At 64.1% G+C, this 56,877-nt stretch carries 50 protein-coding genes and 2 pseudogenes (2 of these 52 running past the window's edge); 26 read left to right on the top strand and 26 right to left on the bottom strand.

The genetic code is table 11. The features are described from left to right. Window positions 1–993, bottom strand: the 5' end (the start) of a protein-coding gene (locus RMN99_RS06475; RefSeq protein ID WP_309622481.1) for a GMC family oxidoreductase. It extends 1,032 nt beyond the left edge of the window; the window shows 993 of its 2,025 coding nt (coding positions 1–993); it begins with the start codon at window positions 991–993; its stop codon lies beyond the left edge, outside the window. 165 nt (window positions 994–1,158) lie between these two features. Here RMN99_RS06475 and RMN99_RS06470 point away from each other — a divergent pair, with 165 nt between their 5' ends. Both RMN99_RS06470 and RMN99_RS06465 read left to right on the top strand, forming a co-directional pair. Then, window positions 1,159–2,508, top strand: coding sequence for a peptide MFS transporter (locus RMN99_RS06470; protein WP_309622480.1), 1,350 nt, complete (start codon window positions 1,159–1,161; stop codon window positions 2,506–2,508). Next, complete coding sequence (locus tag RMN99_RS06465; RefSeq protein WP_309622479.1) at window positions 2,505–2,999, top strand: hypothetical protein; 495 nt, start codon at window positions 2,505–2,507, stop codon at window positions 2,997–2,999. The genes RMN99_RS06470 and RMN99_RS06465 overlap by 4 nt, the downstream gene beginning before the upstream one ends. On the opposite strand, the gene RMN99_RS06460 is transcribed toward RMN99_RS06465, so the two are convergent. Then, window positions 2,996–3,529: an outer membrane beta-barrel protein gene (locus tag RMN99_RS06460; RefSeq protein WP_309622478.1), complete on the bottom strand. Its 534-nt coding sequence runs from the start codon at window positions 3,527–3,529 to the stop codon at window positions 2,996–2,998. The two genes, RMN99_RS06465 and RMN99_RS06460, sit on opposite strands and share 4 nt — an antisense overlap. 124 nt (window positions 3,530–3,653) lie before the next feature. On the opposite strand from RMN99_RS06460, the gene rlmN reads away from it, so the two are divergent. From rlmN to RMN99_RS06435, 5 genes are all read left to right on the top strand, one after another. After that, the gene (gene rlmN, locus RMN99_RS06455) at window positions 3,654–4,916 is read left to right on the top strand and encodes a 23S rRNA (adenine(2503)-C(2))-methyltransferase RlmN (RefSeq protein ID WP_309622477.1); all 1,263 of its coding nucleotides are present in this window, start codon (window positions 3,654–3,656) and stop codon (window positions 4,914–4,916) included. Window positions 4,917–5,070: 154 nt separating this feature from the next. Beyond that, complete coding sequence (locus RMN99_RS06450) at window positions 5,071–5,424, top strand: glycine zipper 2TM domain-containing protein (RefSeq protein WP_309622476.1); 354 nt, start codon at window positions 5,071–5,073, stop codon at window positions 5,422–5,424. Window positions 5,425–5,480: 56 nt separating this feature from the next. Continuing rightward, window positions 5,481–6,233 (top strand): SDR family oxidoreductase, encoded by a 753-nt coding sequence (locus RMN99_RS06445; protein ID WP_309622475.1) that lies wholly within the window; start codon window positions 5,481–5,483, stop codon window positions 6,231–6,233. Further along, window positions 6,233–6,808 carry a TMEM165/GDT1 family protein gene (locus tag RMN99_RS06440; protein ID WP_309622488.1) on the top strand — a complete coding sequence of 192 codons (576 nt, stop codon included), beginning with the start codon at window positions 6,233–6,235 and terminating at the stop codon, window positions 6,806–6,808. The genes RMN99_RS06445 and RMN99_RS06440 overlap by 1 nt, the downstream gene beginning before the upstream one ends. Window positions 6,809–6,850: 42 nt before the next feature. Then, window positions 6,851–8,125: a cyclopropane-fatty-acyl-phospholipid synthase family protein gene (locus tag RMN99_RS06435; protein WP_309622474.1), complete on the top strand. Its 1,275-nt coding sequence runs from the start codon at window positions 6,851–6,853 to the stop codon at window positions 8,123–8,125. A gap of 172 nt (window positions 8,126–8,297) precedes the next feature. On the opposite strand, the gene RMN99_RS06430 is transcribed toward RMN99_RS06435, so the two are convergent. Continuing rightward, on the bottom strand, window positions 8,298–8,735 hold the full coding sequence (locus tag RMN99_RS06430) for a DUF1801 domain-containing protein (RefSeq protein ID WP_309622473.1): 438 nt from the start codon (window positions 8,733–8,735) through the stop codon (window positions 8,298–8,300). Window positions 8,736–8,810: 75 nt separating this feature from the next. Here RMN99_RS06430 and RMN99_RS06425 point away from each other — a divergent pair, with 75 nt between their 5' ends. Together RMN99_RS06425 and RMN99_RS06420 are read left to right on the top strand one after the other, a co-directional pair. Then, the gene (locus RMN99_RS06425; protein WP_309622472.1) at window positions 8,811–10,034 is read left to right on the top strand and encodes an argininosuccinate synthase; all 1,224 of its coding nucleotides are present in this window, start codon (window positions 8,811–8,813) and stop codon (window positions 10,032–10,034) included. A 1,264-nt stretch (window positions 10,035–11,298) separates the two neighbouring features. Then, window positions 11,299–12,087 carry a hypothetical protein gene (locus tag RMN99_RS06420; protein ID WP_309622471.1) on the top strand — a complete coding sequence of 263 codons (789 nt, stop codon included), beginning with the start codon at window positions 11,299–11,301 and terminating at the stop codon, window positions 12,085–12,087. 47 nt (window positions 12,088–12,134) lie between these two features. Here RMN99_RS06420 and RMN99_RS06415 read toward each other — a convergent pair. Next, window positions 12,135–12,242 (bottom strand): annotated as a pseudogene (locus tag RMN99_RS06415) (GIY-YIG nuclease family protein); the annotation flags it as partial. Between the two features lie 193 nt (window positions 12,243–12,435). Here RMN99_RS06415 and RMN99_RS06410 point away from each other — a divergent pair. Next, complete coding sequence (locus tag RMN99_RS06410; RefSeq protein ID WP_309622470.1) at window positions 12,436–12,981, top strand: rRNA large subunit pseudouridine synthase E; 546 nt, start codon at window positions 12,436–12,438, stop codon at window positions 12,979–12,981. Between the two features lie 142 nt (window positions 12,982–13,123). Here RMN99_RS06410 and RMN99_RS06405 read toward each other — a convergent pair whose 3' ends face one another. The 6 genes from RMN99_RS06405 to RMN99_RS06380 form a co-directional block, all read right to left on the bottom strand. After that, window positions 13,124–14,377 (bottom strand): class I SAM-dependent RNA methyltransferase, encoded by a 1,254-nt coding sequence (locus RMN99_RS06405; RefSeq protein ID WP_309622469.1) that lies wholly within the window; start codon window positions 14,375–14,377, stop codon window positions 13,124–13,126. Between the two features lie 198 nt (window positions 14,378–14,575). Beyond that, entirely contained in the window at window positions 14,576–15,970 is a 1,395-nt protein-coding gene (locus tag RMN99_RS06400; RefSeq protein ID WP_309622468.1) for an NAD(P)H-hydrate dehydratase, read from the bottom strand. After that, window positions 15,967–17,814 carry a dihydroxy-acid dehydratase gene (gene ilvD, locus RMN99_RS06395; RefSeq protein WP_309622467.1) on the bottom strand — a complete coding sequence of 616 codons (1,848 nt, stop codon included), beginning with the start codon at window positions 17,812–17,814 and terminating at the stop codon, window positions 15,967–15,969. The genes RMN99_RS06400 and ilvD overlap by 4 nt, the downstream gene beginning before the upstream one ends. A 228-nt stretch (window positions 17,815–18,042) precedes the next feature. After that, window positions 18,043–18,765: an N-formylglutamate amidohydrolase gene (locus RMN99_RS06390; protein WP_309622466.1), complete on the bottom strand. Its 723-nt coding sequence runs from the start codon at window positions 18,763–18,765 to the stop codon at window positions 18,043–18,045. Beyond that, window positions 18,762–19,568 carry a 4-(cytidine 5'-diphospho)-2-C-methyl-D-erythritol kinase gene (locus tag RMN99_RS06385; RefSeq protein WP_309622465.1) on the bottom strand — a complete coding sequence of 269 codons (807 nt, stop codon included), beginning with the start codon at window positions 19,566–19,568 and terminating at the stop codon, window positions 18,762–18,764. The genes RMN99_RS06390 and RMN99_RS06385 overlap by 4 nt, the downstream gene beginning before the upstream one ends. 143 nt (window positions 19,569–19,711) lie before the next feature. After that, window positions 19,712–21,358 (bottom strand): electron transfer flavoprotein-ubiquinone oxidoreductase, encoded by a 1,647-nt coding sequence (locus tag RMN99_RS06380; protein WP_309622464.1) that lies wholly within the window; start codon window positions 21,356–21,358, stop codon window positions 19,712–19,714. 81 nt (window positions 21,359–21,439) lie between these two features. Between RMN99_RS06380 and RMN99_RS06375 the strand changes: the two genes are divergently transcribed. From RMN99_RS06375 to RMN99_RS06355, 5 genes are all read left to right on the top strand, one after another. After that, window positions 21,440–22,201 carry a hypothetical protein gene (locus RMN99_RS06375; protein ID WP_309622463.1) on the top strand — a complete coding sequence of 254 codons (762 nt, stop codon included), beginning with the start codon at window positions 21,440–21,442 and terminating at the stop codon, window positions 22,199–22,201. 64 nt (window positions 22,202–22,265) lie between these two features. Continuing rightward, the gene (locus RMN99_RS06370) at window positions 22,266–24,020 is read left to right on the top strand and encodes a lytic transglycosylase domain-containing protein (protein ID WP_409035238.1); all 1,755 of its coding nucleotides are present in this window, start codon (window positions 22,266–22,268) and stop codon (window positions 24,018–24,020) included. Beyond that, entirely contained in the window at window positions 24,010–24,552 is a 543-nt protein-coding gene (locus RMN99_RS06365) for a molybdenum cofactor synthesis domain-containing protein (protein ID WP_309622486.1), read from the top strand. Before RMN99_RS06370 ends, RMN99_RS06365 begins: the two co-directional genes overlap by 11 nt. 155 nt (window positions 24,553–24,707) lie before the next feature. Further along, window positions 24,708–25,799: a PA0069 family radical SAM protein gene (locus RMN99_RS06360; protein WP_309622462.1), complete on the top strand. Its 1,092-nt coding sequence runs from the start codon at window positions 24,708–24,710 to the stop codon at window positions 25,797–25,799. 93 nt (window positions 25,800–25,892) lie between these two features. Continuing rightward, window positions 25,893–26,261 carry a hypothetical protein gene (locus RMN99_RS06355; protein ID WP_309622461.1) on the top strand — a complete coding sequence of 123 codons (369 nt, stop codon included), beginning with the start codon at window positions 25,893–25,895 and terminating at the stop codon, window positions 26,259–26,261. A gap of 44 nt (window positions 26,262–26,305) precedes the next feature. Here the strand turns inward: RMN99_RS06355 and RMN99_RS06350 are convergent, their stop codons facing one another. After that, window positions 26,306–27,172: a hypothetical protein gene (locus tag RMN99_RS06350; protein ID WP_309622460.1), complete on the bottom strand. Its 867-nt coding sequence runs from the start codon at window positions 27,170–27,172 to the stop codon at window positions 26,306–26,308. Window positions 27,173–27,259: 87 nt separating this feature from the next. Further along, window positions 27,260–27,664 (bottom strand): DUF1330 domain-containing protein, encoded by a 405-nt coding sequence (locus tag RMN99_RS06345; protein WP_309622459.1) that lies wholly within the window; start codon window positions 27,662–27,664, stop codon window positions 27,260–27,262. Window positions 27,665–27,780: 116 nt separating this feature from the next. Between RMN99_RS06345 and RMN99_RS06340 the strand changes: the two genes are divergently transcribed. Beyond that, window positions 27,781–28,062, top strand: coding sequence for a hypothetical protein (locus tag RMN99_RS06340; protein WP_309622458.1), 282 nt, complete (start codon window positions 27,781–27,783; stop codon window positions 28,060–28,062). A 155-nt stretch (window positions 28,063–28,217) separates the two neighbouring features. On the opposite strand, the gene RMN99_RS06335 is transcribed toward RMN99_RS06340, so the two are convergent. The 5 genes from RMN99_RS06335 to RMN99_RS06315 form a co-directional block, all read right to left on the bottom strand. After that, a complete protein-coding gene (locus RMN99_RS06335; RefSeq protein ID WP_309622457.1) occupies window positions 28,218–29,804 on the bottom strand; it encodes a long-chain fatty acid--CoA ligase in 1,587 nt (528 codons plus the stop codon). A 26-nt stretch (window positions 29,805–29,830) separates the two neighbouring features. Continuing rightward, complete coding sequence (dnaE, locus tag RMN99_RS06330; protein WP_309622456.1) at window positions 29,831–33,301, bottom strand: DNA polymerase III subunit alpha; 3,471 nt, start codon at window positions 33,299–33,301, stop codon at window positions 29,831–29,833. 157 nt (window positions 33,302–33,458) lie between these two features. Beyond that, window positions 33,459–33,938 carry a glutathione peroxidase gene (locus tag RMN99_RS06325; RefSeq protein WP_309622455.1) on the bottom strand — a complete coding sequence of 160 codons (480 nt, stop codon included), beginning with the start codon at window positions 33,936–33,938 and terminating at the stop codon, window positions 33,459–33,461. Beyond that, window positions 33,935–34,609, bottom strand: coding sequence for an ABC transporter ATP-binding protein (locus tag RMN99_RS06320; protein ID WP_309622454.1), 675 nt, complete (start codon window positions 34,607–34,609; stop codon window positions 33,935–33,937). The genes RMN99_RS06325 and RMN99_RS06320 overlap by 4 nt, the downstream gene beginning before the upstream one ends. Next, complete coding sequence (locus RMN99_RS06315; protein ID WP_309622453.1) at window positions 34,602–35,843, bottom strand: lipoprotein-releasing ABC transporter permease subunit; 1,242 nt, start codon at window positions 35,841–35,843, stop codon at window positions 34,602–34,604. The genes RMN99_RS06320 and RMN99_RS06315 overlap by 8 nt, the downstream gene beginning before the upstream one ends. Window positions 35,844–35,988: 145 nt before the next feature. On the opposite strand from RMN99_RS06315, the pseudogene purF reads away from it, so the two are divergent. The 3 genes and pseudogenes from purF (at window position 35,989) to RMN99_RS06300 (ending at window position 38,612) form a co-directional block, all read left to right on the top strand. Beyond that, window positions 35,989–37,461: pseudogene (gene purF / locus RMN99_RS06310) on the top strand (amidophosphoribosyltransferase). Then, on the top strand, window positions 37,458–38,171 hold the full coding sequence (locus RMN99_RS06305) for an SDR family NAD(P)-dependent oxidoreductase (protein ID WP_309622452.1): 714 nt from the start codon (window positions 37,458–37,460) through the stop codon (window positions 38,169–38,171). The pseudogene purF and the gene RMN99_RS06305 overlap by 4 nt, the downstream one beginning before the upstream one ends. Window positions 38,172–38,252: 81 nt before the next feature. Next, window positions 38,253–38,612 carry a PilZ domain-containing protein gene (locus RMN99_RS06300; RefSeq protein WP_309622451.1) on the top strand — a complete coding sequence of 120 codons (360 nt, stop codon included), beginning with the start codon at window positions 38,253–38,255 and terminating at the stop codon, window positions 38,610–38,612. A 99-nt stretch (window positions 38,613–38,711) separates the two neighbouring features. Here the strand turns inward: RMN99_RS06300 and RMN99_RS06295 are convergent, their stop codons facing one another. The 7 genes from RMN99_RS06295 to RMN99_RS06265 all read right to left on the bottom strand — a co-directional run bounded on the left by RMN99_RS06295 (window position 38,712) and on the right by RMN99_RS06265 (window position 47,129). Then, window positions 38,712–39,944: a class I SAM-dependent methyltransferase gene (locus tag RMN99_RS06295; protein ID WP_409035237.1), complete on the bottom strand. Its 1,233-nt coding sequence runs from the start codon at window positions 39,942–39,944 to the stop codon at window positions 38,712–38,714. 44 nt (window positions 39,945–39,988) lie between these two features. After that, window positions 39,989–40,297, bottom strand: coding sequence for a PilZ domain-containing protein (locus tag RMN99_RS06290; RefSeq protein WP_309622449.1), 309 nt, complete (start codon window positions 40,295–40,297; stop codon window positions 39,989–39,991). Window positions 40,298–40,423: 126 nt separating this feature from the next. Next, on the bottom strand, window positions 40,424–41,929 hold the full coding sequence (gene dacB / locus RMN99_RS06285; RefSeq protein ID WP_309622448.1) for a D-alanyl-D-alanine carboxypeptidase/D-alanyl-D-alanine-endopeptidase: 1,506 nt from the start codon (window positions 41,927–41,929) through the stop codon (window positions 40,424–40,426). A gap of 21 nt (window positions 41,930–41,950) precedes the next feature. Continuing rightward, on the bottom strand, window positions 41,951–42,844 hold the full coding sequence (locus RMN99_RS06280) for a carbon-nitrogen hydrolase family protein (RefSeq protein ID WP_309622447.1): 894 nt from the start codon (window positions 42,842–42,844) through the stop codon (window positions 41,951–41,953). 119 nt (window positions 42,845–42,963) lie between these two features. Continuing rightward, window positions 42,964–43,551: a GNAT family N-acetyltransferase gene (locus RMN99_RS06275; protein ID WP_309622446.1), complete on the bottom strand. Its 588-nt coding sequence runs from the start codon at window positions 43,549–43,551 to the stop codon at window positions 42,964–42,966. After that, on the bottom strand, window positions 43,548–43,958 hold the full coding sequence (locus RMN99_RS06270; RefSeq protein ID WP_309622445.1) for a ketosteroid isomerase-related protein: 411 nt from the start codon (window positions 43,956–43,958) through the stop codon (window positions 43,548–43,550). Before RMN99_RS06270 ends, RMN99_RS06275 begins: the two co-directional genes overlap by 4 nt. A gap of 165 nt (window positions 43,959–44,123) precedes the next feature. Continuing rightward, window positions 44,124–47,129, bottom strand: a complete 3,006-nt coding sequence (locus RMN99_RS06265; protein WP_309622444.1) for a TonB-dependent receptor domain-containing protein — start codon at window positions 47,127–47,129, stop codon at window positions 44,124–44,126. 290 nt (window positions 47,130–47,419) lie between these two features. Between RMN99_RS06265 and RMN99_RS06260 the strand changes: the two genes are divergently transcribed. From RMN99_RS06260 to RMN99_RS06245, 4 genes are all read left to right on the top strand, one after another. Next, a complete protein-coding gene (locus RMN99_RS06260) occupies window positions 47,420–47,707 on the top strand; it encodes a DUF1330 domain-containing protein (RefSeq protein WP_309622443.1) in 288 nt (95 codons plus the stop codon). Between the two features lie 158 nt (window positions 47,708–47,865). Next, window positions 47,866–48,648, top strand: coding sequence for a phosphoribosylaminoimidazolesuccinocarboxamide synthase (gene purC / locus RMN99_RS06255; protein WP_309622442.1), 783 nt, complete (start codon window positions 47,866–47,868; stop codon window positions 48,646–48,648). An 8-nt stretch (window positions 48,649–48,656) separates the two neighbouring features. After that, a complete protein-coding gene (locus RMN99_RS06250; RefSeq protein WP_309622441.1) occupies window positions 48,657–49,205 on the top strand; it encodes a DUF924 family protein in 549 nt (182 codons plus the stop codon). Between the two features lie 37 nt (window positions 49,206–49,242). Then, window positions 49,243–52,104 (top strand): insulinase family protein, encoded by a 2,862-nt coding sequence (locus RMN99_RS06245; RefSeq protein WP_309622440.1) that lies wholly within the window; start codon window positions 49,243–49,245, stop codon window positions 52,102–52,104. Between the two features lie 64 nt (window positions 52,105–52,168). Here RMN99_RS06245 and RMN99_RS06240 read toward each other — a convergent pair whose 3' ends face one another. Continuing rightward, window positions 52,169–54,628: a TonB-dependent receptor gene (locus RMN99_RS06240; protein WP_309622439.1), complete on the bottom strand. Its 2,460-nt coding sequence runs from the start codon at window positions 54,626–54,628 to the stop codon at window positions 52,169–52,171. Window positions 54,629–54,811: 183 nt separating this feature from the next. After that, window positions 54,812–55,339: a hypothetical protein gene (locus RMN99_RS06235; RefSeq protein WP_309622438.1), complete on the bottom strand. Its 528-nt coding sequence runs from the start codon at window positions 55,337–55,339 to the stop codon at window positions 54,812–54,814. 192 nt (window positions 55,340–55,531) lie between these two features. Here RMN99_RS06235 and RMN99_RS06230 point away from each other — a divergent pair, with 192 nt between their 5' ends. The 3 genes from RMN99_RS06230 to purQ all read left to right on the top strand — a co-directional run. Next, entirely contained in the window at window positions 55,532–56,212 is a 681-nt protein-coding gene (locus RMN99_RS06230) for a response regulator transcription factor (protein WP_309622437.1), read from the top strand. A gap of 87 nt (window positions 56,213–56,299) precedes the next feature. Further along, entirely contained in the window at window positions 56,300–56,536 is a 237-nt protein-coding gene (purS, locus tag RMN99_RS06225) for a phosphoribosylformylglycinamidine synthase subunit PurS (protein WP_309622436.1), read from the top strand. Continuing rightward, window positions 56,533–56,877, top strand: partial view of a phosphoribosylformylglycinamidine synthase subunit PurQ gene (gene purQ, locus RMN99_RS06220; RefSeq protein WP_309622435.1) — the 5' portion only. The gene runs 333 nt beyond the window's last position; only the first 345 of its 678 coding nucleotides appear in the window; its start codon is at window positions 56,533–56,535; its stop codon lies beyond the right edge, outside the window. The genes purS and purQ overlap by 4 nt, the downstream gene beginning before the upstream one ends.

Here is a 56,877-nt window from a genome sequence, read left to right as displayed (position 1 = left end):
ATCGTCGGTTCCCGCCGCGAATGTGTCCCAGCCGCGGATCAGGTGAGTGCCATTGGTCTTGCCCGAGCGCGGTTCGGCGGGGGCGAGGCCAAGATCGGTGGCCAGCGCATCATAGCTGGCCATGAAGCGCGCTTCATCGATCGGCGCGCCGATTTCGGCCCACTTGGCGAAGACATCGGCCGCATCGGGGTGGCTCAGCCGGTCACCCTTCATGCGCAGGCAGATGCCGTTGTTGATGGTCGGCGATCCGCCGACATTGCGGCCCTGGAAGACAATGAAATCGTTGTCGCGGGTCGATTGCAGCGCGCCGTGCTTGAACAGCGCCGGGACCATCGCGCGCTCTTCGTGGGTGATGTCCTGCGATGGGTGGAACGGCCCCGCTTCGATCACCAGGACCTTGTAGCCGCGCTTGGCCAGATTGTGCGCCGATACCGCCCCGCCCGATCCCGATCCGACCACGATCACGTCGATGTCCTGCGCCACCAGATCGACCGGCACCACATGTTCGCGCGCAATCTCGCGGCCATTGACCCGCTCAAGCGGAACCTCGCCCGGCCCGCGGGTGCGGAATTTGGGCAGCGTGAAGCCGATCTGCCTCAGCACCGGATTATCCTTGTTGGCGCTTTGCCCGCCATCGAGGTTGGTGCTGCCGATCGGATCGATCCAGTGCCCGTAATAGCCGAAATAGAGGATCGAACGCAGCTTTGCCATGTCCTGAAAGGCATCGAACTGGGTGTTCTGCATCCGGTTTTTGATGCGCTCCTTGCGGGCCTCGACCGACAGATCGGTAAAGAACGGCGCCATCGCCAGTTCGGCCAGCCGCAGCGATGCGCCGATTTCCTTGGCCTTGGTCCCGCCGACCAGAGCAAAGAACTGGTGGACATTGTCGACCACTTGATCGACCGATATCGCCAGCTCTTCGAAATCATCGAACAGGGCTTCGGCCAGGGCTTTGAGGAAACGCAACTGGACACGGTCAAACGGAAGCTTCAACGGCCTTCTCCCCCCTTGGAGTATGTGCTGAATTTCGCGCCCGTTTTTCAGGGGTCTATCGGCCGCCGCGCCCGCTGCCAAGTGCTTTGCGGGATTGCGGCGTCTTGCCAATGCCAGCGTTTCGACTAGCACTGCCGACAAGCGCAAAACGGGGGAAGCCAGACAATGACTACTGAGGCGCAGCCGCGCACCGGCATGCTGGATGGCCACCCGCGCGGGCTCGCCTATCTGGCGTTTACCGAGATGTGGGAGCGGTTTTCCTATTACGGGATGACCGCGCTGCTGACGCTGTACATGGTCAAGCAGCTGCTGTTGCCTGAACATGCGGCCAAGGTGATGGGCCTTTCGGCGCTGCGTTCGTTGTTCGAATTCCGCGCGCCGATGACCGATCTGGCCTTCGCCGCGATCGTCTATGGGTGGTATTCGGGCCTCGTTTATTTCACCCCGATCCTGGGCGGCTGGCTGGCTGACCGGGTGCTCGGCAAAAAGCGCACCGTGGTGCTGGGTGCCTGCCTGATGAGCGCCGGCCATCTGGCGATGACCTTCGATGCCACCTTCCTGCTGGCGCTGCTGTTGCTGATCCTGGGTTCGGGCTGCCTCAAGGGCAATATCTCCGCCCAGGTCGGCGCGCTTTATCCGCGCGAGGCGCATTCGCTGCGCGACCGCGGCTTTGCGATCTTTTCGACCGGGATCAACATCGGCGCGGCCGCCGGGCCGCTGGTCACCGGCGCTTTGGCGGCGGCCTATGGCTGGCATGCCGGGTTTGCGATTGCCGCGGCGCTGATGCTGGTGGCGCTGTTCGTCTATCTGGCCGGGCAGAAGCATTTGCCCGAAGTGCCGCCGCAGCAGATCAAGCAAGTCGCGCATGTTCCGCTCACGCCGGGCGAACGCCGCCAGGTCTGGACGCTGGTGGCGGTAATTCTGCTGATCATCCCGGCCGAGATTACCTATCCGATGGTCTGGTCGATCGGGCTGGTCTGGGCCGATCAGCAGGTGGCGCTGGGATCGGTCCCGGCGGCCTGGTTCGGCTCGGTCGATTCGACCGGATCGATCATCGCCGCGCCGCTGCTGCTGCTGCTGTGGGCTGCGCAGGCGCGCAAGCGGCGCGAGCCGACTTCGGTGGGCAAGATCGCTATCGGCACCTTGCTGACCAGCGTCTTCGCGCTGGTGATGGCCGGGGCCAGCTACCTCTCGCCCGCGCCGCATTCGGCTTCGCTGGCGCTGGCGCTGATCGCGTTCCTGGGGATGGGCCTTGGCTGGATGTATTACTGGCCCACCGCGCTGGCGCTGGTCAGCCGCACTGCGCCGGCCAAAATCAATTCCACGATGGTTGGCGCGACGTTCCTCTGCCCGTTCGTGGCGCACACACTGGCGGGCTATGTTGGCAGCTATTACGACCAGATGAGCCCGGCCGCGTTCTGGTCCATGGACGCCAGCATTGGCCTTGTTGGCGCAGCAATCCTGTTTGCGCTCAACCGCCCGCTGTCGCGGGCGCTGGAACCCGATCCGGCGTGAACCGCTATGCCCGCCTTGCGCTAGCCCTGTTGGCCTTGGCCGCCAGTCCGGCGCTGGCGCGCGAGGCACTGGGCATGTTCGGCAGCTGGGGCGTGTTCCGCGATGCCGACACCGCGCGCTGCTATGCCATCGCCATGGCGCGGCCTTCAACCAAGAGCCGCGATTTCCAGCCCTATGCCGATGTCGCCTGGTGGCCGCGTGCGCAAGTGCGGGGCCAGGTTCACTTCCGCCTGTCGCGCAAGTTGCAGCCAAATGCGCCGATCCAGCTTTCGATCGGCGGGCAAAGGATCGCGCTGACCGGCGGCAGCGCCGATGCCTGGGCGATCGACAAGCGCGGCGATGCAGCGATCATGGCGGCGATGCGCAGCGCCAGCGAAATGACCGTCAGCGCGCGCGGCGCGAACGGCCAGGGCTTCTCCAACACCTGGACCCTCGATGGCGCGGCCACAGCAATGGACGGTGCCGCAGTCGCCTGTGCGCGAATCCGCTAGAACCGGATCCCAAGCCCTCCGACAAAATGCTGTCCGCGGACCGATTGGCCATAGTCTGAAAAGCGGTATTCCCCGCGCACAAACAGATCGGGTCCCAGATCGATCTCGGCACCGCCGCCCACCACATAGCCATGCCCTTCAAAGGCCGGACCAACGGCATAGTCAATCTTGTGATAAGCATATCCGCCGCGCGCAAAAACCCGTGCTCCGCCACTGACCGGCAGCGCAACGCGAACGGCAGCATTGCCGAACAGCGACTGATTGGCAGTGTTGCCGCCATTGGTAGCGCGCGCCGTGGAATCACCAAGTTCCAGTTCGACCCCGGCTCTTATTGTGCCCAAATCCCACTCCGCCCCGACCTGCACGCCATAATAGAACCCGTCTTCAGCACCCGAACCCGGAGCGCTATCGGTGCGTTCCAACCCGCCAATCGCCGCGCCGTGCAATTGCACGGCCTGCGCCTCAGCCGGACTGGCGAGCGCCGCCAACAAGGCAAACGCAAACGTTGCTGCAGTAGTTTGGCACTTCATCACGCAAGACCCCCCAGTGTGTACTGTCTTGAAGGTTCGCAGCAATCGGCTGAAAGGTTACGCCTGCTGCAACTTTTTACTCAGTGCTGGCGATGAAGGTCCGCTTTCCCTATAGGCGCGGGCTATGGCCGATACTGCACTCATGCCGATCCCGGGACAGATCGATCCCGTCCCCGTCGCGCGCGACATTACCCCGCGCAGCGATGGCCGTGTCGATCTGATCGGGCTACCCAAGAACCAGATCGCGGGGCTGTTCGCCGAAGCCGGGCTTGATCCCAAGGCCGCCAAGCTGCGCGCCAAGCAGGTGTTCCACTGGCTCTACCACCGCGGCGTAACCGAGTTTGCGGCAATGACCGATATCGCCAAGACCATGCGGCCGTGGCTTACCGAACGCTTCGTGATCGGCCGGCCCGAGATTGTCCTTTCGCAGCATTCCAGCGACGGCACGCGCAAGTGGCTGCTCAAAACCGCAGACGGGCACGAATTCGAAATGGTCTTCATCCCCGATGAAGCGCGCGGCACGCTGTGCGTCTCCAGCCAGGTTGGCTGCACGCTCAACTGCCGGTTCTGCCACACCGGGACGATGCGGCTGGTGCGCAATCTGACTCCGGGCGAGATCGTTGGCCAGGTGATGCTGGCGCGCGATGCGCTGGGCGAATGGCCGCGCGCCGGGCAAGCCGATCTGGCGCTGCTGGGCGATGATCTGGTCGATGATGATGGCGGTTATTCCGCCGATGGCCGCCTGCTGACCAACATCGTGATGATGGGGATGGGCGAACCGCTGTATAATTTCGAACACGTCCGCGATGCCTTGAAGCTGGTGATGGACGGCGACGGGCTGGGCCTGTCGCGCCGCCGGATCACGCTTTCGACCAGTGGCGTGGTACCGATGATGGCGCGCGCCGGGGCGGAGATCGGGGTCAATCTGGCGGTCTCGCTCCACGCCACCAACAAGGCGGTGCGCGACGAGATCGTGCCGATCAACCGCAAGTACGGGATCGAGGAACTGCTGCAGGCCTGCGCCGACTATCCCGGGGCCAGCAATGCGCGCCGCATCACGTTCGAATACGTGATGCTGAAGGACAAGAACGACAGCGACGCCGATGCCCGCGAACTGGTGCGGCTGATCAAGCATTACAAGCTGCCGGCCAAGGTCAACCTGATCCCGTTCAACCCCTGGCCCGGGGCGATCTATGAATGCTCGACGCCGGAACGGATCCGGCGCTTTTCCGATATCGTCTTCGAAGCCGGGATCAGCGCCCCGGTACGCACCCCGCGCGGGCGCGATATCGATGCCGCCTGCGGCCAGCTCAAGACCTCCGCGCAGAGGCTGAGCCGCGCCGAACTGGACCGGCTGGCCGACGAAAAACAGGCCGCGCTGGGCTGAACGCCCGTTGACCCGTCGCCTTGTCAGCACAGCCCATCGCCTCACCGGCTCGTCTCATCGTGCCTCGGCGCGCTTCACCGCAACGTTCATCTGCGGTTGGGGTTGAGTCCTCACGGTGCCCCCACACAGGCATTCAAAAGCAAAGGACCAAGCCATGAAAAAGATAATGGTAGCCACCATGGCCGCAGTCACCGCGATCACTGCGGTCCCGGCATTCGGCGATCCGCCGCCATGGGCCCCGGCGCACGGTCGCCGCCACCATGACCGCGATCGCCATGATTACCGCACCAGCGATAACGGTGTGCGTTACTGGCGCGGCGATGATGGCCGGTATTACTGCAAGCGCGGCGACGGTACGATTGGCCTGCTGGCCGGTGCGGCGCTGGGTGCGCTGCTGGGCCGCGCAGTCGATACCCGCGGCGAACGCGTCACCGGCACCGTGCTGGGCGCTGCGGCCGGCGCGCTGATCGGCAACGAGCTGGTCAAGGGCCGCACGCGCTGCCGTTAGGCATCCGGGCCGCTAAACCTTGACCCGGCGGGCCATCCCTTTCAAACCCCGATGGGATGGCCCGACCCGCAGTTCTGATTACCGGCGCAGCAAAGCGCATCGGCGCGGTGCTCGCCCGCACATTTGGCCTGGCCGGATGGCATGTCGTCATCCACGCCGGGCATTCGCTTGAATCTGCCAATGCACTTGCCGCCGCGCTGCCTTCGGCCGAAGTGGTGGCGTGCAATCTGGTCGATGGCAGCGTCGCGGTCGATATGATCGAAGACCTGGCCGAACGGCTGCCCGATTGGCGGATGCTGATCAACAGCGCCGCAGTGTTCAAGCCCGATAGTGCCCAGGCGCTCAATCCCGCCATTTTCGCCGAGGCGATGCGGGTCAATGCCGAAACGCCGACCCGCATGGCGCAGGCTTTTCTGACCGAGGCCAAGGCACGCGGCGGCAAGCGGGTGATCCAGTTCCTCGATATGAAGATCGCCAACCCCAATCCGGATTTCTTCAGCTACACCATGGCCAAGCACGCCTTTGCCAGCACGGTGAAGATGCTGGCCATGGCGCAGGCCGATCCCGCCGCGCGGATCTATGGCCTGGCGCCGGGCGCGATGCTGCCCAGCCACGACCAGCACGATGATGAACACGAATTGTCCGGGCGAATGAATCTGTTGCGCCGTCTGACCGGCGCGCAAGAACTGGCCGATGCGGCCTTGTTCATGAGCGAAGGCTGGCTCGGCAGCGGCGAAACCATCTTTGTGGATTCGGGCCAGCATCTGCTCGCCCAGCCGCGCGACGTGCTCTACCTCGCGCGCGAATGATCGAAGCATTCCTTTCTTCTACCGCCGTCGTTGCGCTGGCTGAAGTGGGCGACAAGACCATGCTGCTGGCGATCGTGCTGGCTGCAAGGCTGCGCGCACCGTGGGCGATCCTCGCCGGGATCCTGGTTGCTACAATTGCCAATCACGCGCTGGCCGCGCTGGTTGGCCAGCAGGTCGCCGGGCTGCTGCAGGCGCCGTGGTTCCGCGTGGCGGTTGCGCTGGGCTTTATCGCCATGGCCGCCTGGACGCTGGTGCCTGATAAGCTGGACGAAGATGACGCGACTGTCCGCACCGCGGGCAGTGCCTTCCTGACCACGCTGGTCAGCTTCTTCCTGGTTGAAATGGGCGACAAGACCCAGATCGCCACGATTGCGCTGGCGGCGCACTACCAATCGGTCGCCACGGTCGCGGCTGGCACAACGCTGGGCATGATGCTCGCCAATGGCCCGGCGGTGTTCCTGGGCGAAGCAATCGAACGGCGCGTTTCGATGAAGTTCACCCGCAGCCTTGCCGCGCTGCTGTTCCTGGTGCTGGGGCTGTGGCAATTGGCTGAAATTGCGGACGGACTGGGCTGAATAGAGCTTGCACCGGGGCGAGAGCTGCATAGTCTCTGCCCCATGTGGCTGCTCGACAAATTGCTGCGCGCGCTGGTCAAGCAAGGCCAGCTGCGCGTGATCGATCATGACGGCACCCAATACCGTTATGGCGATCTTGCCGCCGATCCGCTGACCATCCGCTTTACCGACAAGGGCGCCGCGCTGCACATCGCCAAAGACCCCCGCATCGGCGCGGGCGAGGCTTATATGGACGGGCGGATGGTCGTCGATCCTCCGCACGATATCCGTGACATGGTCTTGCTGCTGATGGGCAATGCCAACCGCGGCAGCGGGCTGTCAGCGCCCAGCCCGGTCAAGCGCACCGCCGACTGGATCTTTGCCAAGGCCGATCAGATCAATCTGCGCGCCAAAGCCAGCAGCAATGTGGTCCACCATTACGACCTGTCGCGCCAGTTCTATGAGCTGTTCCTCGATGAGGACCGGCAATATACCATGGCCTATTTCAAGGACACGGGCAGCACGCTGGAACGCGCCCAGCTTGACAAGCAGGCACTGATCGCCGCCAAGCTGCGGCTGAAGCCGGGGCAAAGTGCCGGGATGCGCGTGCTTGACATCGGCTGCGGCTGGGGCGGGCTGGGGCTTTACCTCAACCGCCATTTCGGCTGCGAGGTGCTGGGCGTCAGCCTCGCCCCCGATCAGGTCAAGTTCGCCAACGAACGCGCTGCGGCGGCCGGGGTGGCGGGCCGGGTCAAGTTCGCACTGATGGACTACCGCGATGTCACCGGCCCGTTTGACCGGATCACCAGCGTGGGCATGATCGAACACATCGGCGCACCGCATTTCCGCGAATACTTCGCCAAGACCCACGATCTGCTCGCCGCTGACGGGATCATGCTGACCCACACCATCGGCCGCACCGATGGCCCCGGCACCACCGACAAGTGGACCCGCAAATACATTTTCCCCGGCGGCTATATCCCCGCGCTCAGCGAACTCGTGACGGCGAATGAGCAGACCGGATGGGAGATCGGCGATGTCGAGGTGCTGCGTTATCACTATGCCCACACGCTGGCCGAATGGTACCGCCGCACCACGCTCCACGAAGCCGAAATCACCGCGCTGTACGATGCCCGCCTGTTCCGGATGTGGCAGTTCTACCTCGCCGGGGCCGAACAGAGCTTCGCCTCGGGCAAGATGGTCAACTTCCACATCCAGACCGTCAAACAGCGCAGCGCCCTGCCAATGACCCGCGATTACATCAGCGCAGAGGCGGCGCGGTTGTCGGCGTTGGATGCGGCGCCGCAATGGCATCTTGAACAGAAAGCGGCGGAGTAATCCGGATTGAATTGCCTTAGATCCTTCCCATTTTTGCGAAGCACAAATGGGGAGGTGGCAGTGCGAAGCACTGACGGAGGGGTATCGACGCTCGCCCAGCAACCCCTCCGGCTCGTCCTGCGGACGATCCACCTCCCCAATTGTGGCAGTCGCCAAAAATGGGAAGGATCGCCTAATTTGGATACTGCGCGTTCATTCGCTCCCAGCTCATCGCCACCAGCTGTTCCAGCGCCGCCAGATCAACATCGGCCAGCTTTTTGACATAGAGGCAGCTCTTGCCGGTGGTGTGTTTGCCGAGCCGCGCAAACAGGGCGTCGGCCTCAGCCTGACGATCACAATAGGTTCCCATCAGATAGAGCGTCAGCGCGGGTTTGCGAGGGCTGAAACCGGCGCGGCACATGGTGCCTTCGTGGCCGCTGTCGTACTTGTAGTGATAGCTGCCGTAACCAATGATCGAGGGACCCCACATCCTGGGTTCCAGGCCGGTAACGCGGCGGTGCAGGGCGTCGATCGCCGCGGCCTCCTCGCGCCGCCGCGGGTCGGGCACCGCGGCGATAAAGTCTGCCACGCTGACTTCGGTCGCCTTGGTCTTGAATTCGGCCTTGGCCACCGGCTTGCCCTCCCCGCCCCCATGGCTTAGGGGCGCAGCGGAAATCCTAACGCCAATCCAGCGGAAAACCAGCCCATGTCTGATATCAAGAAAGTCGTCCTCGCCTATTCGGGCGGCCTCGATACCTCGGTCATCCTGAAATGGCTGCAGATCACCTATGGCTGCGAAGTAGTGACCTTTACCGCCGACCTTGGCCAGGGCGAGGAGCTGGAACCGGCCCGCGCCAAGGCCAAGCTGATGGGCGTGCCCGACGAACACATCTATATCGACGATATGCGCGAGGAATTCGTCCGTGATTTCGTGTTCCCGATGATGCGCGCCAATGCCCGTTATGAAGGCGATTACCTGCTCGGCACCTCGATCGCCCGGCCCTTGATTTCCAAGCGATTGATCGAGATCGCGCGCGAAACCGGCGCCGATGCGATTGCCCACGGCGCCACCGGCAAGGGCAACGATCAGGTCCGGTTCGAACTTTCCGCCTATGCCCTCGCCCCCGATATCAAGGTGATCGCGCCGTGGCGCGAATGGGACCTGACCAGCCGCACCGCGCTGATCGCCTGGGCCGAAGCGCACCAGATCCCGGTGCCGAACGACAAGCGCGGCGAAGCGCCGTTCTCCACCGATGCCAACCTGCTCCACACCAGCAGCGAAGGCAAAGTGCTGGAAGACCCGTGGAACGAAACCCCGGACTATGTCTATTCGCGCACCGACAACCCGGAGGACGCGCCGGACACCCCCGAATACATCACCATCGACTTTGACAAGGGCGACGGCGTCGCGCTCAACGGCGAGGCGATGAGCCCCGCCACTTTGCTCACCGCGCTCAACGCGCTGGGCAAGAAGCACGGGATCGGCCGGCTCGATCTGGTCGAAAACCGCTTTGTCGGCATGAAGAGCCGCGGGATGTACGAGACTCCTGGTGGCGAAATCTATGCCCGTGCACATCGCGGGATCGAACAGATCACGCTCGATCGCGGCGCGGCGCACCTCAAGGACGAGCTGATGCCCAAATATGCCGAGCTGATCTACAACGGCTTCTGGTTCGCGCCCGAACGCGAGATGCTGCAGGCCGCGATTGATCACTCGCAGGCCCGCGTGAACGGCACGGTGCGCCTGAAGCTCTATAAAGGCATGGCCAGCGTGGTCGGCCGCAAGTCGCCCGACTCGCTTTACAGCGAACGCCACGTGACGTTTGAGGACGATGCCGGGGCTTATGACCAGAAGGACGCCGCCGGGTTCATCAAACTTAACGCGCTACGGCTGCGCCTGCTGGCCACGCGCGACCGGCGCAATTTCTAGTTTCACGCGGAGGCGCAAAGGCGCGAAGGGGTTATGCTGTGCGGCCGCGCCGCCTGAGTAAGCTGGTCTTCGGGCGGGCCGCGATCTTTCCGTCTTGCAGCGGCTTGGCCGGGATTCTCTTTGCGCCTTTGCGCCTTTGCGTGAAATTTTCCCGCATCGCATCACGAATCAATTGCGCCCGTTCAGCAGATTTCACCGTCCACAAGTTCATCCCCGGGCTTGTCCACAATCATGTGACATTTTTTGTACGATTTCGCTTGCGCGACTCGTTTCAGAGGCGCAGATTTCAGGTGTCGAGAGCGTGGAACCGCACTTGAAGTTCCGGCGGGAAACCGTTGAAACGGATAGGGAAAACACAAGCCTCAAGATCTGGCAGCGATGCCCGCAGCTCTGTTGGAAAACACGCCTCAGGAAGTCTTCGGACGGAATCTGGCGAACCGCAAATGCAGCGAAAGGCGCAATGTCAGCAGACTGCTTCACCAGCGGTCGGGAACGGCAAAAGGAAAGCGGAAGGCTTCGGCCAGAAGCGGAACGGAAAGCCGGGAACGATAAGGCGGAGGTGCGGTCACGGAACCGCCAGGTGGAAAGCAAAGGTCGCAAGGCCGGAGCCGACCGCCTGACGGGACCGGACGCCGGCGAGGTGGCCGGGCGATGAAAGCCGGTTCCTTCGGGAACCACCGCGACGCCGATCCGAAGCGCTTGTGGGCAGCGATGCCAACAGATGCTTTTGGCGAGGCAAACGGAATGGCGATCGCCCAAAATCGACCGGGCACATGCAGGCGATCTTGGGGCTGGCGGCAACGTCGGCCCCATTTGCTTTTGTGGGTGTGAGTTTGCTTTCGTTAAAAGTGAAACGGACTTGCAAACGTCGATTTTTCAACCTGTCGAACAAGGAACCGCTTGTCCGGACTCGACGCCATTTCAGACATGAGCGATTCGGTTGAATTTGCGAGCCAGACGCAGAATCGCTCTCTCGGTGCGTTTAGCGGACTCCAATCCCGCTTACGGGTTACCTATCACAATTTCCCCTCGCTGGCGGATGCCCCCGGAATACTGTAGTCTCTGCGTGGGAAAAGGGGTCTGTGATATGCATAGGTACTGGACAACTGTCGTTTGTGGGGCAGCTTTTGTTCTGTCGGCCCCTGCCATCGCAGCAAAGTTGGATCACGCTAGTATCCGGGCTGCCTGCGCGGCCGAGATTGGGATCGCTGCCCGCGAAAACGGGTGGACAGACGCGACCGAAATTGCGGCCTCGCTCGACGCGATGATCGACGAACTCAACCAACTGCTGAAGTCGGAGTTGAGGCAGGATATCAAAGAAATGCCCGTCCATCAGGATACCCGGATTGATTTGCTGATCTGCCTCGCAAATAAAGTGTTGATCGCGAGGGCGGCTGAGCCCGAAAGTTCGGGCCGGTCGCACCGCGAATTGGTCAGAGGAACTGATGGCGGAAGCGATGACGCCGCGGACGCGGCGGCGGCGGCGGCGGACGCAGGGGCTGCGGGTGGCGGAAGCGACGACCCGGCGATCGAAGCTGCGGCGCTCGAAGCTTCTGGGATGACTGGATCGGCGGACGCCCAGGCGGCGGAGGAAGCACCACTTGGTCTCAGGGAATCGGATACCAGCGAGCTTTCTAAGCCGCCGCCCGCACGCGCAGAGCGCTACTGGTTGCAGGGGCTCTATACCGAGGATTTCGATTGCGGCATTTTTTGTCCGCCCGGTCGGGGCGTCCGCGTTATCATCACGACCAACGACCCCATCGGATCCCGTCAGTCGGGCGCCGGGTCACCCCGAACATTCGGTTTCGGCCCCCCGATGGAAGCCGGCACCAAATGGGAGATTGCAATCGATCCGGCCTTCAGCAACGAAAATTACACATGCAGTGTGAAGCGTGGCATTGGTGGAATTGTGCTTCCAGATGCTGACTCTATTAATGAGGGTTTCGCACAGGAAGTGTCTGAAATTGTCTGTGTGCTGACGTCCGCCGGAATGCAGAAGGTCGCGACCGCGAAGGTGGAAAAAGCCGCTTCGGACGAGTTGCTGGCCAATTAATAGACAAGCCGAGTCTTGGCGAAATCCGCGACATGGACGGATCACTCACCTTCACGGTGCTGCCATACGCGTCGGATAAGGTCGGACGTGACGCCGACGTACATGCCGCCGCGATAGCGGTTTGCCATGATGTAGACCCAGCCGCCCTTCTCCATTTGCGCGTTGTGCCAAATGATGGCTCGCGAGGGAAGCCAAGCCCCGTGTCAAGCACGGGGCGACGGGAAGTTTGAATGTGAGACACCACAACCCCCTCGCCCACCATCGTCGCCCCGTGCTTGACACGGGGCTTGGCTAAGCTTCCCCCACGCGCAGGTTTGTATTTGGGGTGCCTTGGCCTATGCCCGCCCCATGCCCCGCCTGATCCTGTTCAACAAACCCTATGGCGTGCTGTGCCAGTTCAGCGACGATGGCTCGGCCAAGCCGACGCTTGCAGGCTTCATCAAAGTGCCGGGTGTCTATCCCGCCGGGCGGCTCGATACCGATAGCGAAGGGCTGCTGTTGCTGACCGATGACGGCAAGTTGCAGGCGCGGATTGCCGATCCGAAGTTCAAATTGCCCAAATGCTATTTGGTGCAGATGGAGGGTGAGCCTGATCTCGCCGCGCTGGAAGCACTGCGGTGCGGGGTTGATCTCAAGGACGGCCGCACCCGCCCGGCCGAGGCCGAGCTGATCCCCGCCCCCGCACTGTGGCCGCGCGATCCGCCGGTGCGGTTCCGCAAGACCGTGCCCGATTCATGGCTGCGCCTGACCATCCGCGAGGGCAAGAACCGCCAGGTCCGCCGGATGACCGCAGCGGTGGGTCACCCGACGCTGCGGCTGGTGCGCTGGGCGGTGGGCGATTGGTCGCTGGACGGGACCGCGCCGGGGGAATGGGTTGAGGTTGAGGCTAGTTAGCCCGCTTCTCCCCATCGACTTGCGATGGGGAGGTGGCAGTGCGTAGCACTGACGGAGGGGTATCTGGCCTCGCGCAATTACCCCTCCGTCTCGCCTGCGGCGATCCACCTCCCCATCGCAAGTCGATGGGGAGGATCTTGGTTTACCGCACGAACAGACTCGCCAGCTCAACATGCGTTGACCAGCGGAACTGGCCCACCGGGCGCAGTTCGGCCAGGCGATATCCGCCGTCCACCAGTGTCCGCGCGTCTTTGGCCCAGCTGGCGGGGTTGCAGCTGATATAGACCACGCGCCCCACCGTGCTCCCGGCAATCCGCTCGACCTGTTCGCGCGCGCCGGCGCGGGGGGGGTCGAGCACCACCGCGTCAAACCGGTTCAGCTCGTCCGCCAGCAGCGGATTGCGGAACAGATCGCGGTGTAGCGCATGGACCGGGGCCTGCACCCGCCCCGCCGCCGCGGCGCAGGCCTGGCTGGCATCGCGCGCGGCTTCCACCGCCAGCACCTTGGTTTCCGGCCCGGCCAGCGCAAAGGCAAAGGTGCCGAGCCCCGCGAACAGGTCCGCCACGCTGGCCGCACCGGCCAGCCATTCGCGCGCCGCGCTGGTCAGCGCCGCCTCGCCATCGAGCGTGGCCTGCAGGAAGCTGCCCGGTGGAAACGGCACGGCCACGCCCGAGAGCGTCACTGTCACCGGCTCAGGTTCCCACACCACATCTGCACCATAACCGCCGTCGATGGTGACCCGCGCCAGCGCGTGTTCGCGGGCAAAATCGAGCAGCGCCTGGGTCAGCTCCAGACCTTCGGCGCTCAGCCCCTTGATCCCCAGATCGACCCCCTGATCAGTCGAGGTCAGTTCGACATCGGCGGCCAGCCGGACATGGCCGTGCTTGCCAGCCTTGGCTTTGGTGCGCCCCTTTGGCGCGGCTTGACCCTGGCCGAGCTGGATCAGCAGCTTGCGCAACGGGCCGAGCAGCGCCGCCAGTTCGGGCCGCAGCACCGGGCATTCGGCCAGTTCGATCACGCGGGCCGATTTGGCCTCGTTATAGCCGAGCACAACCCGCCCGCCGCTGCTCACGGCTTTGAGCGATGCGCGGCGGCGGCTGCGGGACGGCGAGAGATGCGGCGGCGTTATCTGCGCAGCGCCCAATTCCTGCGAAGCCGAGGCATTGCCGACGCGCGCGGCGACGAACCCGGCCAGCGTCTCTTCATCCAGCTGCTGCAACTGGCACCCGCCGCATTGGCCGAAATGGCGGCATGGCGGGGTGACATGGTGCGGCCCCCATTCGAGGCTGCCGTCTTCACGCAGCAAATCCCCCGGCGCCGCGCCCCAGGCGAAGCGGCCCGATGCGGTGATGCCGTCGCCTTTGGCAGCGATGCGGATGATCTCTTCGGTAGTCATTGAGCCTAGTGCCAGTTTGGGGTTCACGCAGAGGCGCGGAGAAGAAAGGGAGGCGCGGAGACAATGGATCGAGCCATAGGCTCAACTGCGATTGAGACCCTGCGGAATTCGGAAACTGTTCGATCCGAAAGCGGCTTCGCCGCGAACACAACCCCTCTGCGTCTCTCTTTCTTCTCCGCGTCTCTGCGTGAACCAAATTCACAAGCAGTTCGCGTAGGCGCTCCCTACCTTCGCTGCAAGCTGCCCGGCAGTGAACGGCGGTTCGCACAGCCGCGCCGCTTCGCCGTGGAGCCACAGCCCTTCGCAAGCGGCACTGAACCGATCGGCTCCATTGGCCAACCGGCTGGCGATGGTGCCAGCCAGCACATCGCCGGTGCCCGCAGTGGAGAGCCATGTCGACGCGCGGTGCGCCAGGGCCAGGCGGCCATCGGGTGCGGCGACCACGCTATCGGCACCCTTGGCCACCACCACCATGCCGCTGGCCTGCGCCAACGCGACTGCGCGCTGCACCTTGCTGCCTGAGCCGGGAAGTTCGAAAGCCTGCTCCAGCGCCCGCAACTCACCTTCGTGCGGGGTGGCGATCAGCGGTGCGGTGTGCTGCGACAGCAATCGCGGGGCAAGCAATACCAGGGCATCGGCATCAAGCACCATGGGCACCTGTTCGGCCAGCGCGCGGGCCAGCTTCTCGCGCGCAGCGCCATCGCGGCCCAGGCCAGGGCCGACCAGCAGCGCGGCGATGCGCTTGTCATTGAGCGCCTCGGCCAGCGGCTGGGTGCTGACCACCAGTTCGCTTGATGCCGCCAGCGGTGCATCAGCGTGGAGCCGGACATAACCCGCCCCTGCCCTTTGCGCCGCTTGCGCCGCCAGCAGTGCCGCGCCGGGCATTGCACCGACCACCACACCCAGCAGGCCGCGCGTGTACTTGTGCGCTTCCACCCCCGGCGCGGCGAACTGCGGCCGGGCAATCGCCAATGCTGCCTCCGGCACTTCAGCGATGCCGATTTCGACCAGCTTCTGCGTGCCCATTCCGGCAGCAGCGGGCATCAGGAAGTGCGCGAACTTCCAGGCGCCCAGTGCGATTGTCAGGTCATTGGCCGGGAGATCCTTGTTCAGTGGCTGGCCCAAATCGGCTTCGATCCCGCTGGGCAAGTCAATTGCCACCAGCTTGTCATGCCGCACTGCCAGCCGTTGCAACAAGGTCAGATACGCAGCGCTCAAGGGCCGTGTCAGCCCGGTCCCGAACAGGCAATCAACCAGCACTTCGCCGCGCGGACTGGCATCGGCGAGGAGGGCTTGGCCCCGATAAAGCGCCCGCGCATTCTTTGCCGCGTCAGTTGCGGGCTCAGCCGCCATGACTACTGCAACCTCGCCGCCGCGCGCGCGGATCGCTTCGGCGATCACCCAGCCATCGCCGCCGTTGTTGCCGGGGCCGCACAGCACCGTCACCGCGCGCCCGCCCGACATGCGCCAAACCCATTCCGCCGCGCCGTGCCCGGCGCGCTGCATCAATTCGTCAACGCTGGTGCCGCCCGCGATCAGCGCCGCTTCCGCCGCGCGCATCTGCGCTGCGGTTAGAACAGGGTCAGGCTTCACCCCCGCTCAAGCTGCGACAGATCGCGCACCGCGCCGCGCGCCGCGCTGGTGGTCATCGCGGCATAGGCCCGAAGCGCCTGGCTGACCACGCGGCTGCGCGGGCGTTTGGGCTTCCACCCGGCCTTGTCCTGCGCGGCGCGGCGATGCGACAGTTCTTCGTCCGACACCGCCAGATGGATCGTGCGGCCGGGGATGTCGATCTCGATCCGGTCGCCCGGCTGGACCAGGCCAATCGCCCCGCCCTCGGCCGCTTCGGGCGAGGCATGGCCGATCGACAGGCCCGATGTGCCGCCCGAAAAGCGCCCGTCGGTCAGCAGCGCGCAGGCCGCGCCCAGTCCCTTCGATTTAAGGTAGCTGGTGGGATAGAGCATTTCCTGCATGCCCGGCCCGCCCTTAGGCCCTTCATAGCGGATCACCACCACGTCGCCCGCCACCACCTGCCCGGTCAGCACCGCAGTGACGGCATCATCCTGGCTTTCATAAACCTTGGCCGGACCCGCGAACTTGAGGATGCTGTCATCTACCCCGGCGGTTTTCACGATGCAGCCATCCAGCGCGATATTGCCATAAAGCACCGCCAGCCCGCCATCCTGGCTGAAAGCGTGTTCTTTGGCTCTGATCACGCCGTTCTCGCGGTCAAGATCGAGTTCGTCCCAGCGGCGATCCTGGCTGAACGCGGTCTGCGTCGGCACCCCGCCCGGGGCGGCTTTGAAGAATTGCTGCACCGCGGGATCGTTGGTGCGGCTGATATCCCAGTGGTTGATCGCATGGCCCAGCGTGGGCGCGTGCACCGTCGGCAGATCGGTGTGGAGCAGTCCGGCGCGCTCAAGCTGCCCCAGGATCGCCATGATCCCCCCGGCCCGGTGGACGTCTTCCATATGGACGTCGCTTTTGGCCGGCGCGACCTTGGCCAGGCACGGCACCTTGCGGCTCAGCCGGTCGATGTCCTTCATGGTGAAATCGACCCCGGCCTCTTCGGCAGCGGCGAGCAGGTGCAGCACGGTGTTGGTCGATCCGCCCATCGCGATATCCAGCGTCATCGCATTCTCGAACGCGCCCATGCTGGCGATATTGCGCGGTAGCACGCTGGCATCGTCCTGTTCGTAATAGCGCTTGCACAGTTCCACCACCAGCGACCCGGCACGCAGGAACAAGGCCTTTCGGTCAGCATGGGTGGCGAGCTGCGAACCGTTGCCCGGCAACGACAGGCCCAGCGCCTCGGTCAGGCAGTTCATCGAATTGGCGGTGAACATGCCGCTGCACGATCCGCAAGTCGGGCAGGCGGCGCGCTCGATATCGGCCACTTCCTCGTCGGTGTATTTCTCGTCCGCCGCAGCAACCATCGCGTCGATCAGATCGATCGCAATTTCCTTGCCCCCTAGCACCACCTTGCCCGCTTCCATCGGCCCGCCCGAGACGAACACCACCGGAATGTTGATCCGCATCGCCGCCATCAGCATGCCCGGCGTGATCTTGTCGCAGTTGGAGATGCAGACCATCGCATCGGCGCAGTGCGCATTGACCATGTATTCGACGCTGTCAGCGATCAGATCGCGGCTCGGCAGCGAATAAAGCATGCCATCGTGCCCCATCGCGATCCCGTCATCGACCGCGATGGTGTTGAATTCCTTGGCTACACCCCCTGTGGCCTCAATCTCGCGCGCGACCATCTGGCCCAGGTCCTTGAGGTGAACGTGCCCCGGCACGAACTGGGTGAACGAGTTCACAACCGCGACAATCGGCTTGCCGAAATCGCCATCCTTCATCCCCGTCGCTCGCCACAGGCCGCGCGCGCCGGCCATGTTGCGGCCATGAGTGCTGGTGCGGGAACGGTAGACGGGCATGGCGGGAACTCCTCGGTTGGCTTTGCTCTTGCGAGGTTAGGGAGGCGGGTCAAGAAGAAGATTGGTTCACGCAAAGGCGCAAAGGCGCAAAGATGTTACGCTGGCGGCAAAGCCGCATTCAATCGCGATTGCCGCGATTGACGATAAGTCTCTGCGAGAACTCGGGGTCTGCGACGCTGCATAGCGGCTTCGCGCCTTTGCGCCTTTGCGCCTTTGCGTGAATCAACTTCATTCCAGTCGCAAAGCAACCGCATTGCCAATCCGTGCCAGCCGCTCGGCCCAGACTGCCTGCCCTTCAGCATCGCCGATCTGATCCTGCCGCACTTCGATGCCGAGGTACGGCCGGCCATCGGCCTCGGCGTGGCGGTTCATGGTGTAGTTGAGCAACTGGCCCGAATAGGGCTGCTGGTCGCCCACCACCAAGCCTTCCGCCTCCAGCAGGGGAATCGCGATCCGTGCGGCACGGTCGTCCTGGTTGTAGAGAACGCCGACCTGCCACGGGCGCGGCGCGTCGTTGCTGGCAAGCTGCGGCGTGAAGCTGTGGAGCGAAAGGATCAGCGCGGGCGGGGCGCTGTCTAGCAAAGCGGACAGAGCAGCGTGATACGGCATGTGAAAGCGTTCAAGCCGCATCTGATGACCCGCGTGATCGAGCGCATTACCAGGGATCGCGTGGCCATCGCTGGCGATCGGGATCACGGCGGGGGCATGCGGCTCTCGGTTGCAATCGCAAACCAGGCGGCTGGCGTTGGCCTGAAAGGCTGCGGTGCCAGTGCGTTCGGCCATCAAGCCGCCGACTTCGGCCACGCCGATATCGACTGCGATATGTTGGGTTAGCAGCGCAGGGTCGATGCCAAGGTCGATGTCGTCCGGAACCCGGTTCGAGGCATGGTCCGACACCACCAGAATTCCGCCAAAACGCGGTGTGCCCAGCAGGCGGTAGGCTTCGCTCATCGCAGCGCGCCTGCCAATTGCCACCAGCCTGGCTGCGCAGTGGCTAACGCCGCCGCCGCCGCATCGCGCTGTGCGGCATCCTCATACAGCGCAAAGCAGGTCGCCCCCGAACCCGACATGCGCGCCAGCCACGGCTGCGTTTCGGCCAATGCCGCCAGCACACGCGCCACGGCTGGGCACAGCGCGATGGCAGAGGCTTCCAGATCGTTGCGGCCGTTGCGCGAGATGCTGCTAACCGGGCCTTCGGGCAGCGGCCCAAGGTCCACCCCGTCCCAGCCTTTGAACACCGGCCCGGTGCTGAGCGGGACGCGCGGGTTGACCAGCAGCACGGGCATTCCGGCAAGGTCGCTATCCACTTCCGCCAGTTCAGTCCCGGTCCCGCGCCCCGCCGCCGTGACCGAACGGACGCAGGCCGGCACATCAGCGCCGAGCTTTGCCGCTCGCTCGTGCCAATCATCCGGCAGGCCATATTCGCGGTCATAGAGCCGGAACAGCGCCCCGGCATCGGCCGACCCGCCGCCTAGCCCTGCGGCAACCGGCAGGTTCTTTTCCAGTGTCACCGCCCAGCCTTGCGGCCGCGGCAAGGCAGAGAGCGCCTGCATCACAATATTGCCAAACGGATCAGTCAGTTGATTGCCGAACTCGCCAAGCGTTCGAAGCTGGTCCTGCGGCGCAGGTTGCACGCTGAGCGCGTCCCCCGCATCGACGAAAGCAAACAACGTTTCCAGCGCATGATACCCATCTTCCCGCCGCCGCCGGACATGCAGCGCCAGGTTGATCTTGGCGTAGGCGGTTTCGATCATGAAGATCCTCTCCGAGCTTGCTCGGAGTGCGGGACCGTCGCCGAAGGCGATGGTGGAGAGGTCGTCAACGCTTGCGTCATTTCCCCTCCGTCAGCCCTGCGGGCCGTCACCTCCCCGAGACAAGCTCGAGGAGGATTGGTCCATCACATATTCGGATAGTTCGGACCGCCGCCGCCTTCGGGCGTGACCCAGTTGATGTTCTGGTTGGGGTCCTTGATGTCGCAGGTCTTGCAGTGGACGCAGTTCTGCGCGTTGATCTGATAGCGCGGCTTGCCCTCTTCCACGCCCAACCATTCGTAAACCCCGGCCGGGCAATAGCGCGTTGATGGCCCAGCGAAGACCTCCAGCTCGCTGACTTTCTGCAGCTCCAGATCCTTGACATGAAGGTGCACCGGCTGGTCTTCGGCATGGTTGGTGAACGACAGCGCCACCGACGAAAGCCGGTCAAAACTGAGCACCCCGTCCGGCTTTGGATAGGTGATCGGCTGGTGCAGGTCGGCGCGGCCGGTTTTCGATGCATCGCTGCGGTGCTTCATCGTGAACGGCATCCGGATCCCCAGATACTCGAGCCACAGGTTCGCGCCTGCCAGCACCGTACCCAGCGTACCGCCAAACTTGGCAATGATCGGCTCGAAATTGCGGACCATCCGCAGTTCCTTTTCGACCCAGCTCGCCTGGTAGGCCTCGGTATAGGCGGTCAGTTCGTCATTGCCGCGCTGGCGCGAGATTGCGTCGGCAGCGGCTTCGGCAGCCATCATCCCGCTCTTCATCGCGGTGTGGCTGCCCTTGATCCGGGGGACGTTGAGGAAGCCCGCAGTGCAGCCGATCAGCGCCCCGCCGGGGAATGTCAGCTTGGGCAGCGATTGCCAGCCGCCATCGCAGATCGCCCGCGCGCCATAAGAGACCCGGCGACCGCCCTTGAGGATTGCCGCGATTTCCGGATGGGTCTTCCACTGCTGGAACGCCTCGAACGGCGCGAGGTACGGATTGCCGTAACCCAGCCAGACCACGTAACCGAGCGCAACCTGTCCGTTCGCCTGATGGTACAGGAACCCGCCGCCGAAGCCGTCGTCGTCCTTCACCGGCCAGCCTTGGGTGTGGATCACCCGTCCCGGCGCGTGCTGGTCGGAAGGAATGTCCCACAGCTCCTTGAGGCCGATGCCGTAGACCTGCGGCTCGGCATTGGCATCAAGATCGTACTTAGCTTTCAACTGCTTGGTCAGATGACCCCGCGCACCTTCGGCAAACAGCGTGTATTTGGCGTGAAGCTCAAGCCCCGGCTGATAGTCGCCTTTGTGACTGCCATCCTTGGCGACGCCCATTTCGCCAGTGGCAACGCCTTTGACCGAACCGTCTTCGTTGTAGAGCACTTCGGCGGCGGGAAATCCCGGGAAGATCTCCACCCCCAGACCTTCGGCCTGTTCGGCCAGCCAGCGGCACAGGCTGCCGAGGCTGCCGGTGTAAGTCCCTTTGTTGTTCATGAACGGCGGCGCGAGCAGGTGCGGCACCGCGAACTTCTTTTTCGCGCTAAGCACCCAGTGCTGGTTGTCGGTGACCGGCGTTTGCGCCATCGGGCAGCCCTGGTCGCGCCAATCGGGCAGCAATTCGTCCAGACCCTTGGGATCGACCACCGCGCCTGAAAGGATGTGCGCGCCAACTTCGCTGCCTTTTTCGAGCACGCAGACGGTGAGATCGGCACTCAACTGTTTCAGCCGGATCGCCGCCGCCAGGCCGGCCGGCCCGCCGCCCACAATCACCACGTCATACGGCATCGATTCACGTTCGCTCATGGCCCGTTCCCACAACCTGTTTTCAGCTATTTCTGCGCCTAACCCTTGATTGCTGCGCCCGCTGAGGTCAAGACCACTTTGGTGACAATCGGACATGCTCAGTTGACTCCGGCAGAGGAGCTTGCCGCCGCGCTCGATTGGTGGCGCGAGGCCGGGCTGGAGCATGATTTTGCCGATGCGGCGCACGATTGGCTGGCCCGCCCGGAAACCGAAGCCATGCCTGACGCCGCGTCGGCGCCGCCAGCGCAATTCCAGACCGCTGCGTCTGCCCCGTCCCCGCAGGTGCGGATTGGCGGCGATCCGGCCGGCTGGCCCCAGGATCTGGCCGGATTTACCCAGTGGTGGATGAATGAACCGTCGCTCGACAATGGCCAGACCGCCGGGCGCGTTGCCCCGCGTGGCAGCCCCGGTGCGGGCCTGATGATCGTGGTCGAACATCCCGAAGCGGGGGACCGCGAACGGCTGCTGGCGGGTCCGCACGGCGCGCTGATCGAAGCGATTTTGCGCGCGCTGGGGCATGACCACGCCGATACCTATATCGCCGCCCTGTTGCCGCGCCACATGCCGCTGCCCGATTGGGCCGCGCTGGCAGACGCCGGATTGGGCGAACTGGCCCGGCATCACGTGGCGCTCGCCCGGCCGCAGCGGGTAATCGGCTTCGGTCCGCACGTCTCATCGCTTCTGGGCCACGCCCCAGCGAAAAGCGGGGCGCAAGCCGCGCCGTATTACCCAATAGGCGGCGGCACACAGGCATTGGCCGCGCCGGGGCTCGACAGCTTGCTGACCCGGCCATCGGCCAAGGCCCGGTTGTGGCAAGCGCTGCTCGATTGGCCCGAAAGCTGAGCCGCAGAAGCGCAAACGTAGGGATAGACGAAACGTGAAATTTGCTGCGCGCGCCCGGATTGCGATGCTGCTGCTTGCTGCGGGCGGCGGCGCGGTGCCGCTGGTCGCCAAGGCCAACAGCGCGGCGATGGAGTATTTTTCCAGCCGCGCCCAACGCGGCGCAGTGCCGGTGCTGCTCAGCCAGGACGAGCGCGCCTTCTACAAGGACCTGTTCACCGCGATCGATGCGGCACAGTGGGCCAAGGTGCAGGATCTGTTCGCCAAGCGCCCCAGCGGGCCGCTGCATCAGGTGGCGCAGGCCGAATACTTCCTTGCCCCCACTTCGCCCAGGATCGAGCTTGATGCGCTGAACGTCTGGCTGGCGCAGGGCACCCAGTTGCCGCAAAGCGAACGGATCGTGGCGCTGGCGCAAAAGCGCGGGGGCACGGCGCTGCCCGCGCTGCCTGCCACCAACCGCTTCGTCACCGTCCCCAGCCGCGCCCGGCGCGAACGGCCGCGCGAATCCGCCGACGGGACCATGCCCGGCGGCGTCGCCAGCGCGATCCAGGGCAAGATCAAGGCCGACGATGCCCCCGGTGCCAAAGCGTTGCTCGATGGGATCGACACGCAGCTTTCGCCCGGCGCGCGGGCCGAATGGCGCAGCAAGGTTTCGTGGAGCTTCTACGTCATCAATGATGATGCCAGTGCCTATGTCGTGGGGCAATCGGCGCTTGACGGCGCGGGGCCGTGGGTGGCCGAAGGGGTGTGGATCTCAGCACTGGCAGCGTGGCGGCTGGGCGATTGCCGTTCGGCCGCCGAGGCATTTGGCCGATCAGCCCAGCTTTCGGCCAACCCCGAACTGACCGCGGCAAGCCATTACTGGCACAGCCGCGCGCTGGTGCGTTGCCGCCAGCCCGAACTTGCCGCCGCACCGCTGCGCCAGGCGGCGCGGATGCACGAGACGCTGTATGGCATGCTCGCCGCCGAACAGCTTGGCATCGAACTGCCCAAGACGCACGAGGCGCCCGATTTCAGTCAGGCTGACTGGCAGCAACTGCGCGATGTGCCCAATGTGCGCGCGGCCGTGGGGTTGGCCGAGATCGGCGAAGACGGCCTTGCCGATGAAGTGCTGCGCCATCAGGCGCGGATCGGCAGCCCGGGCCAATTCGGCGCACTCTCACGCCTCGCCCGCAGCCTTGGCACGCCGGGCACCCAGCTGTGGATGGCCTACAACGTTCCGCAAGGCGTGAAGCCTGAACCCGCCGCACGCTTCCCCACCCCGCGCTGGACCCCGGTGAGCGGGTGGAAAGTCGATCCCGCGCTGGTCTATGCCCATACGCTGCAGGAATCGGTGTTCCGCACCGGCGTGGTCAGCCCGGCGGGCGCGCGCGGCCTGATGCAGATCATGCCGGCCGCAGCGCGCGATCACGCCGGAGCGCTTGGTGTTTCAGGCAGCGCGAGCGACCTCAACAAGCCCGAGGTCAACCTCGCTTTCGGGCAGCGCCACATGCAGATGCTGCGCGATTCGTCCGCAACCCAGGGCCTGCTGCCCAAGGTGATTGCCGCCTATAACGCCGGCCTTACCCCGGTCACGCGGTGGCGTAGCTACATCAAGGACCAGGGCGATCCGCTGCTGTGGATTGAAAGCGTGCCGTACTGGGAAACCCGCGGTTACGTGAACATCGTGCTGCGCAATTACTGGATGTACGAGCGCCAGGCCGGTGGCCCTTCAGAAAGCCGGATGGCGCTGGCGCAGGGCATGTGGCCGCTGTTTCCCGGGCTTGGCGGCGCGCAGGCGGTGCGGATGCGCGCCGATGGGACCATCGACCGTGGCCGTTGATCCGGCCCGCACTTTCACGCCGATCCGGATCGCGCTGCTGACCGTTTCGGATACGCGCGATCTGGCCAGCGATACCTCGGGCGCGCTGCTGGCGGAGCGGGTTACGGCGGCAGGCCACACGCTGGCCGCGCGGGTGATCGTCAAGGACGATACCGGGCTGATCGTGGTCCAATTGCGCCAGTGGATCGATCACGGCCTGGCCGATGCGATCATCACCACCGGCGGCACCGGCCTGACCGGCCGCGATGTGACGCCCGAAGCGCTCGACCAGCTCAGGATCGAGACCAGCGGGAAGGACATCCCCGGCTTTGGCGAACTGTTCCGCTGGGTCAGCTACCAATCAATCGGCACCAGCACCGTGCAAAGCCGCGCCTGCGCAGTGCTGGCGGGCGGAGTCTATGTTTTCGCGCTGCCGGGATCGAACGGCGCGGTGAAGGATGGCTGGGACAAGATCCTGCGCGAACAACTCGACAGCCGCAACTGGCCCTGCAATTTCATCGAACTGATGCCGCGGTTGCGCGAAACCAATTAAGGGACACAATACGAATTGGCTAATTCGTATTGTGTCCCTTAATTGCCACCGTCAGCGGCTTGACGCCGCTGCCACCTCCCCATTTGTGGCAGCCGCCAAAAATGGGGAGGACCTTTTGATTTGCAAATATGTTCCGCATATGTTCCATTGCCGGAATGTCTACCCCGCCCCCGATTCACGGCCGCGGTGCCCCCACCGCCCACGTGCCGCAGCGTTTCGGCCTGAACGCGCGCGTGGCGGACGGGGACTGGCTGGATGCGCGCACGGATATTGACGGTCCCGGTGCCAGACTGCGCACCACGGTGACCCTGGAGCACGCGCGCACGATCATCAGTTTCAACAAGTCGCCCGATATTCCGTTCGACCGTTCGATCAATGCCTATCGCGGCTGCGAGCATGGCTGCGTCTATTGCTTCGCGCGGCCTACGCACGCTTATCATGACCTGTCCCCAGGGCTCGATTTCGAAACCAAGCTGTTCGCCAAGCCGGGTGCAGCCGCGCTGTTGCGCCAGACCCTGGCCAAGCCCGGCTACAAGCCCGCGCCGATCGCGATGGGCACCAATACCGATCCCTACCAGCCGATCGAGGAACGCTACCGGATCACGCGGCAAGTGCTCGAAGTGTGCCTTGAAGCGCGCCACCCGGTGACGATCACCACCAAGTCTGCGCGGGTGGTGCGCGACCTTGATCTGCTGGCCGAGATGGCGCGGCATGATCTGGTGGCGGTCGGGATTTCGGTTACCAGCCTTGATCCGAAGCTTTCTGCCCTGCTCGAACCGCGCGCATCAGCCCCGGCCAAACGGCTGGAAGCGCTGGGAAAACTGGTTGAAGCAGGGGTACCCGCACATGTCTCGATCGCCCCGGTGATCCCCTCGATCACGGACGAATTCATCGAAGGTATCCTGGGCGAGGCTGCCGCGCGCGGGGTGCCATCGGCCAGCTGGATCATGCTGCGCTTGCCGCACGAAGTGGCGCCGCTGTTTCGCGAATGGCTGGCCGCGCACTATCCGGATCGCGCCGCCAAAGTGATGCACATCGTCCAGTCGGTGCGTGCCACTGCGCACGGGGGCCGCGACAATGATCCTTCGTTCTTCAGCCGGATGAAGCCGCAAGGCGTGTGGGCCGATCTCTTTCGCACCCGCTTTCGCATCGCGACGCGGCGGCTGGGTATGAACCGCGTTTCCCCCCGGCTCGATTGCAGCAGGTTCGCGGCGCCCAGCGCGGATGGACAGTTGCGGCTGATTTGACCAAATAGGCTCCCGCCATCAGGAGCCCGCGCCATGCCCCCAGCCTCTGACCACCAGACCCATCCCCGCCTTGCCCACCACCAGAAGGAAGGTGTGGCCACGCGGAAGGGCGAGCAGATCGGCTTCAATGGCTGGCTGGCGGTGAAAATCACCAATGTCGTTGGCACGATGTGGTGCGCCTATGCCTTTGCCGGACTGGCCCTGATCAGTCTGCCGGCCGCAATTGCAGCTGGCACCGCACCGCTGATCGCCTGGATCGCGCAGACCTTTCTCCAGCTTGTGCTGCTGTCGATCATTATGGTTGGCCAGAAAGTGGCCGCCGCAGCATCGGACAAGCAGGCATTGCAAACCTACAAGGACGCCGAAGCGCTGCTGGAAATCAGCGATGAACTGCACAAGCTGCTCAAGATCAACAACGCGATGACCGCAGAAATTCGCACCCTTGTGCAGCACAATGCCTAGCTGCGACCAGGATTGGCGAGCCTGCCGCCAACCCTGGATCGCGATCAATCGTGGTGGATATCGCTCCGTTTGGTTTCAAGCGCCCAGAACACATGGGTAACCCTGCGTCCGCCGCCGGCCAGATCCATAACGAAGACGTCCGGTCGGCCCTGTGCGTCAGAATGGATCGCCCGGCCCCATTGTGCCGGGCTGTCACCGACATCTTCGTCCACGGCCGCCGGGGGGGCGGGCCGCGTAAAATCACGAATCCCGAAGTTTGTGGCGCTCGACATGGTCGCGGTGCTGTAACCATCGTTGGTGTGGTTGTAGATCAGGTCTAACTGCTCGTAATCATGCGCGTTCGGGCTGATGTTGGCTTTGGTGCCGTTGGTCCCGGCGGTGCCGGCCGGATCATTTGTGTAATCCATGCACGAGCCGAGATTGGTATTGCTGAAACCTTCGTCCTGATGCGCCAGCCCGAAATCGTGACCGACTTCCTGACAGGTCACCATCCGGCGCCACGCCGCAGTGTTGTATTGCGCCAAGTTGAAATAGGTATCGTTGAGCTTGGTCGTGCCTTTGGTAATATGCCCGTTTGCATCGAGATTGATCGAGGCGATGCCCAACCACCCGCGCGGCCCGTAAGCATCGTTGCAAACCAGAATCTGGCCGGCGATTGGCGAACACTTCCTGCGACTGACCCCGACGTCATTGCGCGTGCCGAGCGAAAGGTGAGTCGAGACTTCCCATTCGCCGATGGCAGTATCGAGATAGCCTGGCCAGGGCGCGGTCAGCGCAGCATTGACCCTGACGGCGACGACGCCGTTGGTGGTGGCCCAGTGATAGCCGTTCCAGCTGTGGTTGGCGCTGGCGGGCGCTCCCAAAGCTGCGGCACAAAGCGCGGCGATTCCAGTCAGACGTATCATTTTCATCGAAGTTCTCCCCTCGATCGAAACCATACGTCATCATGACACACTAATATGAGAACGCAAAGTGGCCGGGATGCCGGATCGGGACGGTCACCCGCTGAACCGGATCAGCCGGCTGTCCGCAACGGCGGCGGTGCGATGCGGCACCACATCGCGGATGTATTCCTCGTTCTTGACCATTTTCAAGAAGGTGGCGCTGTTGGGATAGCCCATCACGAAGATCTCGTCCCATTCGCCTTGCGGGCCGATGACCACGCAGTCCATCGGCGGGTGCCAGATCATCGCAGCGCCATCTTGCGCCACCACCCGCTGGAACCCTTCCTTGTAGATCGCATAGGCTTCGGCCCCGCTCAGGCCCTTGGCATGATCGGAATGATCGGCAGGATATTCGGCCAATGCGCGCAGCTTGATCAGGTTGAGCATCTGGATCGGCGTATCGCGCGGCAAATCCTTGAAACGCTGCCAGTTTTCGCGGCTGGGATCGATATGGGCCATGGTCTGCTCCTGTCCGGAATCAAGCGCCGCATCATCGCGATTGGCTGGGCGGTTGCAACCATTTGTCGCAACGCGCGTTTGAGGGAGCATCACGGATCATGCCAAGGGAGCGACACATGGCAGACGAAAACATCACCACCCACACCGCGCCGGATGGCAGCACCCACACCACGGTGATTGATCGCGGCGGCGGCACCAGCAGTGGCGGCGGCGGCTTGATCATCGGGCTGCTCGCGCTCGTGCTGGTCGCCGTTGGCGTCTATTTCTTTGCCGGCATGTCGGGCAGCGAAGCCAACAAGAACAATGCCGTGGCCGCAGCCGCCAAGGACGTCGGCAACGCGGCGCAGAGCGTTGGCGAAGCCGCTCAGGATGCGGCCAGCGCGGTCAGCAAAAACTAGAATTTGTTCCACTTACGTGGGATCAACACCGGGCCGGTGTTGCCTGTTTCAGCTTCTCTGAAACAGACTCTAGGCAGGCATGCCGGGCAAGGCGGCGTTCGCACCATCGCTGCCTTGCCCGGCACCTGCCCAGCCCTTCTGACTATGCCGGGTCGCTAGTCAGCGAGGCGATAGTCGCGGAACTGTTCGCGCAGGTCTTTCTTGCTGACCTTGCCGGTTCCGCCGTGCGGGATTTCCGCGACGAATTCCACCGCGTCAGGCAGCCACCACTTGGCGACGGTCATCGTCAGGTGTGCCTTGATTTCATCGCCGGTGACTTCCACCCCGGCTTTCTTGACCACAATCAGAATCGGGCGCTCATCCCAGCGCGGATGATAGATGCCGATGGCCGCCGCCTCCGCCACCGCAGGGTGGCTCATCGCCGCGTTTTCCAGTTCGACCGAGCTGATCCATTCACCGCCCGATTTGATCACGTCCTTGGTCCGGTCGGTCAGCTGCAGCGTGCCATCGCCATGCAGGATGGCGACATCGCCGGTATCGAACCACTGCTCCGCATCGGTTGCATCGGCTTCGGCCTTGAAATAGCGCTTGATCACCCACGGGCCGCGCACTTGCAGCGCGCCGCTGGTCACCCCGTCGCGCTCCAGCACTTTGGCCGGATCGTCGAGATCGACGCAGCGCAGCTCAACGCCGAAGGGGACCCGGCCCTGCATCTGCTTCACATCGATCTGGGCTTCGAAATCCTTGTCGTCCCAATCGAACGTCTTGGCCCCGGTGGTGCCGATCGGGCTGGTTTCGGTCATCCCCCAGGCGTGCGCGACATTGACCCCCGCCGTCATCAGCCGCTCGAGCATAAACCGCGGCGCAGCCGATCCGCCGATGATTGCGTGGCGCAAGGTGGGCAGCGTCACCCCGGTGGCGTCCATGTGCTGGAAAGTGGCGAGCCAGACGGTCGGAACCCCGGCCGAATGGGTTACCTTTTCACGGTTCATAAGATCACACAGCACGGCCGGATCGTTGACCGCCGAGAACACAAATTTGATCCCCGCCGCCGCACCAGACCATGGCAGGCCCCAGCTGGCGGCGTGGAACATCGGCACCACCGGCAGCATCACCGCGGTCGCATCGAAATCGAAGATTGCCGGTTGCAGCCCGGTGATCGCGTGCAGCATGGTCGAGCGGTGTTCGTAGAGCACGCCCTTGGGATGACCGGTGGTGCCGCTGGTATAGCACAGCATGCAGGGATCGCGCTCGTCACCGTCGGCCCATTCGGCATTGCCATCTTCAGCGCCGATCCAATCCTCGAACTGGCCGTTGTCGAAGCAGATGTAGCGCTTTATCGTGGTCCACCTGGCCTTCATCCGGTCAACCAGCGGCTGGAACGCTGCATCATACAGCAGCACCTGATCTTCGGCATGGTTGGCGATATATTCCAGCTGATCATCGAACAGCCGCGGGTTGATGGTGTGCAGCACCCCGCCCACGCCCACCGCGCCGTACCAGGATACCAGATGCCGCGCATGGTTCATTGCCAAGGTCGCGATCCGGTCACCCTTCGCGATCCCCAGCCCCCGCAGCGCCTGGGTCATCTTCAGCGCATCATGCCGCACTCCGGCCCAATTGGTGCGGGTTTCGCTGCCATCGGCCCAGTGCGTCACGATTTCGCGCGTGCCATGTTCGCGCGCGGCGTGATCGATGATCCGGGTTACCCGAAGGTCCCAGTCCTGCATGGCTCCAAGCATTACTCTCTCCTGATACCCGTTTGGCCCTACGCAACCAGCCGAAGGTTCGCCCCGCCGCGCCGCGCGCTTAGCGCCACATTGGCAAGTCCTTCGACGCTTGCCAAGCGTTCAGCCAATTCGCCGTCGAGGTGGAAATCCTTGCCCAGACAAATCTGCGCGGCCTTGCCGGCTGCAGTCTGGACCAGCGCGACCACCTCGCCCCGGCCATCTTCACCGCGCGGCAGCATCCCCGCCAGCGCGGCAAAAATATCGGGCCACAGCACGTCAAGCCGCAGCAACATCGATCCGGCGGTCTTCACCTCGCTAAGCGGGCGGGCCGCGCGCACGGTAACCCGCGGCGGCTCTTCCGGGCTGGGCGCATCGAGCTCCACTGTCAGCAACAGGCAGGTGCCGTCCTTGGCCCACTGGATCATCGGTTCGACCAGCGCTTCTTCAAAGCACGCGGCGGAGAACTGGCCCGAATTGTCGGAGAAATCGGCACGGATGAAATCGGCCCCGCGCCGCGTCCGCCCGCGATTGACGCCTTCGACCATCGCCGCCATCACCGCCTGCATCCGGCCGCCCCCGGCGACCCCGCTTTCCATGATGTTGGCATAGGACCGCGCGCCGTTGGCTACGGCTACCAAGCGCCACTGTTCCACCGGGTGCGCAGCGAAGTAGAACCCGAAGCTTTCTCGCTCCTTCGCCATCTGCTCGCTCTTCGACCACGGCTCCACCTCGGCCAGACGCAGCGCCGGGGCGGTGTGATCATCGCCGCCGAACAGCGCCGCCTGCCCGCTTGAGCGGCTACGCTCGGCCTCGTCGGCCACAGCCAGCAGCATATCGGCATTGGTCAGCACCTTCGCCCGGTTGGGCTCCTGCGTGTCGAAGGCCCCGGCCCCGGCCAGCCCTTCGAGCTGACGGCGGTTCATCGATCCGGGCGGCACGCGGCGGAACAGGTCTTCAAGGCTGGCAAACGCGCCACCCGCCTCGCGCTCAGCCACGATCGCATCCATCGCCTTTTCGCCGACATTGCGGATCCCCGCCAGAGCGTAGCGCACCGCGTGGCCATCGTCAGTCCGCTCGACGGTAAATTCCGCCTCCGAGCGGTTGATGTCTGGCCCTTCCAGCGCGACCCCGGCGCGGCGCATGTCATCAACATAGACCGACAGCTTTTCCGACTGGTGCATGTCGAAGCACATCGACGCGGCATAGAATTCATGCGGGTAATGCGTCTTCAGCCAGGCGGTCTGGTAGGACAACAGGGCATAAGCCGCCGCGTGGCTTTTATTGAAGCCGTACCCGGCAAATTTATCGATCAAATCGAACAGCTCGCCCGCCTTGCCAGCCTCGATCCCCGATGCCTCCTTGGCCCCGGCGATGAAGCGCGCACGTTGCGCGTCCATTTCCTTCTGGTCCTTCTTGCCCATCGCGCGGCGCAGCAAATCGGCATCGCCCAACGAGTACCCGGCCAGGATCTGCGCGGCCTGCATCACCTGTTCCTGATAGACGAAGACCCCATAGGTTTCGGCCAGGATCTGCTCGAGTTTCGGGTGCGGATATTCGATACTTTCGGCGCCGTTCTTGCGGCGTCCGAACAAGGGAATATTGTCCATCGGTCCTGGCCGGTAAAGCGCGCCGATCGCGATGATATCGTTGAAATTACTGGGCTTGACCGCCGAAAGCGCGCGCCGCATCCCTTCGGATTCGAGCTGGAACACCCCCACGGTATCGCCGCGCTGGAGCAATTCGTAGACCTCGGCATCGTCCCACGGCAGCATATCGAGATCGATCGAAATCTCGCGCCGGGCCAGCAATTGCAGCGCCTTTTTGAGCACCGACAGCGTCTTGAGACCAAGGAAATCGAACTTGATCAAGCCGGTATCCTCGACATATTTCATGTCGAACTGCGTCACCGGCATGTCGGAGCGCGGATCGCGGTAGAGCGGCACCAATTGCGCCAGCGGGCGATCGCCGATCACCACGCCCGCCGCATGGGTCGAACTGTTGCGCGGCAGCCCTTCCAGCTGCATCGCCAGATCGATCAGCCGCTTCACCTCATCATCGTTGTCGTATTCGCGCTTCAGCTCGGCCACGCCGTTGAGCGCGCGCGGCAAGGTCCACGGGTCGGTCGGATGGTTGGGGATCAGCTTGCACAGCCGATCAACCTGGCCATAGCTCATCTGCAGGATGCGGCCGGTATCGCGCAGCACCGCGCGGGCCTTCAATTTGCCGAAGGTGATTATCTGCGCGACGTGATCCTCGCCGTATTTGGCCTGGACATAGCGGATCACTTCGCCGCGGCGGGTTTCGCAGAAATCGATATCGAAATCCGGCATCGAAACGCGTTCGGGGTTGAGGAAGCGTTCGAACAGCAGGCCCAGGCGGAGCGGATCAAGATCGGTGATGGTCAGCGCCCAGGCCACCACACTGCCCGCGCCCGAACCGCGCCCCGGCCCCACCGGAATGTCGTTGTCCTTGGCCCATTTGATGAAATCGGCCACGATCAGGAAATAACCGGCAAAGCCCATCGTGTTGATGACATTGGTTTCGAAATCGAGCCGGTCGGTATAGACCTTGCGCGCCTCCGCGGTCATTTCGCCATAGGGTGCCAGCCGCGCCTCCAGGCCGGCGCGCGCATCGTCGACCAGCATCTGCGCTTCGCCCGATGCATCGCCGGCCAGGCTCGGCAGCAGCGCCTTGCGCTTGGGCGCGGCAAAGGCGCAGCGCTGCGCCACCACCAGCGTGTTGCTCAGCGCTTCGGGCAGATCGGCGAAAATCTCGGCCATCATCGGCGCGCTTTTGACCCAGGCCTGCGCATTGGTGCGCGGGCGATCAGCCGCATCAAGGTGGGTCGAATTGGCGATGCACAGCAAGGCATCGTGCGCGCCGACGAAGTGCGGATCACCGTAAGCCGCGGGATTGCTGGCCACCAGCGGCAGATCGCGGGCAAAGGCCAGATCGATCAACGCAGCTTCGGCGGCCTCCTCGTGGCGGTCATTGCGGCGGGCGATCTCGATATAGAGGCGGCCGGGGAACAGCGCTTCCAGCCGTTCGCAATAGGCCCGGGCGGGTTCGTGGCGGTCTTCGGCGAGCAACCGCGCCAGCGCGCCTTCGCCCGCTGCGGTAAGCGCGATCAGGCCGTCTGTGTGCCCCACCAGTCCATCAAACGTGACGTGCGGTTCCAGCTCAAGCGGGCGATCAAGGTGCGCGGCCGAAACCAGGTGGCACAAGTTGTTCCAGCCGGTTTCGTCCTGCGCATAGAGCGCCAGCCAGTCGATCGGCCCATCAGCGCCGCGCCGCACCCCCAGCAGGGTGCCGATGATCGGCTGAATCCCGATTTCGCGCGCTGCGCCGGCAAATGCCATGGCCGAATAGAGCCCGTTGCGATCGGCAATCGCGATCGCGGGAAAGCCGCGTTCGCTGGCCAGCTTGGCGACCGCCTTGGGATCAATCGCCCCTTCCAGCAGCGAATAGCTGGTCAAAACGCGCAAAGGGACAAAGCCGGTGTGGGACATCGCTGCAGCCTAGGCAGGCAAACGCAGATTCGCAAAAGGAAGCAGGCGATCTTATCCACCAAAAGCCCTTCCCCGCCGGGGAAGGGTTGGGATGGGGGTTCGACGCGAGCGTGGGAACCCCCACCCCCCTGCCCCTCCCCGTTGGGGAGCGGAGACGCTACAGCTGTCTTTCGATGTCCTTGGCGATGCCAGCAGGCTTGTCGGTCGGGGCATAGCGCTTCACCACAGTGCCATCGCGGCCGATCAGGAACTTGGTGAAGTTCCACTTGATCGCCTTGCTGCCGAGCAGCCCCGGCGCTTCGCTTTTAAGCCAGCCATAAAGCGGCGTCTCGCCGGTGCCGTTGACTTCGACCTTGGCCATCAACGGAAAGCTCAGCCCGAAGTTGACCTTGCAGAACTCGGCAATCTCGTCCGCGCTGCCCGGTTCCTGCCCGCCGAACTGGTTGCACGGGAAGGCCAGCACTTCGAACCCCTGATCGGCGTACTTCTTGTGCAGCGCTTCCAGCCCGTCGTACTGCGGGGTGAAGCCGCATTTGCTGGCGGTGTTGACCACCAGCAGTACTTTGCCCAGTTTGTCAGCCAGCGGAACCTGTTTGCCGCCCGGCAGGTCGGCGGTGAAATCGGCGATTGTGGTCATGATAAAACTCCTTCGTGCAACCTTACCACGCGGTCCATCTTGGCGGCTAGCCGTTCATTGTGGGTGGCGACCAGGGTGGCGCTGCCTTGTGATCGCACCAGATTCAGGAACTCACCAAGCACTTTGTCGGCGGTTGCTTCGTCAAGGTTGCCGGTCGGCTCGTCGGCCAGCACCAGCACCGGCTTGTTGGCCAGCGCGCGGGCCACGGCGACCCGCTGCTGCTCGCCGCCCGAAAGCTGGCTGGGGCGGTGGGTCAGCCGTTCGGACAGGCCCAGCGCGCCCAGCAGTTCTGCCGCATGCGCTTCAGCTTCATCGCGGCTCTTGCCCAGCAACAGCTGCGGCAGGACGACATTTTCCAGCGCGCTGAAATCGGGCAGCAGGTGGTGGAATTGATAAACGAAACCAATCGCTTCGCGCCGCACGGTGGTGCGATCATCGGCATTGAGGCCCGAGGCATTGGCCCCGGCAATCTCGATCTTGCCGCCGAACCCGCCTTCAAGCAGGCCGACCGCTTGCAGCAGGGTCGATTTGCCCGATCCCGAAGGCCCCAGCAGCGCGACTATCTCGCCCGGCGCGAGCGCCAGATCGACGCCGCGCAGCACTTCGATCGTCTCCCCGCCTTGCTCAAAGCTGCGGGTCAGCCCGGTCAGGCGGATGACAGGTTCACTCATAACGCAGCACCTGCACCGGATCGGTCGCCGCCGCGCGATAAGCGGGGTACAGCGTCGCCAGGAAGCTCAGCAGCAAAGCCATCCCGGCGATCGCGCCAATTTCAAACGGATCGCTGCGGCTCGGCAATTCGGTGAGGAAGCGGATCGAGGGATCCCACAGGCTTTGTCCGGTCATCCGCTCAACCGCGTGGACCACCGGCTGACGGAACCGCAGCAGCATCAGGCCCAGCGCCAGGCCCAGCAACGTGCCCGCCGCGCCAATCGAAAAGCCCAGCGTCACGAACACCTTGAGGATCGATTTGCGCGTGGCCCCCATCGTCCGCAGGATTGCGATGTCACGCGTCTTGGCGCGCACCAGCATGATCAGGCTGGAGAGGATGTTGAACACCGCGACCAGCACGATCAGCGACAGCACCACAAACATCACCACGCGTTCCACCGCCAAGGCTTCGAACAGCCCCGAATTGATCGATTTCCAATCGCTGATCTGCGCCTGATCGGCATACTTTTCCTTGATCGGTGCCAGCGTTTCGCGCGCCCGGTCAGGATTTTCAACCTGCACCTCGATCATCCCGATGGTATCGCCGGTCAGCAGCAGGGTCTGCGCATCGGGGATCGGCATGATCACGAAACGCTGGTCGTAATCATAGACCCCCACGGTAAAGATCGCCGCCACGCGGTAGCCGATCTGGCGCGGCACGGTGCCGAACGGGGTCGATTGCCCCTGCGGGTTGATGATCGTGATCGTATCGCCCACCCGCGCGCCGATATTGTTGGCCAGCTCGCTGCCAATCGCCACTTCGCCCGCATCGGGCTTGACCGAAAACAGGCTGCCCGAAACGACCTTGCTCTTGAGCCGCTGGATATCTTCCGGGGTATTGCCGCGCGCAAAGATCAGATCGGCGCGGCCGTTGAAACTGACCATCAGCGGCTGTTCGATCAGCGGCGAGGCGCGGGTGACGCCCGGCGTCTTCTTCACATCGGCCAGCACTTGCTGCCAATTGTCCAGCCGCCCGCCATAACCCTGGACGATCGCATGGCCGTTCAGCCCGACGATCTTGTCGAACAGTTCGGCGCGAAAACCGTTCATCACGCTCATCACCACGACCAGCGCCATCACCCCCAGCGTGACCGCCATCAGGCTGATCCCGGCGACCATCGCGATAAAGGCCTCGCCGCGCCCGGGCAGCATATAGCGCCGGACCAGCGCGCGTTCGAACGGGGTGAGGATCAAGCGGGGTCTTCCACGAGAGAACAGATGCTGCGCGATTTAGGGTGACATTGATCCAAGAGCAATGCCCAGCCCCTTGCTTTCCGGCAGCAGGGGGGGCAAATGCGCGGCCTCAGGGCAACTTGCGGGCATCAGGGCGATTCTATCCATGAACCTTACCCACCCCTTCTTCGACGCAGATGGTGACAAGCTGCGCGAGGAATGCGGCATTTTCGGCGTTATCGGCACGCCCGAAGCCGCGGCCACCACCGCGCTGGGGCTGCACGCCTTGCAGCACCGCGGGCAGGAAGCCTGCGGCATCGTCAGCTGGAACGGGGCGGAATTCTTTGCCCGGCGCGGCCTGGGGCATGTCGCGCAGGTGTTTACCGAAGGCAGCTTCCTGGCCGAACTGCCCGGCGCAATGGCCAGCGGCCACGTCCGCTATTCCACCACCGGCGGCCAGGGGCTGCGCAATGTCCAGCCGCTCTATGCCGATCTGGCGCGCGGCGGCTTTTCGGTGGCGCACAACGGCAACATTTCCAACGCCATGCACCTCAAGCAGGAACTGGTGAACAAGGGCGCGATCTTCCAGTCGAGCAGCGACACCGAAGTGATCATCCACCTGATCGCGACCAGCCGCTATCCCACCTTGATGGACCGCTTCATCGATGCGCTGCGGATGATCGAAGGCGCCTATTCGCTGATCTGCATGACCCCGAAGCGGATGATCGCCTGCCGCGATCCGCTCGGTATCCGTCCGCTGGTGATGGGCAAGATCGGCGATGCGACCGTGTTTGCCAGCGAAACCGTGGCGCTCGACGTGGTCGGCGCGACGTTCGTGCGCGAGATCGAACCGGGCGAAATCGTTGAAGTGCGCGCCGATGGCCGCACCACCAGCCAGCGCCCGTTCGGCAAGCCAGCGCCGCGTCCGTGCATCTTCGAACACGTCTATTTCAGCCGCCCGGATTCGGTGATGGGCGGCCGGTCGGTCTACGAGGTCCGCAAGGCGATCGGCAAGGAACTGGCCAAGGAAGCGCCGGTCGAGGCCGATCTGGTGATCCCGGTGCCCGATAGCGGCGTGCCCGCCGCGATCGGCTATGCCCAGGAAAGCGGCATTCCGTTCGAACTTGGGATCAACCGCTCGCACTAAGTCGGCCGCACCTTCATCCAGCCCAGCGACGGCGCACGCCACGCCGATGTGAAGCGCAAACACAACGCCAACCGCGCGCTGGTCGAAGGCAAGCGGATCGTGCTGATCGACGATTCGATCGTGCGCGGCACTACTTCGATGAAGATCGTGCAGATGATGCGCGATGCCGGGGCCGCTGAAGTGCACATGCGCGTCGCCAGCCCGCCCACCCAGCACAGCTGCTACTACGGCGTCGACACCCCCGAACGGCACAAGCTGCTGGCCGCGCGGATGGATGTGCAGGAGATGACCAAGTTCATCGTCGCCGATAGCCTGGCCTTCGTTTCGATCGACGGGCTTTACCGCGCGGTCGGCGAAGCGAGCCGCAACGCCGCCCAGCCGCAACACTGCGATGCCTGCTTCAGCGGCGAATACCCCACCCGTCTGACCGACCTGGCCGAGCGTGAGGCCGATGCCGACCAGCTGCCCCTGCCGGTCGGCGCTGCCAGATGACCAACCTTTCCGGACAGATCGCGCTGGTCACCGGCGCCAGCAGAGGCATAGGCGCGGCCGTGGCCAGGGCGCTGGCTGCAGCCGGCGCACATGTGGTGATCACCGGGCGCGATGCGAAGTCGCTTGAAGCGATCGAGGAAGCGATTTTCGAAGCTGGCGGCAGCGCCACGATTGCCCCGGCCGACCTGGCCGAAGGCGATTCGATCGCCCGTCTGGCCGAAGCTATCGCCCAGCGTTGGGGCAAGCTGGACGTGATGGTCCACGCCGCCGCGGTGCTGCCCGAACTCAGCGGCGTACGCGATATCGATCAGACCCAGTTTTCCAGGGCGCTGACCATCAACGTACTGGCCACCCAGGCACTGATCGCGCGGTTTGATGCACTGTTCAAGGCGGCGGACGACCCGCGTCTGATCTACCTCACCACATCGGTCGCCGCCAGTCCGCGCGCCTATTGGGGTGCCTATGCAGCCAGCAAGGCAGCGGCGGAAGTCCTTGTTGCCAGCTATGCCGAAGAAGCCCGCAACATCGCCAGGACCCGCGTGGCGATTGTCGATCCGGGTGCAACCCGCACAGCGATGCGCGCCAAGGCCTATCCCGGCGAAGATCCCGCCAGCGTCAAGCCGCCCGAAGCCGTGGCTGAACGCGTGCTGGCGCTTCTTGGTGAACAGTTTGCCAGTCCGCACCGCGAACGGGTTAACCTTTCCACGTAACGCCTGCGAAACCGCGCTCAGCGATACTCTGCAAAGCCTGCCGGAAAGGGAACCGGCAAGGTTTGAACAGAGGGCCCGGTCATGAGCAACTACCTGGTAGCGACGAAAGACCCGTATTTTTCGGCGGCGCAGGAAGATCGCAGCGCCCCGCGCACCCGCGTCTCGATCCCGGCGACGCTGCGCGTGTCGGGCGGCCGCGGCTTCCAGACCGTGATCCACGATCTATCGCTGAGCGGCTTTTGCGGCGCGGCGATCAACCGCCTGCAGCCCGGCGCGATCTGCTGGCTGACGCTGCCCGGCATGGAAGCGCTGCAAAGCGAAGTGATCTGGTGGGACAACAGCCTGGTCGGCTGCGCGTTCGACAAGCTGCTTTCGCCGATCGTCCACGACAACGTGCTGGCGCGGTACCAGACCTCTCCGTCATTCCGCAATATTTGCTGATCCGTTTGTCTCATCCGGGGCGCGGGTGGCCTTGCCTACCCGTGTCCCTACCCCCCAAATGCGCGGATGCTGCCGTGCCCCGGGTGGGACACCCTCGCTTCAGCGCCTGACCAGCGTGACCTGCGCCACCGTAATCAGGCCAGCGCGGAACCCTGCCTCGCAATAGGACAGATAGTAGCGCCACAGCCGGATGAAGCGCGCATCATAACCCGCCGTCAGGCGCCCTTCCGCCACCGCAGCATCGAACCGTTCACGCCAGATCCGCAGCGTTTCGGCATAGTCGAGCGAAAATTCTGCGTGATCGGTCCAGCCAAGGCCGTGCGCGGCGGAGAGCCGCTTGAACGCCGTTTCGCTGACCAGCATTCCGCCCGGAAAGACGTAGGTCTGAATGAAATCGGCACCCTTGGCATAGGCTTCGAACAGGTCATCACGCATCGCAATGTACTGGATCGCGGCGCGCCCGCCGGGCTTCAGGTTGCGCGCCAGGCAGGCGAAAAAGTTGTCCCAGTATTCCTGCCCCACCGCTTCGACCATTTCGACGCTGACGATGGCATCGAACTGGCCATGGGTGTCACGATAATCTTCCTTGCGAAAATCGATCGCAGCGGAGCGGTGCGCCCGGGCCCAAGCCAGCTGCGCCTCCGACAGGCTGATCGCGGTTACCGCCAAGCCGCTGTCCGCCAGACGCTGCGCCAGCCCTCCCCAGCCGCAGCCGATCTCGAGCACGCTGCGCGCGCCGGCCACGCGCCGCGCGATCGTATCCAGCTTGTGCTGCTGCGCCGCGGCCAGATCGCGCGCGCCGCAATCGAACCGGGCGCTTGAATAGACCATGTCTGCATCGAGCCAGGCGGCATAGAAATCGTTGCCCAGATCGTAGTGCGCATGAATGTTGCGCGCGGCTCCGGCGCGGGTGTTGCGGTGCAACCAATGGAAGACCCGGCCCGCCAGCCGCCACGGACCGCGAGCCCGGATCAGGGTGCCATAGGCTGCGGCATTGGCGGCAAACACGCCCAGCAGCGCGGCCAGATCGGGGCTGTCCCACTCCCCCGCTTCCCAGCTGCGATAAAATCCGCTTGAGCCGCCGGTGGCCCCGCGCAGCGGCACGATCCAGCTGTGGAAGACCATTTCGCCGGTCAGCCCCGGGGCCCGCCCGCCAAGCCGCCGCCGCGTACCATCGGGCAGGGTTACATCAACGCTGCCAGCGGCAATCCCGGCATCGAAACGGCCCAGAAGACGATCGAACGCGCGGCGCCACAGGCGCATGGTGGCCGGCTGCGGGCGCTCTGCATGTGCGCCGCTTGATGAACGCTGATCAGCCACTCCGGGTTGCATCGCCGTGATATGGACTGTGGCAAGCCGCGCCGCAATGTGCGGACTCAGATTCTTCCGTCGGTAATCGCTTGCAGGATCGATTGGTTCAATGGCCGGACAAATTCACAACCGAACTGGAAATCGGTGATCCACGCCACGCGGGCTTCGATCGCTTCGAGATTGCCCAGCTTGATGAAGAAGCGGTCATCCTTGTGGACCAGGAAAACGCCCGAAACGCGCGCGCCAAGGCGCGAAATGTCGCTGATGCGAACTTCGGCGCGGCGATTGCCGGCGCGGAACTGGACGCTTGCCTGATAGCCGATGCGATCGGCCCGGCGGCCGCCATTGCCTTCGAATATCGGTGCAGCTTCCATATCGACCCAGCCCAATGCAATCCCCGGACAGCGTGACCCTTAGCCCGCCTCGGTGAAGCGACAGTGAATGTTTGCCTTGCAGGCAATACTTAAGCCGCTGCCGCAAGCGCCGCAGTGTCTTGGCGCTCAATTGGCCGCGGCCACCACTTCCAGCACCTTTTCCATGATCGGCACCGCGCTGGCACCATCGGGCACGTCATTGGCGAAAAAAGCGAAAAACAGCCTGCGCCCGCTGGCCGTGGTCATGGTGCCCGACAGCGCATTGGTGGCGTTGAGCGTGCCGGTCTTGGCCTGGATCCGCCCTTCGAGCGGCGTGCCGGCAAAGCGCTTCGTCAAGGTGCCGTCGCGCCCCGCCACCGGGAACGAGGCCAGCCATGCCGTGCCCCACGGCTGACGGATACCCCAGCGCAGCAACGCGATCATCGCGCGCGGACTGGCCCGGTTGTAGCTGGACATGCCCGAACCGTCGAACAGATCGAACCCTTCGGCGGGCACCCCGGCGCGGATGAACAGCGCGCGTTCGGCGGCCAGTCCGTCCTCGACCGATCCGCTGCCCCCGTTCACCCGGCCGATCCGGCGCAGCAACAGTTCGGCATGGTGGTTCTGGCTGGGCTTGTTGATCAGCGGGATCAGTTCGGCCAGCGGCGGCGGTGTCACAGCGGCGATCGGTGCGCCCCATTCGGCCACGGCAACGGCTTGCCCTGCGGCCACCGCCGGTTGCAGGTCCTTGCCCATCACCGGTTGGTGGCGCACCTGCACCGTGCCCAGCACCTTGACGCCGCGTTCCCGCAGCATCCGGGCAAAGACCGTGGCGGCATAATCAGCCGGATCGTCAATCCCCACCCGCGCGCGCCATTCCGGTGCGCCCACCGCAATCGTGCCGTAAAGCCGGAACTCGCGCGAATTGACGCGGTGTTCAAGCTGCAGCGTGGTTGGCGCGCCAGCGTTAACCGTCAGCGCTTCGTTGCGCACGATCAGGTAAGGCGGCGCAGCGATCAGCGGCGGGCCGCCGGCCGGATCGGCGATAACCCGGACCGGCAGCTCGTTGGCATCAAGCGACAGCGCGGACGCCGCCGTGGCATTGTAATCGCCGATGTTGTTCCAGCTCATCCCCGCGCTCCAGCGCTGGTCGGGAAAATAGCTGTCGTCGCCGATCACATCGCCGACCACACGGGTTTTGGCGGCCACCGCATCGGCCAGCACGGCGAGGCAATCGACCTTGCAGTCTGCCGCGCTCGACAGGCGGGCATCGCCCCGGCCATAGAGCACCACATCCTTGGGCTTGCCCGTGGTGCCCGGCATCAGGAACACCTGGGCCCCGCCTTCGGCATCGGGCCACTCGGCGCGGGGCAGGAGCGCCAGTGCTGCAGCCGTGGTGAACAGCTTGGTATTTGACGCCGGCACGAAGCGCATATCAGGATTGACCGAGACGATCACACGGCCCTGCAGATCGACCACCAGCAGGCCAAATCGGGTCCCCTTTGGCGCTTCGGCGAGCACCGCCTCGACCGCGCGCTGCGTCGTGCCATCCTGTGCCGCAACCGGCCTGGCGCGCGGGCCATCGACAATCGACTGGGCCAGCGCGGGCTGGGCCAGCAGCAGCAGCGCGGCGAATGCGAAACGCGTGATCATCGCCGCTGCTTGCCCAAGCTCTTAGCGCAAGTCCACAACTTCGACCGGCGGCAACCGGCCCGCGCCAGGTTGCTCGGCCCAGTGCCGCGCATTGAGCACACCGCCTGTCGCACGCAGCGCGGCAACCTTGGCAAGGTCGATTTCGGCAAACAGCCATTGCGCCGCATCCACTTCGCCCAGCGCGACCACCCCGTCTGCGGGCATGCCCGTGTCGGGCGGGCCATAGACCCCCGCCGCGCCGCGATTGACATCGACTGCTGGCGACCAGGCTGCTTCACCAACGGTGGGCGCCTGCACGGCATAGCATTGCCCTTCCAGCGCGCGGGCCTGCGCGCCAAGCCGCACGCGCCAGTAGCCGTGCAGCGTATCGGTGCAGCTGGGCACCAGCAACAGTTCCATCCCGGCTTCCACTTGCGCGCGGGCGAGCAACGGAAATTCACCGTCGTAGCAGATATTTATGCCGATCTTGCCAAGCGATGTCTCAAACAGTCGCAACGGCGCGGAGGCGCTGACATGCCATTCCTCGCGTTCAAACCGGGTCATCACCAGCTTGTCCTGCACGCCCACCTTGCCGGTCGGTGTGAACAGCCGCGCACGGTTGACGAAGCGGTCTTCGATCCTGGCCGGAATGCTGGCGCCAAGAATGTGCAGCCCATGGCGTGCAGCCAGATCGGCGTGCAGCGCATCGACCCGGTCGCCCAGCGCCGCCACGCTGGCCAGCGATCCCGCCAGATCGCCCATCGTCGCCGGATCGAGCGCAGCCAGTTCCATCGCGCCATATTCAGGGAACACCGCCAGCGCTGCCCCGCCCACAGCCGCTGCCGCGACCCAGGTTTCAAGCTTGGCGGCATAGGCCTGCCAGCTTTCGAGTTGCGCGATCGGATATTGCGCGGCGGCAATGGTGAAGCGGGTCACTCAGTTCTACTTTCCCCCCTCCCGCTTGCGGGAGGGGCCGGGGGTGGGTCACGCGGGTGTAGCGCGGCGCTCAAGACTGGCCCACCCCTTACCCCTCCCGCAAGCGGGAGGGGAACTCTTCACAGCCGACGCATCCAGTATTGCATTGGCTTCAGACTTTCCTCTGCTTCGCCGTGCTCTTTCCAGCCAAGCTCGGTAACAAAGCCATCAATCGGGGCGTAACCGCGCCTGATCCAGAAGGCATCAAGCGGGACATAGCCGGATGGCCGCGCGGGATGATCGTCAGGCCGGATGACCGCGGCAAAGGTGGCAGCAGTTGCGCCTGCACGCGCCGCTTGCGCCTCGCGGTGGTCGAAAAAGGCATGGCCTACACCCTGCCCGCGGTATTCGGGCAGCAGCACGCTTTCGCCGAAATAGAACAGGCGGGCGGTATCGAACCCGCGCTGTTCGAACGGCGCGCGGAATTCGGCTTTCTGCGCCGCCATCGGGCTGGCGGTGGCCGCGCCAACGATCCGCGCGCCAGCGAACGCGGCAACCAGCACCGCATCAGGCGCGGCGACAAATTCCTGCAGATAATCAGCCTCGTAAGCGGCGTCGCCATCGTAGAGATAGGGGTAGGCGGCGAAGACCGTGATCCGCAGCGTGGCAAGATCGCCAAGCGCGCCGTGCAATTCGGCGCCGGTCAGCGGTCTGACCGCAACGCTCAAGCGCCGACCTGCGCGCACCAGTCGGCCAGATTGTAGTAGACTGTCACCCGCTCGATCTTGCCATCCGCGAAGGCGAAAAACGCGCCGGCGGGCAAATGATACGTCTGCCCATCAGCTTCGGGCAGGCCTTCGTCAGTGACCAGGTATGCGCCGTGGACCACGAATTCGGCCGCCCCGCGGGTGCCATCCTCGCTCGCCATCAGCACGATGCCACCCAGCTGCTCGTGGTAACAGCGCTCCATGTGGGCCAGGAACCTGGCGAAGGTTTCCTTGCCGTGCTGGGTTTCGCCCTGGTTGATATCATGCGCCACGTCGTCGCTCAGGCATCCTAGCATCCCCTGCCAGTCGCCAGCGTTAAAGGCGGCGTAGTAGCGGGTTAGCAGGGCAATAGCGTCGGTACGGTCCATGCAATCCTCCAGTCAGGCAACGCCGATTAACCCGAAGCGCGCCCTGCAGCAACGCGCAAGGCATGCCATCACGATTTGTGATCGCTTCATTCGTGGCTTGCGGATTGCGTGCGAAAAGGGGCGCCGGGATCAACCGGCGCCCCCTTCCTCATTCGTTCAAACCGATCAGAAGTCCTGGCTGATCCCGACCTTGACCGTCAGGCCCAGCGGGCTGGCGGTAAACGGATCGTAGTTCTGGTCAAGCCGCGCGAACGGCGGATCGGTATCAAGGATGTTCAGCGCCGAAATGGCGATGATCGTCCCGGTGTTGAGCCTGATGCGATAGGTCGCGTCGATCGTGGTGAAGCTGCCGATCTGCTTGCCGGTGGTAACCGAGGCCCCCGCCAGCGCACCATTGTTGGGACCAAAGATCGCGGCACCGCGCTGGTCGGTGTAGCCATCGAGGTAGTTCACCTGCAAACGCAGCTGGTGCACGCCGAAATCGCCCTGGAGATAGGCATTGCCCTTCCACTGCGGCAACGGATAGGCGGTGGTCTGATAGTTGAGCAGGCCAACCCCGTCGAACGCCGGTTGCACCACGATGCCTTCCACCGTCACCGAATCGGTCTTGTAGTCGATGATGTAAGTGCCGGCGGTGCCCAGCGTCACCGAGCCCGAACCCACGCCCAATTCATAGCTGGCCTGGAAATCGATCCCCGAAGTGGAGACGTTGGCCGAGTTGATGATCTGGGTGCGCAGGCGCTGCACATTGCCGACGCCGCAACCGGCACCGGTAAACGTGAAGCGCGATTGCAGCGCCGCATAAGCCGGGCTGCCGCAATTCCCAGGCGCGAACATTGCACTGACGATGCCTTGTACCGGCTCACCTTCGATCGGGCCCTTGAAGTCATATTTGAAGTAATCGACACTGGCCTTGAACGGACCGGTGTTGATCAGCATCCCGGCATTATAGGTGGTGGCGGTTTCGGGCGTCAGGTTGGGGTTGCCGTTGATGTCGATCGCCCGGAACGAGCTGCCGATGATCTGCAGCGAGGTCAGGTTGCCGGCCAGACTCTGCGAAGGCGGACCGCGGAACGTGGTGCCCCCGCCGCCGCGCACCGCCAGCCACGGGGTAACCTGCAACTTGGCACGAATTTGCGGATCGAAAGTCGATCCCACCGAACCGCCGTAGTTTTCATAGCGGGCCGAAGCCTGCACGTTGAAAGCATCGGTGATCGGCAGCTGCAATTCGGCAAAAGTCGCCCAGACATCGCTATTGCTCTGTCCGTTGCGGTTGGTCCCGAGGAAGCCGAGCGAACCGGTCTGCTGGGTGCAGGTGGCCGCCGGGTTGAGCGGTGTACCCGGGCACGGGTAGAACGCCAGGTTGCCGACTTCGCTGTAGGCCCGGCGATAGTTGTCCTTGCGGTACTGCACGCCCAGCGCAAAGCCGACATTCCCGCCCGGCAGGCTGATCCCGCTTTGGCCAGAAATGACCGCTTCGGCCACCGTCTGGCGGGTGAAGGCCTGGGTGAAGGTATCCTGGAAGAACCAGTCGAACGTCGCCGGATCGTTGATCAGGCCGGCCCCCGGCACGGTCGAGAAGCTGCCGGTGGGACGCGAGCCGGCATAGAGCGGGTTGACCGCCCCGGTGGCAGCGTTGGCCTGGACCGCGGTGGAGAACGGGTTCCAGTATTGGCAGCCGTTGGTCCCGGCCAGCCCGGCCAGCTGCAGCGGGGTCAGCCCGACGCGCGATGCGGTCGACGAATAGGCGCAATTCGGCCCGCCGAACCCGGCCAGCGCGTTCTGGAACAGATCGCCGAAGGTATCGGTGCCACCGAAATCCCGATCATATTCGCTGTGCGTGAAGCTCATCCGCAGATCGATATCGGCGCTCAGTTCAAACTCCAGATCGGCGTTGAACATCAGCTGGTCCGAGACGCGCGGGCTGGTCGAGCTCTTGCGCCCGCTGTTAAGCGGGTTGCCGCCCAGCAGCACCGGGCGGAACAGCACCGGGAAGGCCACCGCCGATTGCAGCACGCCGGCCGTGACGAGGCAGTTGGCCGCCGCGCCATAGGTGGCGCAATAGTCCTGCAACGCCGGGGTGTAGCCCGGGATCACGAACAGGCCGGCCCCGCCAAAGGCCGCGTTTGACGAAGGCGGCAGCGTCGGCAGATAGCTCGGCGATGTTGTGATGCGGGTTTCCGAATGGCCCCACAGCCCGGTCATCCGCAGCGTTACCCCGTCGGCGAGGTCAAATTCGGTATCGACGAAGAACTGGAAGCGGTTTTCGGGTTCGACCAGGTTGCCGAACAGGCCGTACTGGTTGAAGCAGCGATCCGTGGTCGATCCGGGCAAGCTGCGGAAGCCGCCCAGCGGAGTGCAGCCCTGGTCTGCGGTGAAGCTGAGACCGTTGCTGGCCCCGCTGAAATCGAAGTTGCCGGGATTGCCGCCGCCGGTATATCCGCCCTGCGGATTGTTCGGGTAAGGCTGGATCACGAAATCGCGGTCAAGCGTCTGCAGTTCGGAGCGATGCTGATAGCCGCCCGAAACCAGGAAGCGCCAGTTTTCGCCCGTGTGGCCAAAGCTCAGCGCGCCGCCGTAATCGCCCTTCGATCCGCGAATGTAGCGATAGTCGAACGAGGCTTTCAGGCCATCCTGATTGGTGCGGGTGATGAAGTTGACCACCCCGGCGATTGCATCCGAACCATAGGTTGCGGCGGCGCCGTCTTTCAGCACTTCGATCCGCCCGATCGCGGCCGAGGGGATCAGGTTGATATCGACGATGGGAATGCCGCTGCCGCCCGAGGCGACGATGCGGCGGCCGTTGAGCAGCACCAGGGTACGCTGCGGACCAAGCCCACGCAGGTTGACCGAGGCCACCCCTTCGTTGCCCTGCGCACGCGCATCGAACTGGTTGGCATCGCCGATCACCCCGTTCGAGGTGGGCAGGTTCTTGAGCAGGTCGATCGCCGAGGGACTGCCCTGGCGGGCCAGCTCTTCCGATCCGATCACGTCAATCGGGGCTGACGCCTGCTCGCTCGACCCGCGGATCAGCGAGCCGGTAACGACGATGTCCTTGGCGGTATCTTCTTCTTCCGTTGCAGCCGTATCCTGCGCGAATGCGGGGGCGGAAATGCTGCCGATTGCGATTGCAATTACCGATGCAAGGCTGATCTGCCTGATCTGTGCCATCTAAAAACTCCTCTAACCACAAAATGTTGCCCGTGTGGGAAAAGGTCAGACGCCCCCCTTTGCGGCGCTCCTGCCTCTCCCTGAATCTTGCTTCGTACCGAGCAAGTGCGCCATGATGTAACGCAAGCTTGCCGCTCGTCAATCGTCATGGACCCGCGCGCGAAGATCGGCGAAGGCTGTGACTTCGAAAACACAGTATGGTGATGGCGAGGCACTTGCCGTTGCCCTTTGGCCTTGGCAAACCAAATGCTCGCGCGTCCGGCCCCAATCTCAACCAAAGGAACCTGCCCATGCCTGCCTACATCGTCTTCATCAAGGAACGCGAGCACGACGCCGCCGCGATGGCCACCTACAGCGCCGCCGCCGGGCCGTCGCTGGGCGGGCATACCGCCAAGCCGCTGGCCTATTACGGCGCGATCGAAACGCTCGAAGGGCCCGAAGCGCTGGGCAGTGTGATCGTGGAATTCCCCACGATCGAAGAAGCCCGCGCCTGGTACCAGTCCGACGCCTACCAGACCGCCCGCGCGCACCGCTTTGCCGGCGCCGACTACCGGGTGTTCATCACGCAGGGGCTGTGATCGCTTGAGCCGCTCCCGGCGCGGGACGGGCCGCATTTCCGCGCCGCATTGCGCCAATGGGCGAAACCGGGTAGGGCCAAGCTCCCGCCCCGGTGCGCGTGTCTTTGCCGACTCGCCCAGACCGGGGCCGCTGCATTTTCAGACCAAGGAACGCCTCCATGTCGCGTCGCCGCCAGATTTACGAAGGCAAGGCCAAGATCCTCTATGAGGGTCCCGAACCGGGCACGATCATCCAGTATTTCAAGGATGATGCCACCGCCTTCAATGCCCAGAAAAAGGGCACGATCCAGGGCAAGGGCGTGATCAACAACCGCATCAGCGAGTATGTGTTCACGCGGCTGAGCCACATCGGCATCCCGACCCATTTCATCAAGCGGCTTAACATGCGCGAGCAATTGGTGCGGCAGGTCGAAATCGTCCCGATCGAGGTGCTGGTGCGCAATGTTGCGGCGGGATCGCTGAGCAAGCGGCTGGGCATTCCTGAGGGCGAGCCGCTGCCGCACACCTTGATCCAGTATTGCTTCAAGGATGACGCGCTGGGCGATCCGCTGATTTCCGAAGAAGAAATCGCCTGTTTCGGCTGGGCCACCAATGAGGAAATGCAGGACATTTCCAGCATGGCGATCCGGATCAACGACTTCCTCAGCGGGATGTTCGCCGCGGTCAACATCCGGCTGATCGATTTCAAGCTGGAATTCGGACGGTTGTGGGACGGCGATTACAACCGCATCATCCTGGCCGACGAGATCAGCCCCGATGGCTGCCGGTTGTGGGACATGACCACCGGCGAAAAGCTCGACAAAGACCGCTTCCGCCGCGATCTGGGCGGCGAGGAAGAGGCCTATCAGGAAGTCGCGCGGCGGCTGGGGCTGCTCGATTCCGACAACGGGCCAAGCGAAGTGCTGGATCTTTCGGCCCACCGCAAGCTGCGCGGCAAGTAGGGTCCGCCATGGGCAGCGCAGGCGCTGTAATCAGCTTCTGGCAGGAAGCGGGTCCGGCCAAGTGGTTTGCCCATGACGCTGCCTTCGACGCGGCGATCCATGACCGGTTTGAAAGCCTGCACCACGCCGCTGCCCGTGGCGCGCTGGACGCCTGGATGGAAAGCTGGGAGGGCAGCCTGGCGCTCCTGCTCCTGCTCGACCAGTTCCCGCGCAATCTGTTTCGCGGCTCGGCGCATTCCTGGGCCACCGATCCGCTGGCGAAGAGCCTTGCCGAACGCGCGCTGGACGCCGGGCATGATACCTTGGCCCCGGCAGCGCTGCGGGTGTTCTATTACCTGCCGTTCGAACACAGCGAGGATCTGGCCGATCAGGATCGTTGCATGACGCTGTGTGGGGCGCTTGATGCGGCCAGCGGCAGCACCTTTTCCAATTGGGCAACGCTGCACCGCGATATCATCGCCCGCTTTGGCCGCTTCCCGCACCGCAATGCCGCCTTGGGCCGCGTGACCACGCCGCAGGAGCAGTCGTTCCTCGATTCCGGCGGCTTCGCGGGATAGCTTGCCAGCGGCGCGGCGATCCGGCACCTAACCGGGCATGAAGCCTTGCAAACTGCTGTTCGTCCTTTCGATTTCCACTTTTGCCCTGGCTGCCTGCGCTCCGCAGCAGGCCCGCATTGCCAGCACCGGCGAGGCCCCGCCGGCCTGGGCCTTCGAGACCAGCGACGTCCCGCTCGAACCGGGCTGGCGCTTTGGCACGCTGCCCAATGGCATGCGCTATGTGATCCGCCCCAATGCCACGCCCAAGGGCACCGCGCTGGTGCGGATGCAGGTCAAGGCCGGGTCAATCGACGAGAGCGACGGCGAGCGCGGCTATGCCCACTTCGTCGAGCACATGGCCTTCAACGGATCGGCCAAGGTCCCCGAAGGCGAGATGGTCAAGCTGCTCGAACGCGAGGGGCTGGCGTTCGGCGCGGATACCAATGCCTCGACCGGATACCAGTACACCACCTACACGCTCGATCTGCCGCGCGGTGACGTGAAGCTGCTCGATACCGCGCTGATGCTGATGCGCGAAACCGCCGGCGAACTGACTTTCGCGCCCGCTGCGGTCGAACGCGAGCGCGGCGTCGTGCTGTCGGAAATGCGCGACCGCAACACCTTTGGCCTCAAGGCGCTGGTCGACAATATCGAATTCGTATTGCCCCAATCACGCGTTTCGCAGCGCCTGCCGATCGGCACCCATGCCTCGCTGGAAGCGGCCAGCGCCGAAGGGCTGAAGGCGTTCTGGCGGCGCGAATATGTGCCCGGCCACGTGACGCTGTTCGTGATCGGCGATTTCGATCCCGATCTGGTCGAAGCCAATATCAAGGCGCGGTTTGGCGATTGGCGCACCGCCCCGGTGATGGCCCAGCCCAAGACTGGCCCGGTTGACCCCCGCTACAAGGGCAAGACCGATATCTATATCGATCCGGCGCTGTCTGAACGGGTGACGGTGACGCGCAACGGCAAATGGCTGGACGAGCCCGATACGCTGGCCCTGCGCGAGGAGAACGTGCTGCGCCAGATCGGCTATGCGATCATCAACCGCCGTCTGGTGCGGCTGGCGCGGCAGGCAAACCCGCCGTTCCGCGCCGCCGGATTTGGCACCGACGCGCTGTTTCGCGAAGGGCGCGAGACCGAACTTCGGATCGATACGGTTGACGGCCAGTGGCACCCCGGGCTGATCGCGGCGGGCACCGAATACCGCGCCGCGCTGACTTATGGCTTCACGCCCGAGGAAGTGGCCGAACAGGTCGCGATCCTGCGCGGCGATTTCCGCAAGGCTGCCGATGGCCGCTCGACCCGCAGCAACAATCAGCTTTATGACGCAGCGGTCGATCTGGTGAACGACGGCGTGGTTCCGCTCGCGCCCGATGAAGCTGCCCGGCGCTTTGACCTGTTCGTGCCGAAGATTTCCCCCGATGCCGTGCTCGCCGCGATGAAGCGCGAAGCTGTCCCGCTGGACAATCCACTGATCCGCTTTCAGGGCCGCACCCCGCCGCTGGACGGCGAAGCAGGGCTGCGCGCGGCCTGGGGCGAGGCCCAGCGGACCACGATCGCCCCGCCCGAACGCCGAGCGGCGGCCAGCTTCGGCTACAGCGATTTCGGCCCGGCCGGAAAAGTGGTCAGCGATGTCCGCGATCCGGCACTGGGGATCCGCCAGATACGCTTTGCCAACGGCGTGATGCTCAACATCAAGCGCACCGATCTCGATCAGGACCGGGTGCTGGTGCAGGTCTCGATCGATGGCGGCAACCTGCTCAACACGCGTGACAATCCGCTCGCCACGCGGATGCTGGGCGTGCTCAATCTGGGCGGGCTGGGCAAGCACAGCAAGGACGAGCTTGACAGCCTGTTTGCCGGCCGCACCGTTTCAGCCAGCTTCAGCCCTGACGACGAGACTTTCTTGGCACGCGCCCAAACCACCCCGCAGGATCTGGACCTCGAATTCCAGTACCTTGCCGCGCAAGTCAGCGATCCGGGCTATCGCCCCGAAGGCGAAGTGCTGTTCCGCCAGTCGATCAACAACTTCTTCGCCGCGCTGCGCGCCACCCCCGGCGCAGCGCTGGGGGCCGATCTTGGCGGGATCCTGTCAGACAACGATCCGCGCTATTCGCTGGGCGGCGTCGAAGATTGGCGCAAACTCGATTTCGCCAGGCTCAAGGCCGATGTCGGGGACCGGCTCGCCAATGGCGCAATCGAGATTGGGGTGGTCGGCGATGTCGATGAGGACGCGGTGATCGCCGCGGTTGGCCGTACTTTCGGAGCGCTTCCGCAGCGCGAGCAGACCTTCCGCGCCTATGCCGACAACCGCGACCACCCCTTCACCGCCAACCGCGCGCCGCGCGTGCTGCGCCACACCGGGGCCAAGGATCAGGCGCTGCTGACGATCAGCTGGCCGACCCGCGACGGCGAGGACCCGGTGGCCGATATTAGCCTGGCGCTGCTCCAGCGCGTGGTCCAGATCGAAATGACCGAGGAACTGCGCGAACGGCTGGGCAAGACCTATGGCCCGGGCGCATCCAGCAACACCTCGCGCACCTGGCGCGGATACGGCACCTTCCTGGTTTCAGCCTCCGTCGATGTAAAGGACGTGGCCGCCACCCGCAGCGCGATCGCCGGCACGATCGGCCGCCTGATTGCCGAACCGGTCAGCGCCGATGTGCTGCAACGCGCCAAGGCTCCGCTGCTCGAAAGCTTTGACAACATGCTCAAGACCAATGGCGGCTGGCTGGTGCTGGTCGACCGCGCGCAGACCCAGCCCGACCGGATCGAACGCTACATGAAAGCCCGCGCGCGGATCGAGGCGATCACCACCAAGGACCTTCAGCTGCTGGCGCGGCAATATTTGACCCCGGGGGGCGGCGTCGAAGTGCTGGTGCTGCCCGAAGGCGTCGATCCGCCCGCCGCGAAGTAGCGCACAAAATGCGGGGCGAACCGGCCCTCCGGTTCGCCCCGCAAGGGTGGGAGACATCCAGCGATCAGAAGCTCAGGATAGCTTCGATCCCGAAGGTACGCGGCGCGTTGAAGTTGGCGTAGTCGCCCACGACAGTGCGGAAGTTGCCGTCGATCGGGACGCGGTTGGCGTTCGAACGGCGATAGATGTGCTGTTCATTGAGCAGGTTGCGCGACCACAGCGCAACCGTCAGCGTCTGCCCGCCATCGGCCATCGGGATATCCGCGATCGACAGCCGCGCATTTACCAGAAAGCTCTTATCCACCAGCACCGGCTCGTTATCGAAGCTGTAATGCGGGGCCGAATAGTTGGCATCGACATGCAGCTTCAGCGCCATGTTGCTGGATCCGCTCAGCGGCTGTGCATAGTCAAGATTGCCCGACAGCGCATGCGGCGGCGTGTAGACCAGGAACAGCGGTTGCAGCGGGTTGCCGACCACCAGCGGGTTCGGTGTTGGTGGCACCTTCCAGTAGGTATAGGCATATGACACCCCGAACGACAGGGTGTCAGTCGGGCGCACAGTCAGGTCGGCCTCGATCCCGCGGATCTTGGTCACCCCGGCTGCATTCACGGTATCAAGTGTGTGGCGAACAGTGCCGTTGGTTTGGATGAGATAAAAATCGAAATCGAACTGGCTGTCATAGCGATTCATGATGTATCCGGCGACGTTGAAGCGCACCCGGCGATCCAAGAACTCGGTCTTGAAACCGACTTCGTAGGCCCGCACCGATTCCGGACCAAAGGTGCGGTAGATTGCCGAGCGCGAGCTCGCTCCGCCCGCGCGGTAGCCGGTTGAGTACTTGGCGTAGACATTAATCCCGTCAGCTGCGTCCCAGGCTACAATCGCCAGCGGATCGAACCGGTTGTACGAAAACGTGAACGGGAACGTTGAAGCTACGTTGTTGAGCTTGTAGAGATCGCCGCTCTTCTTGTCGCGGGTGTAGCGCCCGCCCAGTGTGATGTGGAGGTTTTGCATCCCGCCCGGGGTCCAGGTCATCTGGCCAAAGGCGGCATAGCTTTTCGAATTGGCAAAGCTGGCGCGCGAGATCGACAGCGCCGAACGCTGCCAGGTCATCGCATCGCGGATGATGTAGTTGGTGCCGGTGGAATTCCACTGGTTGGTGTTGGGATTTGCCGCCACTTCTTCGGCCCGCTCGTTGAAATAGTAGAGCCCGACCACGTAATCGACGCTGCCCAGGCTGCCCACCGCCTGCAATTCCTGGCTGAACTGGCGCGCATCGAGGAACGAGAGCGAGTAGCGGCTGAACGACTGGCTGGGCAGGAACGACGGGCTGCGGTGCGCGCCGCCCGAATTGTCCCACTGTTCCGAATCGACCGTGCGCCACGCCGTAATTGCGCGCAGTTCGATCCCGTCGCCCACCTTCAAGCGCAGGTTGCTGGAAAAGCCCTTGGTTTTGCCAAGGCTGGTATTTTGCGGAACGCCAATATCGGCGATGTCCATGCGCTGACCGGTGACCACAACCATACCCGGAAGCGGCGCGATCTTGCCCGGCGGCAGCTGATTCGAATTAGCCTGAATTTCGGCCAGCGTTGCCACCGGATAGCCATCCGGGTTGAAATTGAGCAGCTGGCTATAGAACGGCGTGTTCTCGTCGCGGCTGGTGTCATAGGCGAAGTCAGCAGTGAAGGTGTCGCTCGGCTTCCAGCGTGCGGAGATGCGCCCGCCAAAACGGTGGTACTGGTTCCACCCGGTCTGCCCTTCAAGCGGGTTGCGCACCGTCGGGTTCTGGTGGCTGATTACGCCGTCCAGCTTAAACGAAACACCAGCCACTTCGGGCAAGTTGAGGTGCAGGCCGGCATTGTAGCTGCCATAGTTGCCGAAACCCGCTTTCATGCGGCCGCCGAATTCGCCGGTGGGTGCCTTGCTGATCAGGCTGACCGCGCCGCCTTCGGTGTTGCGCCCGAACAGGGTGCCTTGCGGCCCCTTAAGCACTTCGATCCGTTCGACTTCGAACAGCGCGGCGTTCAGGCCGTGCTGGCGCGCCAGATAGATGCCATCAATATAGACGCCCACGCCCGGTTCGCGCGCGGGCTGGTTGGCATCGCCGGGCACGATGCCGCGGATGCCGACGGTCAGCGCGGTCTGCCGCGATTCGTAGGTCGCGACGCGTAGTGACGGGATTGAGCCATCGCCAAGATCAAGCAGGCTCTGCACGTGGCGCTGCTTGATGTCTTCGCCGCCGATCACCGAAATCGAGATCGGGGTGCGCTGCAGGTTGGTTTCACGCTTGGTCGCGGTGACGACGATGTCGGTCAGCCCGATATCGCCGCTGGTATTGCCGGCGTTTTCGGGCGAGGCATCGCTGGCGTCGGTGGTTTGCGGGGCGTCAGGGGCAGCACTTGCACCATCGACAGTGACACCCTCATCGGTCACGGTAACGGCGGCGAGCGCCGATGCGGCATGGCCCAGCGCGATAGCCATAACGGCAAGCGAGGCGGACGAGCGGGCAGAAATGCGGATCATCTGGTTTTCCCTGAAAACAGTTAGCGTTTTGCGATCGAGTGAAAGGCCGGGCTGGGATCGCCCTTGCGGCGAATCGCCCCCCGGCCACCCTCGCCATCCGACTAGGCTGGGTGTGTGTCGCTCGTGCGTAGGATTGCCGACAGTATCACGACCGCTTTGTGACAGCGGTGCCGCTGCGCCGGGTTATTCGAGGTGCGTCGAAGCCATCATCGCCAGCCATTCGCTGCGCGCAGCCGGGCTGAAATCGGTCTTGGTCATGGCCGCCAGCAGGAACAACGACGGCTTGCCTGCCACCACCCGGTACAAAGCGACTGGCGGATAGCCGGACGGGCAACCGGTGGAGCGGCGTTCAAAGGTGACCGAATTGGCATCCTGCGCCAGCACGGTGAACTTGGCGGGACACTTCTTCGCCGCATCGCGCTGCAATTGCGCTACCCAATCGGCGGCGGTGGCAATCCTGCGATCGGGCATTCGCGCAATAATGATCAGCGCTTCTTGCCAATCCTGTGCCGATTTGCCGCGCACGGCGATCACGTCGACTACGTTGCGGGGATTACGGTCGTCGTACGAAATCATCGCGGGGTCGCCCGCGTCGAGCACCGCCTTGAGCGCAGAGACCAGGCGGTGATCGAACACCAGCTTGTCGGCCAGCGCCGGCGCGGCAACCAGCGCGAGCGCGCAAAGCAGCAATGTTCGCAACCACCTAGGCATTGGCAAGCTCCTCAATCAGCAGCTTACGCCTTGCGGTGCACCATTTCATGCGGATTTTGGTGACAATCATATGACCTATTGATGACATCTCACGGCGCGGCGACCGCGAATTCAATCTGTCATATTTCCATCATCAAACCGTCACGTGACGCGCGCATTATTGCCGCATTCGCGAAACCAGGCCTGCCTGACATGACTTCTGACCTGACCCTGCTCGTTACCGCACCCGGCGATCGCCTGATGGGTGACCTTGCCCGTCAACGGCCCGATTGGCGGCTGGTGGCGCTGCGCGATGGTCCACCCCGCGAACCCGTTCAGGGCACCTTGTGGGGTTTTGTCGATTGGCTGGGTGAGACGATGTCGGGGCTCGAAATGTGCCGCCGCCTGCGCGAAGCCCCGCTGACCCGCACCGCGCACATCACCATGGTGCTCGACGAACCCGACAGCGAAGCTCGTCGCCGTGCCTTGCAGGCCGGGGCCGATGATTATCTGACCGGTCCGCTCGATGCGGCGCGGCTGATCGAACGGGTCGAAGGCCCGCACAGCACCGGTTCCCCGTCACGCCCCAACCGCCTCGCCAATGGCGCGATCACGCTGGATCCAGCCGCGCATCAGGTGCGGGTTGGTGGCGCTCTGGTGACGATGCGGCCCAACGAATTCCGCTTGCTGGCGCATTTCATCCAGAACCGCGATCAGGTGTTCAGCCGCGCTGCGTTGATCGCGCAGCTTGGCAAGGAAGACGGGGCGATCGACGACCGGACGGTCGACGTCTGGGTCGGGCGGTTGCGCCGGGCGCTGATCGCCGCAGGCGCGCCCGATCCGCTGCGTACGGTGCGTTCGCTGGGCTATGTGATGGATTCGGTGGAGAGTTGACGCGGCGGGGCCACGCTGGCCCTTGCCCCAGAGCGCCTGTGCGGGCATAGGCGCGCGCATATTCCAGCACCACCGAAAGGTTGCCCCATGAAGGTCCGCGTATTCGTCAGCCTCAAGAACGGGGTGCTCGACCCGCAAGGCCGGGCCATCCACCACGCGATCGAAGGGCTTGGCATCACCGGCGTCAACGATGTCCGCGCCGGCAAGATGATCGAACTCGATGTCGAAGACACTGTTTCCAACGCCGATCTTGAGACCATGTGCAAGCAGCTGCTGGCCAACATGGTGATCGAAAACTACCGCATCGAAAGACTTGCGGCATGACCTTCCGCGCCGCGGTCATCACCTTTCCGGGATCGAACTGCGACCGCGACATGGCGGTCGCGATCGAGCAGATCTGCGGCGGCGAAACCCTGCGGGTATGGCACGGCGATGCGAGCTTGCCCGACCGGCTTGATTTCATCGCCTTGCCCGGCGGCTTTTCCTATGGCGATTACCTGCGTTCGGGCGCCATGGCAGCGCGCAGCCCGATCATGCAGGCGGTGATCGATGCGGCGGCGCGCGGGGTGCCGGTGCTGGGCGTGTGCAACGGCTTCCAGGTCCTCACCGAAAGCGGGCTGTTGCCCGGCGCGCTGCTGCGCAATGCGGGGATGAATTTCGTCTGC

It is taken from the genome of Novosphingobium sp., from assembly GCF_031417815.1.
In the GTDB taxonomy this organism is placed as follows: domain Bacteria; phylum Pseudomonadota; class Alphaproteobacteria; order Sphingomonadales; family Sphingomonadaceae; genus Novosphingobium.
This window is presented reverse-complemented; position numbering and strand designations above follow the sequence as displayed.

What these genes read in the sequence shown, in the direction of transcription:
- RMN99_RS06460 (WP_309622478.1), bottom strand. Translation starts at nt 3,529, where the DNA reads ATGAAGTGCCAAACTACTGCAGCAACGTTTGCGTTTGCCTTGTTGGCG.
- RMN99_RS06435 (WP_309622474.1), top strand. Translation starts at nt 6,851, where the DNA reads ATGTGGCTGCTCGACAAATTGCTGCGCGCGCTGGTCAAGCAAGGCCAG.
- RMN99_RS06370 (WP_409035238.1), top strand. Translation starts at nt 22,266, where the DNA reads ATGCTGCTGCTTGCTGCGGGCGGCGGCGCGGTGCCGCTGGTCGCCAAG.
- RMN99_RS06385 (WP_309622465.1), bottom strand. Translation starts at nt 19,568, where the DNA reads ATGATCGAAACCGCCTACGCCAAGATCAACCTGGCGCTGCATGTCCGG.
- RMN99_RS06345 (WP_309622459.1), bottom strand. Translation starts at nt 27,664, where the DNA reads ATGGCCCATATCGATCCCAGCCGCGAAAACTGGCAGCGTTTCAAGGAT.
- RMN99_RS06240 (WP_309622439.1), bottom strand. Translation starts at nt 54,628, where the DNA reads ATGATCCGCATTTCTGCCCGCTCGTCCGCCTCGCTTGCCGTTATGGCT.
- RMN99_RS06245 (WP_309622440.1), top strand. Translation starts at nt 49,243, where the DNA reads ATGAAGCCTTGCAAACTGCTGTTCGTCCTTTCGATTTCCACTTTTGCC.
- RMN99_RS06235 (WP_309622438.1), bottom strand. Translation starts at nt 55,339, where the DNA reads ATGCCTAGGTGGTTGCGAACATTGCTGCTTTGCGCGCTCGCGCTGGTT.
- RMN99_RS06290 (WP_309622449.1), bottom strand. Translation starts at nt 40,297, where the DNA reads ATGGAAGCTGCACCGATATTCGAAGGCAATGGCGGCCGCCGGGCCGAT.
- RMN99_RS06340 (WP_309622458.1), top strand. Translation starts at nt 27,781, where the DNA reads ATGGCAGACGAAAACATCACCACCCACACCGCGCCGGATGGCAGCACC.
- purS (WP_309622436.1), top strand. Translation starts at nt 56,300, where the DNA reads ATGAAGGTCCGCGTATTCGTCAGCCTCAAGAACGGGGTGCTCGACCCG.
- RMN99_RS06250 (WP_309622441.1), top strand. Translation starts at nt 48,657, where the DNA reads ATGGGCAGCGCAGGCGCTGTAATCAGCTTCTGGCAGGAAGCGGGTCCG.
- RMN99_RS06425 (WP_309622472.1), top strand. Translation starts at nt 8,811, where the DNA reads ATGTCTGATATCAAGAAAGTCGTCCTCGCCTATTCGGGCGGCCTCGAT.
- RMN99_RS06230 (WP_309622437.1), top strand. Translation starts at nt 55,532, where the DNA reads ATGACTTCTGACCTGACCCTGCTCGTTACCGCACCCGGCGATCGCCTG.
- dacB (WP_309622448.1), bottom strand. Translation starts at nt 41,929, where the DNA reads ATGATCACGCGTTTCGCATTCGCCGCGCTGCTGCTGCTGGCCCAGCCC.
- RMN99_RS06420 (WP_309622471.1), top strand. Translation starts at nt 11,299, where the DNA reads ATGATCGACGAACTCAACCAACTGCTGAAGTCGGAGTTGAGGCAGGAT.
- RMN99_RS06305 (WP_309622452.1), top strand. Translation starts at nt 37,458, where the DNA reads ATGACCAACCTTTCCGGACAGATCGCGCTGGTCACCGGCGCCAGCAGA.
- RMN99_RS06335 (WP_309622457.1), bottom strand. Translation starts at nt 29,804, where the DNA reads ATGCTTGGAGCCATGCAGGACTGGGACCTTCGGGTAACCCGGATCATC.
- RMN99_RS06410 (WP_309622470.1), top strand. Translation starts at nt 12,436, where the DNA reads ATGCCCCGCCTGATCCTGTTCAACAAACCCTATGGCGTGCTGTGCCAG.
- RMN99_RS06390 (WP_309622466.1), bottom strand. Translation starts at nt 18,765, where the DNA reads ATGAGCGAAGCCTACCGCCTGCTGGGCACACCGCGTTTTGGCGGAATT.
- RMN99_RS06470 (WP_309622480.1), top strand. Translation starts at nt 1,159, where the DNA reads ATGACTACTGAGGCGCAGCCGCGCACCGGCATGCTGGATGGCCACCCG.
- RMN99_RS06320 (WP_309622454.1), bottom strand. Translation starts at nt 34,609, where the DNA reads ATGAGTGAACCTGTCATCCGCCTGACCGGGCTGACCCGCAGCTTTGAG.
- RMN99_RS06295 (WP_409035237.1), bottom strand. Translation starts at nt 39,944, where the DNA reads ATGCAACCCGGAGTGGCTGATCAGCGTTCATCAAGCGGCGCACATGCA.
- purC (WP_309622442.1), top strand. Translation starts at nt 47,866, where the DNA reads ATGTCGCGTCGCCGCCAGATTTACGAAGGCAAGGCCAAGATCCTCTAT.
- RMN99_RS06405 (WP_309622469.1), bottom strand. Translation starts at nt 14,377, where the DNA reads ATGACTACCGAAGAGATCATCCGCATCGCTGCCAAAGGCGACGGCATC.
- RMN99_RS06270 (WP_309622445.1), bottom strand. Translation starts at nt 43,958, where the DNA reads ATGGACCGTACCGACGCTATTGCCCTGCTAACCCGCTACTACGCCGCC.
- dnaE (WP_309622456.1), bottom strand. Translation starts at nt 33,301, where the DNA reads ATGTCCCACACCGGCTTTGTCCCTTTGCGCGTTTTGACCAGCTATTCG.
- RMN99_RS06260 (WP_309622443.1), top strand. Translation starts at nt 47,420, where the DNA reads ATGCCTGCCTACATCGTCTTCATCAAGGAACGCGAGCACGACGCCGCC.
- rlmN (WP_309622477.1), top strand. Translation starts at nt 3,654, where the DNA reads ATGGCCGATACTGCACTCATGCCGATCCCGGGACAGATCGATCCCGTC.
- RMN99_RS06360 (WP_309622462.1), top strand. Translation starts at nt 24,708, where the DNA reads ATGTCTACCCCGCCCCCGATTCACGGCCGCGGTGCCCCCACCGCCCAC.
- RMN99_RS06350 (WP_309622460.1), bottom strand. Translation starts at nt 27,172, where the DNA reads ATGAAAATGATACGTCTGACTGGAATCGCCGCGCTTTGTGCCGCAGCT.
- RMN99_RS06380 (WP_309622464.1), bottom strand. Translation starts at nt 21,358, where the DNA reads ATGAGCGAACGTGAATCGATGCCGTATGACGTGGTGATTGTGGGCGGC.
- ilvD (WP_309622467.1), bottom strand. Translation starts at nt 17,814, where the DNA reads ATGCCCGTCTACCGTTCCCGCACCAGCACTCATGGCCGCAACATGGCC.
- RMN99_RS06300 (WP_309622451.1), top strand. Translation starts at nt 38,253, where the DNA reads ATGAGCAACTACCTGGTAGCGACGAAAGACCCGTATTTTTCGGCGGCG.
- RMN99_RS06445 (WP_309622475.1), top strand. Translation starts at nt 5,481, where the DNA reads ATGGCCCGACCCGCAGTTCTGATTACCGGCGCAGCAAAGCGCATCGGC.
- RMN99_RS06265 (WP_309622444.1), bottom strand. Translation starts at nt 47,129, where the DNA reads ATGGCACAGATCAGGCAGATCAGCCTTGCATCGGTAATTGCAATCGCA.
- RMN99_RS06325 (WP_309622455.1), bottom strand. Translation starts at nt 33,938, where the DNA reads ATGACCACAATCGCCGATTTCACCGCCGACCTGCCGGGCGGCAAACAG.
- RMN99_RS06450 (WP_309622476.1), top strand. Translation starts at nt 5,071, where the DNA reads ATGAAAAAGATAATGGTAGCCACCATGGCCGCAGTCACCGCGATCACT.